This is a genomic window from Nocardia sp. NPDC004568 (assembly GCF_040609955.1).
Lineage (GTDB): Bacteria > Actinomycetota > Actinomycetes > Mycobacteriales > Mycobacteriaceae > Nocardia.
In genome coordinates this window covers 1-57,671 of sequence record NZ_JBEXLL010000044.1, presented here as the reverse complement: position 1 = coordinate 57,671, position 57,671 = coordinate 1, and the positions used below count along the sequence as shown (strand labels likewise).

51 protein-coding genes and 2 tRNA genes (1 of these 53 running past the window's edge) are annotated in these 57,671 nt (G+C 67.2%); 30 read left to right on the top strand and 23 right to left on the bottom strand.

Annotation, left to right across the window (positions count from 1 at the left end; all coding sequences use genetic code 11):
- Positions 1-61: part of a GNAT family N-acetyltransferase coding region (locus tag ABZV91_RS20040; protein WP_355243672.1), annotated on the top strand (this coding region is incomplete at its 5' end). Its footprint begins 546 nt before the window's first position; the window shows 61 of its 607 annotated nt.
- 10 nt (positions 62-71) lie between these two features.
- A complete protein-coding gene (locus ABZV91_RS20035; RefSeq protein ID WP_355243669.1) occupies positions 72-857 on the top strand; it encodes an enoyl-CoA hydratase-related protein in 786 nt (261 codons plus the stop codon).
- 63 nt (positions 858-920) lie between these two features.
- On the opposite strand, the gene ABZV91_RS20030 is transcribed toward ABZV91_RS20035, so the two are convergent.
- From ABZV91_RS20030 to ABZV91_RS20015, 4 genes are read right to left on the bottom strand one after another with little or no spacing between them, the layout of a single operon-like run.
- On the bottom strand, positions 921-1,784 hold the full coding sequence (locus tag ABZV91_RS20030; protein WP_355243666.1) for an alpha/beta hydrolase: 864 nt from the start codon (positions 1,782-1,784) through the stop codon (positions 921-923).
- 50 nt (positions 1,785-1,834) lie between these two features.
- The gene (locus ABZV91_RS20025; protein WP_355243664.1) at positions 1,835-2,074 is read right to left on the bottom strand and encodes a hypothetical protein; all 240 of its coding nucleotides are present in this window, start codon (positions 2,072-2,074) and stop codon (positions 1,835-1,837) included.
- 38 nt (positions 2,075-2,112) lie between these two features.
- A complete protein-coding gene (locus ABZV91_RS20020; protein ID WP_039825894.1) occupies positions 2,113-2,796 on the bottom strand; it encodes a uracil-DNA glycosylase in 684 nt (227 codons plus the stop codon).
- A gap of 11 nt (positions 2,797-2,807) precedes the next feature.
- Positions 2,808-3,839 carry a thiamine-phosphate kinase gene (locus ABZV91_RS20015; RefSeq protein ID WP_355243661.1) on the bottom strand — a complete coding sequence of 344 codons (1,032 nt, stop codon included), beginning with the start codon at positions 3,837-3,839 and terminating at the stop codon, positions 2,808-2,810.
- A gap of 219 nt (positions 3,840-4,058) precedes the next feature.
- Between ABZV91_RS20015 and ABZV91_RS20010 the strand changes: the two genes are divergently transcribed.
- Positions 4,059-4,652: a DUF3515 domain-containing protein gene (locus tag ABZV91_RS20010; RefSeq protein ID WP_355243658.1), complete on the top strand. Its 594-nt coding sequence runs from the start codon at positions 4,059-4,061 to the stop codon at positions 4,650-4,652.
- A 5-nt stretch (positions 4,653-4,657) separates the two neighbouring features.
- Here the strand turns inward: ABZV91_RS20010 and ABZV91_RS20005 are convergent, their stop codons facing one another.
- Together ABZV91_RS20005 and ABZV91_RS20000 are read right to left on the bottom strand one after the other, a co-directional pair.
- A complete protein-coding gene (locus ABZV91_RS20005) occupies positions 4,658-5,773 on the bottom strand; it encodes a D-alanine--D-alanine ligase family protein (RefSeq protein WP_355243655.1) in 1,116 nt (371 codons plus the stop codon).
- A 55-nt stretch (positions 5,774-5,828) separates the two neighbouring features.
- Positions 5,829-6,824, bottom strand: a complete 996-nt coding sequence (locus tag ABZV91_RS20000; protein ID WP_355243652.1) for an NAD(P)H-dependent glycerol-3-phosphate dehydrogenase — start codon at positions 6,822-6,824, stop codon at positions 5,829-5,831.
- A 30-nt stretch (positions 6,825-6,854) separates the two neighbouring features.
- Here ABZV91_RS20000 and cofC point away from each other — a divergent pair, with 30 nt between their 5' ends.
- The 3 genes from cofC (at position 6,855) to ABZV91_RS19985 (ending at position 10,823) form a co-directional block, all read left to right on the top strand.
- On the top strand, positions 6,855-7,544 hold the full coding sequence (gene cofC, locus ABZV91_RS19995; protein ID WP_355243649.1) for a 2-phospho-L-lactate guanylyltransferase: 690 nt from the start codon (positions 6,855-6,857) through the stop codon (positions 7,542-7,544).
- A 130-nt stretch (positions 7,545-7,674) separates the two neighbouring features.
- The gene (locus ABZV91_RS19990; protein ID WP_355243647.1) at positions 7,675-9,861 is read left to right on the top strand and encodes an RNA degradosome polyphosphate kinase; all 2,187 of its coding nucleotides are present in this window, start codon (positions 7,675-7,677) and stop codon (positions 9,859-9,861) included.
- Entirely contained in the window at positions 9,858-10,823 is a 966-nt protein-coding gene (locus ABZV91_RS19985) for a bifunctional NUDIX hydrolase/histidine phosphatase family protein (RefSeq protein ID WP_355243644.1), read from the top strand. The genes ABZV91_RS19990 and ABZV91_RS19985 overlap by 4 nt, the downstream gene beginning before the upstream one ends.
- A 301-nt stretch (positions 10,824-11,124) precedes the next feature.
- Here the strand turns inward: ABZV91_RS19985 and ABZV91_RS19980 are convergent, their stop codons facing one another.
- The 3 genes from ABZV91_RS19980 to leuC all read right to left on the bottom strand — a co-directional run bounded on the left by ABZV91_RS19980 (position 11,125) and on the right by leuC (position 13,993).
- Complete coding sequence (locus ABZV91_RS19980) at positions 11,125-11,763, bottom strand: HU family DNA-binding protein (protein ID WP_355243641.1); 639 nt, start codon at positions 11,761-11,763, stop codon at positions 11,125-11,127.
- Between the two features lie 156 nt (positions 11,764-11,919).
- A complete protein-coding gene (gene leuD / locus ABZV91_RS19975) occupies positions 11,920-12,528 on the bottom strand; it encodes a 3-isopropylmalate dehydratase small subunit (protein ID WP_355243638.1) in 609 nt (202 codons plus the stop codon).
- A 49-nt stretch (positions 12,529-12,577) separates the two neighbouring features.
- Positions 12,578-13,993, bottom strand: coding sequence for a 3-isopropylmalate dehydratase large subunit (gene leuC, locus ABZV91_RS19970; protein WP_355243635.1), 1,416 nt, complete (start codon positions 13,991-13,993; stop codon positions 12,578-12,580).
- 147 nt (positions 13,994-14,140) lie between these two features.
- Here leuC and ABZV91_RS19965 point away from each other — a divergent pair, with 147 nt between their 5' ends.
- Both ABZV91_RS19965 and ABZV91_RS19960 read left to right on the top strand, forming a co-directional pair.
- Positions 14,141-14,842, top strand: coding sequence for an IclR family transcriptional regulator (locus tag ABZV91_RS19965; RefSeq protein ID WP_355243632.1), 702 nt, complete (start codon positions 14,141-14,143; stop codon positions 14,840-14,842).
- A gap of 34 nt (positions 14,843-14,876) precedes the next feature.
- Entirely contained in the window at positions 14,877-15,404 is a 528-nt protein-coding gene (locus tag ABZV91_RS19960) for a PPOX class F420-dependent oxidoreductase (protein ID WP_355243629.1), read from the top strand.
- Between the two features lie 1,095 nt (positions 15,405-16,499).
- On the opposite strand, the gene ABZV91_RS19955 is transcribed toward ABZV91_RS19960, so the two are convergent.
- From ABZV91_RS19955 to ABZV91_RS19940, 4 genes are all read right to left on the bottom strand, one after another.
- A tRNA-Glu gene (locus ABZV91_RS19955) sits at positions 16,500-16,572 on the bottom strand.
- Between the two features lie 149 nt (positions 16,573-16,721).
- Positions 16,722-16,793 (bottom strand) — tRNA-Gln (locus tag ABZV91_RS19950).
- Between the two features lie 214 nt (positions 16,794-17,007).
- Positions 17,008-18,483, bottom strand: a complete 1,476-nt coding sequence (gene gltX / locus ABZV91_RS19945; protein WP_355243626.1) for a glutamate--tRNA ligase — start codon at positions 18,481-18,483, stop codon at positions 17,008-17,010.
- 13 nt (positions 18,484-18,496) lie between these two features.
- Positions 18,497-19,258, bottom strand: coding sequence for a fumarylacetoacetate hydrolase family protein (locus ABZV91_RS19940; RefSeq protein WP_355243623.1), 762 nt, complete (start codon positions 19,256-19,258; stop codon positions 18,497-18,499).
- Positions 19,259-19,444: 186 nt separating this feature from the next.
- Here ABZV91_RS19940 and ABZV91_RS19935 point away from each other — a divergent pair, with 186 nt between their 5' ends.
- Complete coding sequence (locus ABZV91_RS19935; protein ID WP_355243621.1) at positions 19,445-20,662, top strand: MFS transporter; 1,218 nt, start codon at positions 19,445-19,447, stop codon at positions 20,660-20,662.
- A gap of 161 nt (positions 20,663-20,823) precedes the next feature.
- On the opposite strand, the gene ABZV91_RS19930 is transcribed toward ABZV91_RS19935, so the two are convergent.
- The 4 genes from ABZV91_RS19930 to ABZV91_RS19915 form a co-directional block, all read right to left on the bottom strand.
- Entirely contained in the window at positions 20,824-21,426 is a 603-nt protein-coding gene (locus ABZV91_RS19930) for a Uma2 family endonuclease (protein ID WP_355243618.1), read from the bottom strand.
- Between the two features lie 105 nt (positions 21,427-21,531).
- A complete protein-coding gene (locus ABZV91_RS19925; RefSeq protein ID WP_355243615.1) occupies positions 21,532-22,539 on the bottom strand; it encodes a 3-isopropylmalate dehydrogenase in 1,008 nt (335 codons plus the stop codon).
- Positions 22,540-22,723: 184 nt separating this feature from the next.
- A complete protein-coding gene (gene serA, locus ABZV91_RS19920) occupies positions 22,724-24,322 on the bottom strand; it encodes a phosphoglycerate dehydrogenase (protein WP_355243613.1) in 1,599 nt (532 codons plus the stop codon).
- Between the two features lie 615 nt (positions 24,323-24,937).
- On the bottom strand, positions 24,938-25,141 hold the full coding sequence (locus ABZV91_RS19915) for a cold-shock protein (RefSeq protein WP_063059615.1): 204 nt from the start codon (positions 25,139-25,141) through the stop codon (positions 24,938-24,940).
- Positions 25,142-25,503: 362 nt separating this feature from the next.
- Here ABZV91_RS19915 and ABZV91_RS19910 point away from each other — a divergent pair, with 362 nt between their 5' ends.
- Complete coding sequence (locus ABZV91_RS19910; protein ID WP_355243610.1) at positions 25,504-25,833, top strand: hypothetical protein; 330 nt, start codon at positions 25,504-25,506, stop codon at positions 25,831-25,833.
- 215 nt (positions 25,834-26,048) lie between these two features.
- Positions 26,049-26,420: a helix-turn-helix transcriptional regulator gene (locus tag ABZV91_RS19905; RefSeq protein ID WP_355243607.1), complete on the top strand. Its 372-nt coding sequence runs from the start codon at positions 26,049-26,051 to the stop codon at positions 26,418-26,420.
- 30 nt (positions 26,421-26,450) lie between these two features.
- On the opposite strand, the gene ABZV91_RS19900 is transcribed toward ABZV91_RS19905, so the two are convergent.
- Both ABZV91_RS19900 and ABZV91_RS19895 read right to left on the bottom strand, forming a co-directional pair.
- On the bottom strand, positions 26,451-27,056 hold the full coding sequence (locus tag ABZV91_RS19900) for an ATP-dependent Clp protease proteolytic subunit (protein ID WP_355243604.1): 606 nt from the start codon (positions 27,054-27,056) through the stop codon (positions 26,451-26,453).
- A 177-nt stretch (positions 27,057-27,233) separates the two neighbouring features.
- Positions 27,234-27,839, bottom strand: coding sequence for an ATP-dependent Clp protease proteolytic subunit (locus ABZV91_RS19895; RefSeq protein WP_355243601.1), 606 nt, complete (start codon positions 27,837-27,839; stop codon positions 27,234-27,236).
- 269 nt (positions 27,840-28,108) lie between these two features.
- Between ABZV91_RS19895 and urtA the strand changes: the two genes are divergently transcribed.
- The 16 genes from urtA (at position 28,109) to ABZV91_RS19815 (ending at position 47,843) form a co-directional block, all read left to right on the top strand.
- A complete protein-coding gene (urtA, locus tag ABZV91_RS19890) occupies positions 28,109-29,398 on the top strand; it encodes an urea ABC transporter substrate-binding protein (protein WP_355243598.1) in 1,290 nt (429 codons plus the stop codon).
- 4 nt (positions 29,399-29,402) lie between these two features.
- The gene (gene urtB, locus ABZV91_RS19885; RefSeq protein ID WP_355243595.1) at positions 29,403-30,290 is read left to right on the top strand and encodes an urea ABC transporter permease subunit UrtB; all 888 of its coding nucleotides are present in this window, start codon (positions 29,403-29,405) and stop codon (positions 30,288-30,290) included.
- Positions 30,287-31,402 carry an urea ABC transporter permease subunit UrtC gene (gene urtC / locus ABZV91_RS19880; RefSeq protein ID WP_355243592.1) on the top strand — a complete coding sequence of 372 codons (1,116 nt, stop codon included), beginning with the start codon at positions 30,287-30,289 and terminating at the stop codon, positions 31,400-31,402. Before urtB ends, urtC begins: the two co-directional genes overlap by 4 nt.
- On the top strand, positions 31,402-32,355 hold the full coding sequence (gene urtD, locus ABZV91_RS19875; RefSeq protein ID WP_355243589.1) for an urea ABC transporter ATP-binding protein UrtD: 954 nt from the start codon (positions 31,402-31,404) through the stop codon (positions 32,353-32,355). The genes urtC and urtD overlap by 1 nt, the downstream gene beginning before the upstream one ends.
- A 5-nt stretch (positions 32,356-32,360) precedes the next feature.
- Positions 32,361-33,053, top strand: coding sequence for an urea ABC transporter ATP-binding subunit UrtE (gene urtE / locus ABZV91_RS19870; RefSeq protein ID WP_355243586.1), 693 nt, complete (start codon positions 32,361-32,363; stop codon positions 33,051-33,053).
- Positions 33,054-33,063: 10 nt separating this feature from the next.
- Positions 33,064-33,765: a GntR family transcriptional regulator gene (locus ABZV91_RS19865; protein ID WP_355243583.1), complete on the top strand. Its 702-nt coding sequence runs from the start codon at positions 33,064-33,066 to the stop codon at positions 33,763-33,765.
- 49 nt (positions 33,766-33,814) lie between these two features.
- Positions 33,815-37,474, top strand: a complete 3,660-nt coding sequence (gene uca, locus ABZV91_RS19860) for an urea carboxylase (protein WP_355243580.1) — start codon at positions 33,815-33,817, stop codon at positions 37,472-37,474.
- Between the two features lie 2 nt (positions 37,475-37,476).
- Positions 37,477-39,213 carry an allophanate hydrolase gene (gene atzF / locus ABZV91_RS19855; protein ID WP_355243674.1) on the top strand — a complete coding sequence of 579 codons (1,737 nt, stop codon included), beginning with the start codon at positions 37,477-37,479 and terminating at the stop codon, positions 39,211-39,213.
- 781 nt (positions 39,214-39,994) lie between these two features.
- Positions 39,995-41,257: a cytochrome P450 gene (locus tag ABZV91_RS19850; protein WP_355243577.1), complete on the top strand. Its 1,263-nt coding sequence runs from the start codon at positions 39,995-39,997 to the stop codon at positions 41,255-41,257.
- Entirely contained in the window at positions 41,254-42,486 is a 1,233-nt protein-coding gene (locus ABZV91_RS19845) for a cytochrome P450 (RefSeq protein WP_355243574.1), read from the top strand. The genes ABZV91_RS19850 and ABZV91_RS19845 overlap by 4 nt, the downstream gene beginning before the upstream one ends.
- Before the next feature lie 180 nt (positions 42,487-42,666).
- Positions 42,667-43,149 (top strand): hypothetical protein, encoded by a 483-nt coding sequence (locus tag ABZV91_RS19840; protein ID WP_355243571.1) that lies wholly within the window; start codon positions 42,667-42,669, stop codon positions 43,147-43,149.
- Between the two features lie 150 nt (positions 43,150-43,299).
- A complete protein-coding gene (locus ABZV91_RS19835) occupies positions 43,300-44,037 on the top strand; it encodes an ATP-binding cassette domain-containing protein (protein WP_355243568.1) in 738 nt (245 codons plus the stop codon).
- A complete protein-coding gene (locus ABZV91_RS19830) occupies positions 44,037-44,825 on the top strand; it encodes an ABC transporter permease (RefSeq protein WP_355243564.1) in 789 nt (262 codons plus the stop codon). The genes ABZV91_RS19835 and ABZV91_RS19830 overlap by 1 nt, the downstream gene beginning before the upstream one ends.
- Positions 44,826-45,070: 245 nt before the next feature.
- On the top strand, positions 45,071-45,961 hold the full coding sequence (locus ABZV91_RS19825) for a CPBP family intramembrane glutamic endopeptidase (protein WP_355243561.1): 891 nt from the start codon (positions 45,071-45,073) through the stop codon (positions 45,959-45,961).
- 119 nt (positions 45,962-46,080) lie between these two features.
- Positions 46,081-47,166, top strand: a complete 1,086-nt coding sequence (locus tag ABZV91_RS19820; RefSeq protein ID WP_355243558.1) for a histidine kinase — start codon at positions 46,081-46,083, stop codon at positions 47,164-47,166.
- Positions 47,163-47,843, top strand: a complete 681-nt coding sequence (locus ABZV91_RS19815; RefSeq protein ID WP_355243555.1) for a response regulator transcription factor — start codon at positions 47,163-47,165, stop codon at positions 47,841-47,843. The genes ABZV91_RS19820 and ABZV91_RS19815 overlap by 4 nt, the downstream gene beginning before the upstream one ends.
- A 46-nt stretch (positions 47,844-47,889) precedes the next feature.
- Here the strand turns inward: ABZV91_RS19815 and ABZV91_RS19810 are convergent, their stop codons facing one another.
- Positions 47,890-48,018: a hypothetical protein gene (locus ABZV91_RS19810; RefSeq protein WP_355243552.1), complete on the bottom strand. Its 129-nt coding sequence runs from the start codon at positions 48,016-48,018 to the stop codon at positions 47,890-47,892.
- Positions 48,019-48,528: 510 nt separating this feature from the next.
- Between ABZV91_RS19810 and ABZV91_RS19805 the strand changes: the two genes are divergently transcribed.
- Entirely contained in the window at positions 48,529-49,536 is a 1,008-nt protein-coding gene (locus tag ABZV91_RS19805; RefSeq protein WP_355243549.1) for a DNA cytosine methyltransferase, read from the top strand.
- The gene (locus ABZV91_RS19800) at positions 49,533-50,849 is read left to right on the top strand and encodes a DNA cytosine methyltransferase (protein ID WP_355243546.1); all 1,317 of its coding nucleotides are present in this window, start codon (positions 49,533-49,535) and stop codon (positions 50,847-50,849) included. The genes ABZV91_RS19805 and ABZV91_RS19800 overlap by 4 nt, the downstream gene beginning before the upstream one ends.
- On the opposite strand, the gene ABZV91_RS19795 is transcribed toward ABZV91_RS19800, so the two are convergent.
- The 3 genes from ABZV91_RS19795 to ABZV91_RS19785 all read right to left on the bottom strand — a co-directional run bounded on the left by ABZV91_RS19795 (position 50,818) and on the right by ABZV91_RS19785 (position 55,990).
- On the bottom strand, positions 50,818-51,702 hold the full coding sequence (locus ABZV91_RS19795) for a DUF6339 family protein (RefSeq protein WP_355243543.1): 885 nt from the start codon (positions 51,700-51,702) through the stop codon (positions 50,818-50,820). The genes ABZV91_RS19800 and ABZV91_RS19795 overlap by 32 nt on opposite strands.
- Positions 51,699-52,574, bottom strand: a complete 876-nt coding sequence (locus tag ABZV91_RS19790) for a hypothetical protein (protein WP_355243540.1) — start codon at positions 52,572-52,574, stop codon at positions 51,699-51,701. The genes ABZV91_RS19795 and ABZV91_RS19790 overlap by 4 nt, the downstream gene beginning before the upstream one ends.
- A 110-nt stretch (positions 52,575-52,684) precedes the next feature.
- Positions 52,685-55,990, bottom strand: a complete 3,306-nt coding sequence (locus ABZV91_RS19785; protein WP_355243537.1) for a sigma-70 family RNA polymerase sigma factor — start codon at positions 55,988-55,990, stop codon at positions 52,685-52,687.
- Positions 55,991-56,420: 430 nt separating this feature from the next.
- On the opposite strand from ABZV91_RS19785, the gene ABZV91_RS19780 reads away from it, so the two are divergent.
- Positions 56,421-57,557: an NERD domain-containing protein gene (locus tag ABZV91_RS19780; RefSeq protein WP_355243534.1), complete on the top strand. Its 1,137-nt coding sequence runs from the start codon at positions 56,421-56,423 to the stop codon at positions 57,555-57,557.
- Positions 57,558-57,671 lie beyond the last annotated feature (114 nt).

The following is a 57,671-nucleotide window of genomic DNA, read 5'->3' as shown; positions in this document are numbered from 1 at the left end:
CGCCACCGAGATCCGGATGGTGCGGCCGTCGCGATGTTCCGCCGCGGCCGCGCCCAAGTAATGTCGCGGCCATGAGCACCGAAGCCGAATACGTCCACATCGAGGACGGGGTCCTGGAGATCACCCTGTCCACCGCAGCAAAGGGCACCTCCCTGGATTTCGCCGGGGTCGCCGCGGGTACCGCCGCCCTGGCCGGCCTGGGATCGGATACCGGTGCCGTGCTGCTCACCGGCGCGGGGCCGAACTTCTGCGCCGGTGGCGATGTGCGCGATTTCGCGGCGGCGCCGGACCGTGCCGCACACCTGTACCAACTCGCCGATACCCTGCACGTTTTCGTCCGGGCACTGGACAGCGCCCCGGTGCCCGTGGTCGCCGCGGTGCACGGCTGGGCCGCCGGCGCCGGGATGAGCCTGGCCTGTGCCGCCGATATCGCGGTCGGGGGTCCGGGCACCCGGATGCGACCCGCCTATCCGGGTGTCGGGCTCAGCCCCGACGGCGGGATGTCGTGGACGCTGCCCCGGCTGGTGGGCGCGGCGAAAGCCCGCGAGATCCTGCTGACCGACGCGGTACTCGATGCCGCGGAAGCCCAGCGCCTCGGCATTCTGGCCCGGATCGCCGACAGCGACGAAGCGGTCCGCGACAACGCCCGGGAACTGGCCCGCACGCTGGCACGTGGGCCACGCGCCAGCTACGCCTCCATCCGCGCCCTGCTGAGCCGGTCGGCCACCGCGACCCTCGGCGAACAACTGGACGCCGAACGCGACGCGATGGGAGCGGCCGCGGGCAGTCCCACCGGCCGCGAAGGTGTGGACGCGTTCCTCGCCAAACGCGCCCCGGACTATTCCGGGCTGAGCTGACCGTCCGCGCTCCGGCGGCGCGCTGATCGTCGCGCCGCCCGGGCCCGGCCCGGCCGGGCCGTATCAGCGGATCCGGGTGACGAACTCGGCGACCGCCTCGGTGAACGCGTCGTTGTCGTCACCGGCGGCCGTATGGGCGGCATTGCCGATCTCGACCAGCTCGGCATGCGGAACCAATTCCATGAATTCCGCGGCGCCCGCGGCGCTCACCACATCCGATTGCAGCCCCCGCACCAGCAGCACCGGGATATCGAGTGCCCGGGCCGCGCCCTCGAGCATGGCGGCCATCTCATCGGGGTCGGCGGCCTTGTCGCCGAGAATGCCCGGATCCCAATGCCAGTACCAGCGGCCGTCGCGCTGCCGGAGGTTACGCAGCAGTCCCACGTTGGATGTGGGCCGGGGCCGGTGCGGAAGGTAGTCGGCCACGGCATCCGCGGCCTCGTCGAGCGTGGCGAATCCGTCGGGATTCTTGCTCAGGAAGGTGAGCACGCGATCGACGCCCTCGGGTTCGGGCCGGGTGACGATATCCACCAGGACCAGCGCGCCGATCGCGTCTCCGCCCGGCGCCGCGGTGGCCAGCAGCCCGGTGATACCACCCATACTGGCGCCGACCACCACCACCGGGCCGCCACCCAGTTGTTCCAGAACCGCGAGTACATCGCCGACCATGGCCTCGTAGCGGTAGTCGCGATCGAGTGCCCATTGGCTGTCACCGTGGCCGCGCGCGTCCAGCGTGACCACCCGGATTCCGGCCGCGCCGAGCCGCGCACCGGTCCGTTTCCAGGAATGCCGGGTCTGGCCGCCGCCGTGCAGGAAGAGCACGGCCGGGCCGTCCGGCGGGCCGTATCGGTCCGCAACGAGCTCGATCCCGCCCCGGCCGCGTAACCGCAGCTGGACGGGATCGAGCAGATTGTTCGCATTACTCACGATTTTCAGCATCGCAAATACGCGGGCGTTACGCCGTACGAACGGACGAATCAGCAGTCCAGGTCCATGGCGCTCAGGGTCCGCTGGAAGAGGCAGGCGCCCTTGGCGTTCACCGAGGCCGAGATCGTGGACGAGCCGGTCGAGGTGAAATCCTCGGCGATCGGGGCCGCGGGGTCGGTCGCCGGACTCATCGGTTCCAGAGTCAGCGGGGCCGCTCCGGCCGTCGCCCCGGTCGCCCCCGTCAGGGCGGCGCCCAACGCGAGCGAGGCGGTGATGCCGCGCAGTTTCATGGTGTGCTCCTCTATCTTGTTTCTCGTTCGACGCCCACTCAGGGCAGGCGCCAGTCCACCGGCTCGGCGCCGAGTTCGTCCAGCAATTCGTTGACCCGGGAGAACGGACGCGAGCCGAAAAACCCGCGCGACGCCGACAGCGGTGACGGGTGCGCGGATTCGATACTGGGCACCTCCGCCGCCGCCAGCGCCGGCTTCAGCGAGGCGGCGTCGCGGCCCCACAGCACGGCCACCAGCGGCTCGTCACGCGCCACCAGGGCGGCGATGGCCTGCTCGGTGACCTTTTCCCAGCCCTTGCCGCGATGAGAGGCCGGTTTGCCGGGAGATACCGTCAGGACTCGGTTCAGCATCAGCACACCCTGGCGCGACCAGGGGCTGAGGTCACCGCAGCTCGGTGTGGGATGGCCCAGGTCCTTGGTGTATTCGGCGAAGATGTTGGCCAGACTGCGAGGTACCGGCGAAACGTCCGGCGCCACCGAGAAGCTCAATCCCATCGGATGACCCGGAGTCGGATAGGGGTCCTGGCCCACGATCAGCACCCGGACGGCCTCGAACGGCTCCTGGAAAGCACGCAGCACATTCTCCCCGGCGGGGAGATACCCGCGACCCGCGGCGTTCTCGGCACGCAGGAATTCGCCCATCTCCGCAATACGGTCGGCGACCGGATCCAGTGCCTTCGCCCAGCCCGGATCGATGATTTCCACGAGTGGTTTCGTGCTCATGACCGCACAACCTATCGTGAGTGGCCGACATTCGCCGAGTCCGTCCCGGAGAACGCTTCCCAGCCCTGCGGACCGCGATACCGGGCACCGTCCACGGTCACCCCGTGACCGGCCTCGATATCGCCGATGACGGTCCAGCCGGGGGGCGGCGGCGAACCGGCCGGCCAGACGCCGGCGAACACATGATCCTCGCCGCCGGTCAGAATCCATTGCCGCGCATCGGCTTCCAGGAAACCGGCGCATTCCGCGAGCTCGGTATCGTGCAGCGCCGCCGAACGCACATCGATCGCGACGCCCGAGGATTCGGCCAGATGCCCGAGATCGGCGAGCAGCCCGTCGGAGATATCGGTGAGCGCCACCGGCGGATGCGCGCCGGTCACGGCGGTACGAACGAGGTCGTAGGGGGGCCGCGGGGCACGATGCGCGGCGACCGCCCGCGCCACACCCGGACCGGACTCCGTCGCGTGCCCGCCCGCGAGCACCGCGTACCCGGCCGCCGACCAGCCCGGCCGCCCGGCGATCGCGAGGATCCCGCCGGCCCGCGCACCGGCTCGGGTCACCGGTTGTTCGCCCAGCGGGTCACCGAAAGCCGTCACCGAGATCACCACCTGCGGGCTGCGCACGATATCCCCGCCGGCCACCGAGCCCCCCGCCCGCGTCGCCTCCGACCAGAATCCGTCCGCGAGTCCGGTCACGAAGTCCACCGGAGTCGGTTCCGGTACCCCGAGTCCCACCACATAGCCGACCGGTTCGGCGCCCATCGCGTAGATATCGGCGGCGTTCTGAGCGATCGCCTTGCGGCCGACGTCTTCCGCGGCCGACCAGTCCAGGCGGAAATGCCGATCCTCGATCAACATATCCGTGCTCACCACATAGCGTCCGCGCGCCGCCGCCAGCACCGCCGCGTCGTCACCGGGGCCGAGCTGCACGGCGGGACCCTGTTCCCGGCCCGCGTTGATCCGGGCGATGAGGGCGAATTCGCCCACCTCACGCACCGTCGGTCCTGTACTGATCGTGGGGCCTTCCTCACTCGCTGCTGCCACCGGCCCGGCCGCACCCGCCCCGGGCAACGAGGCCGTGCCCACCGGCGGAACGCCACCCGGTCGTACCCCGGACTCCGCGGATCCCCGATCCCGCGCGCCCGGCCGATACTCCGGTGCTTCCCGCACGACGGTACCCTGTGCCCGGTGACCAGGCGCGGCGGCCGGGACACCGCGTGCGCCCCGTCCGCCGCGTACGCGCTGACGAAAGGACCGCCGAGGATGCCGGGGACATCGCCGGATCAGGACACCGATACCTCGGACGGCGACGGTGCCGAGCGCACCGGGTATTCGCCCGCGCTGATCGCGACCGCGGTCGCGCTGCCGATCGCACTGCTGATCGGGGTGGTGGTCGCCGCGGTCATCGCCGCGCGGACGCCGGTCGAACGCGAACCACTGGCCCTGGGTCCGGTTCCGGCGCCCGCGGCCGAGGGCCCCGCCTGCGCCACCCTGCTGCCCGCACTGCCCGCCGACCTCGGCGAGTACACCCGCGCCACCCTGGTCGAGCCGGTACCGCCCGCGACGACGGCCTGGCAGCTGCCCGAGGGCGGCGAGCCGATCGTGCTGCGCTGCGGACTCGACCGCCCCCTGGAGTTCAACCGGGCGTCCCCGCTCCAGGTGGTCAACGGCGTGCAGTGGTTCGAGGTCCGCGACGACGCGGCCGCCACCGCCACCTGGTTCGCGGTGGACCGCGAAACCTATATCGCCCTCACGGTTCCCGACGGGTCCGGCCCGACGCCGCTACAGGCGGTATCGGACACCGTCACGGCACAGTTGCCGGCCCGCCCGATCGACCCGGGTGAACTGCCGAACTGAACGGGTCAGCGCAGCCCGGTACCGCGGGCGAGAGCCGTTTCCACGAGGGTGGTCAGCAGTTTCCCGTAACCGACCCCGGTCTCGTCCCACATCCGCGGATACATCGAGATCGGGGTGAACCCGGGCATGGTGTTGATCTCGTTGATCACCGGGCCGTCCTCGGTCACGAAGAAGTCGACCCGGGCCAGGCCCTGGCAGTCCAGCGCGCGGAAGGCGCGCACCGCGATCTCGCGGACCTCGTCGGACACCTCGTCGTCGAGTTTGGCCGGTACGTCGAATTCACAGACGTCGTCGAGGTATTTGGTGTCGAAATCGTAGAAGGCGGGACCGGGCTTCTCCCCGGCGTCGGCATCGGCCAGGTCCTCGGGCATCTTGATCTCGGCGAGCACGCTGGCTTCCACGCGGCCGTCCGGGAATTCCAGCACCCCGCATTCGACCTCGCGGCCCACGATGCCCGCCTCCACGATCACCTTCGGATCGTGAGCGCGCGCGGCGGCGATCGCGGTGTCGAGATCGGCCCAAGCGGTGACCTTGGTGATCCCGATCGAGGAACCGCCGCGCGCCGGTTTCACGAACACCGGCAGTCCCAGCCGTTCCCGCTGCGCGGCGGTGACGGTGGCGGTGCCCGGCCGCAACACCACCTGCACGCCGACCGGCAGTCCGTCGGCGGCGAGGAGTTTCTTGGTGAACTCCTTGTCCATACCGGCCGCGCTCGCCAGCACGCCGGGGCCCACATAGGGGATGCCGGCCAGTTCGAGCATGCCCTGCACGGTGCCGTCCTCGCCGAACGCGCCGTGCAGTACGGGGAACACCACATCGACGGCGTCGAGCACGGTGCGCGGATCGTCGAGGGAGACCAGTGTCCCGGCCCGGCTCGGGTCGGCGGCCAGCATCAGTTCCCGGCCGCCGCCGGTGACCGAGGGCAGGGTCCGGCCGTGCCGGCCGAGTTCGGCGGCGTCACCGTCGGCGAGCACCCAGGTCCCTTCCTGGGTGATCCCGATCGGCACCGCCTCGAAGCGCACGGGATCGAGGTTCCGGAGCACAGCACCCGCCGACACACACGACACCGTGTGCTCGTTGCTGCGTCCGCCGAAAACCACGGCCACCCTGATCCGGTTCATGTCCGAACCGTACCCTGCCGGGCCACCCACCGACCGTGCCGGACCGCCGGTGTGGCTATTCCGGTTTTATCTGCCGGCCCAGCAGCTTCTCCAGCGCCGTCTGTACCGCCAGTCCCTCGTGGCACACCTGGTGCACGGCCTCGGTGAGCGGCATCTCCACATTCTTCGCGGCGGCCAGCGCGCGCACCGAGGTGCACGATTTCACCCCTTCGGCCACCTGACCGTGCGTCGCCTCCTGCGCCGCCTGCATGGAACCCCCGCTGCCGAGAACCTGCCCGAAAGAGCGGTTGCGGGACAGCGGCGAAGTACAGGTCGCGATCAGGTCCCCGACTCCGGCCAGCCCGGCCAGGGTCACCGGTTCGGCGCCCAGCGCCACACCGAGCCGGATGATCTCGGCCAGCCCCCGGGTCATCAGCCCGGCGAGCGAGTTGTCGCCGAAACCCATGCCCGAGGCGATTCCGCAGGCCAGGGCGATGACGTTCTTGCAGGCGCCGCCGAGTTCGCAGCCGATCACGTCGGTGTTGGTGTAGGGCCGGAAGTATCCGGTCACGCAGGCGCGCTGCACCGCGGCGGCCCGTTCGGCGTCCACGCAGCCGATCACCGTGGCCGCGGGCTGCCCGGCGGCGATCTCCTTGGCCAGATTGGGCCCCGACAGCACCGCGATCCGATCCGCCGCGGCACCGCTGACCTCGGCGATCACCTCGCTCATCCGCAGCAGGGTGCCGTTCTCGATCCCCTTGGCCAGACTCAGCAGTGTGGCGTCGGGGCCGATGGCCGGTGACCAGATCTTCAGATTCGCGCGCAGTGATTGTGACGGCACCGCGAGGACCACGATATCGGCGCCGTCCAGTGCCCGCGCGTAGTCGTCGGTCGCCGCGACCGGCGGCAACTGCACGCCCGGGAGGTAGTAGGGGTTGCGGTGGTCGGTGGCCAGCGCCTCGGCGACCTCGGGCCGGCGCGCCCAGATGGTCACCTCGGTTCCCGCCTCCGCCAACACCTTCCCGAATGCCGTACCCCACGATCCCGCACCCAGTACCGCCGCCCTCGTCATCAGCCCAATATGCCATGACAGGATGGGTCCATGTGCTCGCACACCGTGCACGCCGTCATCGCGGTGAAAACCCTGGACAGCGCCAAGAGCCGGCTGGCCGGAGTCCTGGCCCCGGCCGAGCGGTCCCGGCTGGTCCTGGCCATGCTGACCGATACCGTGCGCGCGGCCGCGGCGGCCCCGGAGATCGCCTCGATCACCGTGGTCACCCCCGATCCGGTGGTCTCCCGCGCGACCCGCGCGCTCGGTGCCGCCGTCCATCCCGAACCCCGCGGCACCGCCACCGGCCCCGACCCGCTGAACACCGCCCTGTCCACCGCGGCGGCCGCGCTGCGGACCCGGCACGGCGAGGTGCCGGTGCTGGCCCTGCAGGCCGATCTGCCGGCCCTGCGCACTTCGGAACTGTCCGCGGTCGTCGCGGCCGCCCGCGGTGCCCGCGCGTTCGTGGCCGACCACGCGGGCACCGGTACCGCGGCGCTGCTGGCTCCGGCCGGTACCGCGCTACGGCCCAGGTTCGGGCGGGATTCGGCGCGCCGGCACGGGGACGACGGCGCGGTCCGGCTGCACGGGGACTGGCCGGGTCTGCGCCGCGATGTCGATACCGCCGACGATCTGGCGGCGGTGCGGGCGCTGGGGACGGGTCCCGATACCGCCGCACTGCTGGGCGAACTCGGCTGGCCGGCTCCGCTCCGGCCCACGGTGACCCAGGTGTGTCAGGCGTAACTCCGCCTTCGCTCCGCCGGGCCCGCTCGGTGGGCCGGATCGGCTCGGCTGCGCCAACAGGCAGCCGCCACCGCGTGAACTCGAGATAACAGTCATCAACGGCATATGCACCATGGCCGGTTCGTAGGGAATGATCGTAGGCGTGAGCGATACGGAAACCATCAAGCAGCAGCAGGTGCTCCCGACCCCGCCTCCGGCCGCCACCCAGATCCCCGCCGGCGGGACCGCACCCCGTTTGCCAGCCGATCGCTACCTGAACCGGGAGTTGAGCTGGCTGGAATTCAATGCCAGAGTTCTGGCCCTGGCCGAGGACGGTTCGCTGCCGTTGCTGGAACGCGCGAAATTCCTGGCGATCTTCGCGTCGAACCTCGACGAGTTCTACATGGTCCGCGTCGCCGGTCTCAAACGCCGCGCCGAGACGGGGCTTTCGGTGCGGTCGGCCGACGGCCGCTCGCCGAACGAGCAACTCGCCCTCATCGCGGCCCGCAGCCAGGATCTCGCGGTCCGGCACGCCGAGGTCTTTCTCACCGAAGTGCTCCCCGCGCTCACCGCAGAGGGCATCGAGATCATCGATTGGGCAGACCTCGAGGACGCCGAACGGGAACGACTGTCGGCGCATTTCCAGGATCAGGTCTTCCCCGTCCTGACTCCCCTGGCCGTCGATCCGGCCCATCCCTTCCCCTACATCAGCGGACTGAGCCTGAACCTCGCGGTGACCGTCCAGGACGAGAGCACCGGCGGCGAGCATTTCGCCCGGGTGAAGGTCCCCGACAATGTGGACCGTTTCGTCCGCGTGCGCCGGCAGGGCTCGGGCAACGGTGGCGCGATCGCCGCGTTCCTGCCGATGGAAGCTCTCATCGCCGCGCATCTCGATCAGCTGTTCCCCGGGATGACCGTGGTAGAGCACCATTCGTTCCGGATCACCCGCAATGCCGATTTCGAGGTCGACGAGGACCGCGACGAGGACCTGTTACAGGCGCTGGAGCGGGAACTCGCGCGCCGCCGTTTCGGTTCCCCGGTCCGGCTCGAGGTCTCCGACGATATGACCGAGCACATGCTCGATCTGCTGCTGCGCGAGCTCGAAGTCGATCCCGCCGATGTCATCCAGGTTCCCGGGCTGCTGGACCTGTCCTGCCTGTGGCAGGTGTACGGGGTGGACCGCCCGAACCTCAAGGACGCCCCCTACGTACCCGCGACACCGCCCGCGTTCGGCGAACGGGAGACGCCGCGCAATGTGTTCCAGGCGCTGCGCGAGGGCGATGTGCTGGTGCACCACCCCTACGATTCGTTCTCCACCAGTGTCCAGCGCTTCATCGAACAGGCCGCCGCCGATCCCCAGGTGCTGGCCATCAAACAGACCCTGTACCGGACCTCCGGCGACTCCCCGATCGTGAACGCCCTCATCGATGCCGCCGAGGCGGGCAAACAGGTGGTGGCCCTGGTGGAGATCAAGGCACGGTTCGACGAGCAGGCCAACATCAAATGGGCGCGCACGCTGGAACAGGCGGGAGTGCACGTGGTCTACGGCCTGGTCGGGCTGAAGACCCACTGCAAGACCTGCCTGGTGGTGCGCCGGGAGGGTTCCACCATTCGCCGTTACTGCCATATCGGCACCGGTAACTACAATCCCAAGACGGCCCGGTTGTACGAGGATGTCGGATTGCTCACCGCGGCACCCGAGATCGGTGCCGACCTCACCGATCTGTTCAATTCGCTCACCGGCTACTCCCGGAAATCCGATTACCGCAATCTGCTGGTGGCTCCGAACGGTATCCGGACCGGGATCATCGCCCGGATCGAACGGGAGATCGAACTCGCCCGCTCCGGCGCCGAGGCCGGAATCCGGTTGAAGGCCAATGCCCTGGTCGACGAGCAGATCATCGACGCGCTCTATCGCGCCTCCCAGGCGGGGGTGCCGGTGCGTATCGTGGTGCGCAGTATCTGCGGGCTCCGGGCGGGTGTCCCGGGAATGAGCGAGAACATCGAGGTGCGCTCCATTCTGGGCCGGGTACTGGAACACTCCCGGATCTTCAACTTCCGGGCCCAGAACGAATTCTGGATCGGCAGCGCCGATATGATGCACCGCAATCTGGACCGCCGGGTGGAGGTCATGGCCCAGGTCAAAGACCCGAAGCTGTGCGAGCGGCTCGACGAGATCTTCGAATCCGCCCTGCACCCGATGACCAGATGCTGGGTCCTGGACCCCGACGGCAACTGGAAATCCAGCCCCGACCGAGCCGGGGCCGACGGTGACGGTATCGAAGTCCGCGATCACCAGGTGGCGCTCATGCGACTACGCCGTCCGGATCAGCAGTGAACGACGCGCACACCCCACCGACCTACCCGGATCCCCGGACAGCACCCAATATCCACGCGGCGGGTACCGTCTTGTGGCGGCACGCACCCGGTTCCGCCGGTGGTATCGAGATCGCGGTCATCCGGCGCCCCAAATACCAGGACTGGTCGTTGCCCAAGGGCAAACTCGATCCCGGTGAGTCACCCGTCCTGGCGGCGTTCCGGGAGACAGAAGAGGAAACCGGGTTGCGGCCCCGGCTGGGCCGCTATCTCGGCAAAGTGACCTATCCGATCACCGGGCATCGCAAGATGAAACGGGTCGACTACTGGGCCGCCGAGGTCGTCGAGGGGGAATTCAGCGCCAACAACGAGGTCGACGAACTGACCTGGTGCTCGCTGGACACGGTGATGGCGGAGCTGTCGTATCCGATGGATCGCCAGATCGTGCGGGCGTTCACCCGGCTGCCCGCCGATACGCACACCGTGCTGCTGGTGCGCCATGCCAAGGCCGGACGACGCGACCGCTACAAGGGCCCCGACGAACAGCGCCCACTGGAGCCGGCCGGCCATCGGCAGTCGCTGGCGCTGGTCCCGAATCTGCTGGCGTTCGGCGCACAGGACATCTATTCGGCCGAACCGTTGCGCTGTGTGCAGACCGTGGCGCCGCTGGCCGAGGAACTCGGCGTCGAGGTGGAGATCGAACCGCTGCTGGGCGATATCGGCTACGCCGCCGATCCGGACAAGGCCCGCGACCGGATCCGGTCGCTGGTCTCGGCGCGGCGCGTCCAGGTGCTGTGCAGCCAGGGCGACACCATTCCGGACCTGGTCCGCTGGTGGGCGGCACGGGATGGAATGCGGTTGTCACCCGCGCGGACCCGGAAGGGGTCGGTCTGGGTGTTGTCGTTCGCGGGTGAGCGGCTGGTGGCCGCCGATCATCTCGACCGGTCGCTGGCGGTCGATACCGCCCCCGCGGTCACCGCGTAGCACGCGTGGCCGGACCGGTATCGGGGCCGAAGAGACGGCTACGCCCCCGGGGGTTGCCCGGGGGCTTGTCCGTCCGGCGTTCCGGTTGTGTGAATCTGCGAATCGCCGAGTCGTCACACCACCCGGTGACTCGCTGACGAGGACCGATCGCGGGGTCTCGTGCCGTCCGCGGGTGCGAGCACGCACCCGGGATCCGGCGGAGTCGAACTGTGCGGCGCATCCGCACGGGCGGGCCGGGCACACGGGATCCGGTGGGACCCCAGCTGGAATCAGTGCGGCGCCGGCGCGCTTGGGTCGCGGGTCAGCGAGCCCTTTTGGCTGTCGTCTTCTTGGCCGTGGACTTGGCGGCCGTGGTCTTCTTGGCCGTGGACTTGGCGGCCGTGGTCTTCTTGGCGGTGGCCTTCTTGGTGGCCGTGGCCTTGGCGGGCGTCTTCTTCGCCGCAGTCTTGCGGGCGGCGGCCTTGGTGGCCGTCTTCTTGGCGGCGGTGCTCTTGGCCGGCGCCTTCGTGGCCGTCTTACGTGCCGTTGTTTTGGCGGGCGCCTTCGTCGCGGCCTTCTTGGCGGTGGTTTTCTTCGCCGTTGTCTTCTTCGCTGTGGATTTCTTGGCCGCCACAGGAGCATTGACACCGCGTTTCACGGCGGGGCCGGTCGCCGCGAGCTTCTGTTTACCGGCGATAACCGCCTTGAACTGGGCGCCGGGCCGGAACGCCGGCACCGAAGTGGGCTTCACCTTGACGGTTTCCCCGGTACGCGGATTCCGCGCCACCCGAGCTGCCCTCTTACGCTGTTCGAACACACCGAATCCGGTGATGGTGACGCTCTGCCCTTTGTGTACCGCGCGCACGATGGTGTCGACCACATGCTCGACTGCCGCGGTGGCCGTGCGCCTGTCAGTACCCAACTTTTCGGTCAGAACGTCGATCAGTTCCGCCTTGTTCATTGAATCCTCCGCAGACTAATGGCCCGTCGTCGGACCGACTAGGTACCACGGTAAACCCACATTGGGCAAGAGTCTATGTGCCACGCCAAAATTCATGTGGTCTAGCACACGCACAGCTACCACGACATCTGAGGGCCCACTAAGAGGCCGAGAACATTACGCCTGCGAAATAGGTTCCGGCAGGGTCTTTGGTTTCCAAGCCGGCCTTGCCTTTTCGAACTCCGCGATCACATCGCTACGCCGCAGCGTCAGGCCGATGTCATCCAAACCCTCCAACAGGCGCCACCTGGTGTAGTCGTCAATATCGAACGGCAACACGATGGTTCCTGCGGTCACCGTGCGCGCCGCGAGGTCGACAACCAATTCCAGTCCGGGCTGTTCCTCGAGCAACTTCCAGAGCATTTCGACATCATTCTGTGACATTCGCGCCGCCAGCAGGCCACCCTTGCCCGCATTACCGCGGAAGATGTCGGCGAAACGCGAAGAGATAACTACCCGAAAGCCATAGTCCATGAGCGCCCATACGGCGTGCTCACGCGAAGATCCGGTCCCGAAATCCGGCCCGGCCACCAGGACGCTGCCGTGCTTGTACGGCTCGATGTTCAGAATGAAGTCCTCGTCACCGCGCCAGGCGGCGAACAGGCCGTCTTCGAATCCCGTACGAGTGACGCGCTTCAGATAGACGGCGGGGATGATCTGGTCGGTGTCGACATTGGACCGGCGCAGCGGAACGCCGATCCCCTTGTGCACGGTGAAGGCTTCCATCGTATTTCTCCCTGATTCGGCTATAAGTGAGTTTCGATATAAGACGGGCTCAGTCGAGGTCCGCGGGCGCCGACAGCGTGCCGCGGACCGCGGTCGCGGCGGCCACCAGCGGCGACACCAGGTGGGTGCGCCCGCCTTTGCCCTGCCGGCCCTCGAAGTTCCGGTTCGAGGTGGAGGCGCAGCGCTGGCCCGGGGCGAGCTGATCGGGGTTCATACCCAGGCACATCGAGCACCCGGCCTGCCGCCATTCGGCCCCGGCCGCGGTGAAGATCTCGCCCAGCCCCTCCGCCTCGGCCTGTTCGCGCACCCGCATCGAGCCCGGAACCACCAGCATTCGCACGCCCTCGGCCACCTTGCGGCCCTTCAGCACGTCGGCCACGGCCCGTAGATCCTCGATCCGGCCGTTGGTGCAGGACCCGACGAACACGGCGTCCACCGAGACCTCACGCAGTGGCGTACCCGGGGTCAAATCCATATAGCGCAGCGCCTTCTCCGCGGACTCGCGCGCGGTCTCGTCGGCGATCCGGGCCGGATCGGGCACGGTCGCGCTCAGCGGCAGACCCTGACCCGGGTTGGTACCCCAGGTGACGAACGGGGTGAGCGCGCTCGCGTCGATGTGCACCTCCCGGTCGAAAACCGCGTCCTCGTCGGTTTTCAGCGCCTCCCAGGCCTCGACCGCGGCATCCCAGTCCGCGCCCTGCGGGGCGTGCGGGCGACCCTTGAGGAACTCGTAGGTGGTTTCGTCCGGGGCGATCATTCCGGCCCGGGCACCGGCTTCGATGGACATATTGCAGACGGTCATCCGCGCTTCCATCGACATATTGCGAATGGCCTCACCGCGATACTCGAGCACATAGCCCTGCCCGCCGCCGGTACCGATTTCGGCGATCACCGCGAGAATGAGGTCTTTACTGGTGACCCCCGGCGGCAGCACACCGTCCACGGTGATCGCCATTGTCTTGAACGGCCGCAGCGACAGGGTCTGCGTGGCAAGCACATGCTCGACCTCGCTGGTGCCGATTCCCATGGCCAGCGCGCCGAAAGCACCATGGGTGGAGGTGTGGCTGTCCCCGCATACCACAGTGGTGCCGGGCTGGGTCAGCCCCAGCTGCGGTCCGACGACGTGGACGATGCCCTGTTCCCGGTCGCCCATCGGGTGCAGCCGCACGCCGAATTCCGCGCAGTTGCGGCGCAGCGTCTCCACCTGGGTGCGCGAGACCGGGTCGGCGATGGGTTTGTCGATATCGACGGTCGGGACATTGTGATCCTCGGTCGCGATGGTGAGATCGGGCCGGCGGACCGGGCGACCAGCGGCTCGCAGACCGTCGAAGGCCTGGGGGCTGGTCACCTCGTGCACCAGATGCAGATCGATGTAGATCAGATCGGGTTCGCGCGCCTCACCCTCACCCTCGCCGCGGGCGACGACGTGCTGTTCCCATACCTTCTCGGCCAGCGTACGTGGCATTGTTTCGATCACCTTTCGGGCTCGGCATCCGGTGCCGGGCAGGCCCGGCACCGGATACGCGCTAGCTGGAATCACGCGACCCCTTCCAGGACACCACCTGGGCTGTTCGTAATGGCATCTCAGAATGCAGGACGCTAATATCGTTGTATGAGACAGCATAGCGGTATCGGCGTCCTGGACAAAGCGGTGTCAGTGTTGTATGCGGTCGCCGAGCGGCCCTGCGGTCTCAACGAGCTCTGCGAGCGCACCGGCCTGCCCCGCGCGACCGCGCACCGGCTCGCGGTCGGCCTGGAAACCCACCGGCTGCTCGCCCGGGACGGTAACGGCTCCTGGCGCCCCGGCCCCGCTCTCGCCGAACTCGCCGCCGGCGCCGCCGACCCACTGCTCGAGGCCGCGGGCTCGATTCTGCCGCGGCTGCGCGAGATCACCGGCGAAAGCGTGCAGCTGTACTGCCGGGAGGGCAACGAGCGGGTCTGCGTCGCCGCCCTCGAACCCCCCGCCGGGCTCCGCGACACCGTGCCGATCGGCTCCCGCCTCCCGCTGACCGCGGGATCCGCGGCCAAGGTACTCCTCGCCTGGGCCGACCCCGATCTGCAGCGCACCGTCCTCGGTGACGCCATGTTCACCGAGCGCACGCTCGCCGAGGTACGCAAACGCGGCTGGGCGCAGAGCGCCGGTGAGCGCGCGGCCGGGGTGGCCAGCGTTTCGGCACCGGTGCGTGATCAGCAGGGCACGGTGGTCGCCGCGGTCTCGGTCTCCGGCCCGATCGATCGAATGGGCCGCCGACCGGGAGCTCGCTGGGCGGCGGACCTGGTGGCGGCCGCCGATGCGCTGCACCGCCGACTCTGAGCGGCGGGCAGCTGCCGTCACTTATGGTGGCCTGATGGGAGTGAACCAACGGTCACAGATCGTGATGACCGATACCGAGATCACCGATTTCCTCACCCGCAGTCGCGTCGCCACCCTGGCGAGCCTGGGTGCGGACGGTAAACCGCACCTCACCGCCATGTGGTACGCGCTCATCACCGATCCGGAGCGGCCCGACGCGATCCCCGAACTGTGGTTCGAGACCAAGGGCAAATCCCAGAAGGCCGTCAACCTGCGTCGCGACCCCACGGTCACCTGCATGATCGAGGCCGGGAAAACCTACGACACCCTGCGCGGAGTCTCCCTCGAGGGCCGCGCCGAGGTCATCGACGACCCGGAGAAGCTGTTCGCCGTCGGCGTCAGCGTCTGGGAGCGCTACACCGGCCCGTACACCGACGATATGCGCGAACACGTCGAAGGCATGCTGAACAAGCGCGTCGCGGTCCGCATCGTCCCCGACCGCATCCGCAGCTGGGACCACCGCAAACTGGGTCTGCCCGCCATGCCCCTGGGCGGGTCCACCGCCCACGCCCTGGACGACTGATCGATCCCGGGTGCTGTCCGGCCCGGCAGCACCCGGCCCCCTCGTTCGCCCCGCCCCGCCACCCACGCCGGACCCGGCTCGTTACCGGCCCGAATGCAGGTGGCGAGCCGGGTCCGGCGAGCCCACATATCGCCCCGATGAGGCTCGGGCCGGCCGCCACGGCCGCCGGTACACCGGTGCGGACCGGCTTTCCCGGCCCGATCCAGCCCTCTCCCACCCGCCCCGCGCACCACAGGTCTTCAGGACCAGCACAGTGCGACCCCGAGCAACCCATACCGACGGCCAAGGCACAAACCCGCCACCATTCGCGCACTGCATCCGGCGAACCCCGTGGTGGCCGACGGTGTCGAACCAAGCGGCCGAGGCGCCGCCGAGCCGAGATTCTCGAAGTCGAGTCGCGCCACGCCGGATTTCCCGCCCGAACCCGCCGACCGGCCGAAAGCAAGAAGTTCGGCCAGGGTCCGCGGCCACAACTACGGCCTCACGTTCGGAGGCAACCAACCCGAGAAATGTCCCGGGGCGGACCGGCCCGAGATCGTTTCCCGTCCACGAAAGCTCGCGCCGTCACAGTCGGGGGCCGGCGATCCATAGAGGGCTTCCAGGGCGACACGCCGGCGACAAATCCACAGGTAATCAGCCATAAAGCGGCTTCTCACAGCATCCCTCGCGCGGCTCGACCACGAGCAGTCGGCGAACGGATCCAGGGCCGAAGCCCCGGCAGCATCAGGACCGGCCCGAGACCGTTTCCCGTCCACGAAAGCTCACGCCGTCACAGTCGGGGACCGGCGATCCATAGAGGGCCTTTCGGGTCACCGACCAGGCAGCGTTCCAGGGACGAACCCGGCGTCACATTCACCGATGAGCAGTCCACAGAGGGTCCAGGGGCGAATGCCCCGGCCCGACCCCTGACCGCTTCCAGTCCATAAAGGGGCCCAGGGACGAAGCCCCGGCCCACCCCCGAACCGTTCCCGGTCCGCAAAGGGGGTCCAGGGGGCGCCGAGCCCGCCTGGGCGGGGTGCGGGGGTTGCACCCCCGCAAAACATCGCGAATCAGCAAAGGCCCATGCTCTCCATGAGCATGGGCCTCGCAGCTGAGTAGCCCCGACGGGATTTGAACCCGCGCTACCGCCTTGAGAGGGCGGCGTCCTAGGCCGCTAGACGACGGGGCCAGGACTTGTGATCAACTCCTGGCTGGAGTGGATCGCGGATCTCTCGATCCGAAGCTCGATCAGCGTAACCGACCGGGCGGCGGCGACCAAATCGCCTGGATAATTCGTTCCGCACCGCATCTGGACGATGAAGCTGAGAGCGATCTCCGCTGGGGTACCAGGACTCGAACCTAGAATGGCTGAACCAGAATCAGCTGTGTTGCCAATTACACCATACCCCAATGACCTGGGCTTTCGATCGCACCGCTGGCTGCGGTGGCACCGTCGTTCCGGCCGAGAAAGAGAGTACCAAACCGCTCCGGGGAAACTACAAATCGCCTGGTCACGCCACCACATCAGGTGGGTAACGGTGCCGCGGCGCAGCCGACCGGACGCCGGTGGCGCCGCACGCACGCCGTCCCGGGGCAGTGCCGGGGACGGCGTGCGCGGCGGCGCTCAGTCGGCCGGCGGCGTCCAGGCGCGGCCCGCGCGCAGTCGCTGCATGGTGAGCTCGCGGCCCAGCAGTTCCATGGATTCGTACAGCGGCGGACTGATATGCGACCCGGTGACCGATACCCGTACCGGCGCGAAGGCTTTCCGCGGTTTCAATTCCATTCCGTCGATGAGCGCGACTTTCAGCGCGTCCTCGATCTCGGAAGCGGTCCAGGCGGTCAGCGGTTCGAGGGCGGAAATTGCGGCATCCAATACCGGAGCGGCGTCCGGACCCAAATTCTTCTTGCCCGCCGCGGGGTCGATACCGAACTCCTCGGACGGCGCGAAGAGGAATCGCAACAGCCCCCATGCGTCGTCGAGTACGACAATGCGAGTCTGCACCAGATCGGCAGCTGCCGCGAATACCTTCTCGTCTATTCCGGGACCGATATATCCACGGTCCGCGAAAAAAGTGCGCAACCGTCCGGCAAAATCGGCCGGCTCCAGCAAACGGATGTGCTCGGCATTGATCGCATCGGCCTTCTTCTGATCGAAGCGAGCCGGGTTCGAATTCACTTTCGATATGTCGAAGGCCGCGACCATCTCCTCCATGGAGAAGACATCGTGGTCGTCGGCGATGCTCCAGCCGAGGAGTGCCAGGTAATTGAGGAGGCCCTCGGGAATGAACCCCCGATCGCGGTGGAGGAAGAGGTCGGACTCCGGGTCGCGCTTGGACAGCTTCTTGTTTCCCTGCCCCATCACGAACGGCAGGTGACCGAATTCGGGGGTGAAATCGGCGACCCCGATACGCTGCAGTGCGGCATAGAGCGCGAGCTGACGCGGCGTGGAGGAGAGCAGGTCCTCACCGCGCAGGACGTGGGTTATCCGCATGGTGGCGTCATCGACCGGGTTGACCAGGGTATAGAGCGGATCACCGGTGCCGCGGGTGAGCGCGTAGTCGGGCACCGAACCCGCTTTGAAGGTGGTTTCCCCGCGTACCAGGTCGTGCCAGGTGAGATCGGTATCGGGCATACGCAGCCGGACCACCGCGCCCCGGCCGGCGGCCTTGTATTCGGCGATCTGTTCGGCCGTGAGATCGCGGTCGAAATTGTCGTAGCCGAGTTTCGGATCACGTCCGGCCGCCCGATGGCGCGCCTCGACTTCCTCCGGTGTGGAGAAGGATTCGTACGCCTCGCCGGCATCGAGGAGTTTTTGCACCACGTCGCGGTGGATTTCGCGCCGCTGCGACTGCCGGTAGGGCGCATAGGGTCCGCCGATTTCCGGACCTTCGTCCCAATCGAGTCCGAGCCAGCGCAACGCGTCCAACAGCGCCTGATAGGACTCTTCGGAATCCCGCGCGGCGTCGGTGTCTTCGATACGGAAGACGAACGTGCCGCCCTGATGGCGGGCGTAGGCCCAGTTGAACAGCGCCGTGCGGATGAGCCCGACATGCGGTGTCCCGGTGGGTGACGGGCAGAAACGGACCCGTACGTTTGTCATGTCCCTCTTTCGTTCAGCGTTTTGCGGCAACAGGATTGGTGAGCGTGCCGATACCGGAGACGGTGACCGAGACCGTTTGACCGTCTTTCATCGGACCGACACCTTCGGGAGTTCCGGTGAGGATCACGTCACCGGGGAGCAGGGTCATCACGCGGGTGACCCATTCGATGATATCCGGGATATCGTGCAGCAGTAGCGATGTGGTACTGCGCTGACGTACCGCACCGTCGAGTTCGGTGGTGATCTCGAGATCCGCCGGATCGAGTTCGGTTTCGATCCACGGCCCCAGCGGGCAGAAGGTGTCGTAGCCCTTGGCCCGGGTCCACTGACCGTCCTGGGCCTGCTGGTCGCGGGCGGTCACATCATTGGCGACGGTGTAGCCGAGGATGACGTCCTTGGCCCGAGCCGCGGGCACGTCCTTGCACGGCCGCCCGATGACCACGGCGAGTTCGCCCTCGTAATCGACGCGAGACGAACTGGGCGGCACGATGATCGGGATATCGGGACCGATGATGGACGTATTCGGCTTCATGAAGATCACCGGTTCGGCCGGCGCCTCACCGCCCATCTCGGCGGCATGGGACGCGTAGTTCTTGCCGACGCAGATCACCTTGCTGGCCAGGATCGGGGCGAGCAGCCGGATATCGGCCAGCGGCCAGCTGCGGCCGGTGAACGTCGGCGTACCGAATGGGTGTTCGGCAATTTCCTTGGCGGTTTCGCCTTCGATGGCGACGAACGCGACCCCGTCGGGGCTGGCAACTCGACCTAGACGCATGAGCGAAGTCTATCCAGCCGGTTTCACCAGCCCGAATGCGCCCGACCGGTCGGTCCGCCGGGCGGCGACAACCGTGCCACTGCTTGCGGGAGCCGGGGCCCGGAGGTGTACCGTGGCCATTGGAAGTTCAAAGATTGAGACTCTATTCTCATATATTGAGATGCTCTTGTTCTGAGATGGGGAACCATGGCGCACAGTCCTTCGACGGCCCGCCCGGCCGCCGCGTCCGGCAGGCAGATATCCCCCGCCCACCGCTGGCTCATGCTCGCCTTCGGGGTCTTCGCCCAGGTGTCCAGCGCGATCTTCGTGCACGGGGTGCCCTTCCTGCTCCCCGCGCTGACCGCCGGGGGCATGCCGCTGCCCACCGCCGGCCTGCTGGTGGCCATGCCCACCGTCGGCCTGTGCTGCGCCCTCATCGCCTGGGGCTATCTGGTCGACCGGGTCGGCGAACGGATCGCCCTGGTCGCCGGGCCGGTGATCATGTGCGGAGCCGGTACGGCCGCCGCCTTCACCACCAGCTACCCCGCCCTGGGGATCCTGCTGTTCCTCGGTGGGATCGGCGCCGCCAGCACCAACGGCGCCAGCGGCCGGGTGATCGTCGGCTGGTTTCCGCCCGACCGGCGCGGCCTGGCCATGGGAATCCGGCAGACCGGCCAGCCGCTGGGCGTCGGAATCGCCGCGATGTCGGTGCCCCTGGTCGCCGACCGGTTCGGTGTCGCACCCGCGCTCACCGTGCCCGCCCTACTGGCCGGACTGGCCGCCGTGTGCTGCCTGCTGGGCATCGTCGATCCGCCCCGGCCGGCCCGGGCCCAGGCGACCGGCGCCAACCCTTACCGGGGCAGCAGCACACTGTGGCGTATCCACGGCGTATCGATTCTGCTGGTCGTCCCCCAGGCGACCGTCTGGACCTTCGCACTGCTGTGGCTGCACCGCGACCTCGGCTGGTCGCTGGCGGCGGCCGGCGCGCTGGTCACCTTCACCCAGATCCTGGGCGCGCTGGGCCGGATCGGCGCCGGCGCCTGGTCGGACCGGGTCGGCAGCCGGATGGGCCCGCTGCGCCAGGTCGCGATCGCCGCGGTCGCCACCATGGCCCTGCTGACGCTGACCTCCTGGACCCACTGGTGGTGGGCCGCCGTCCCGCTGCTCGTCGTCGCCTCGGTGGTCACGGTCTCCGACAACGGCCTGGCCTTCACCGCCATCGCCGAACGCGCCGGGCCGTTCTGGAGCGGTCGCGGCCTGGGCATCCAGAACACCGGCCAGAACCTGACAGTCGCCGCAGTACCCCCGGTATTCGGCGCGCTCATCACCGCGACCGGGTTCCCGGCGGTCTACCTGGCGGCAGCGGCACTGGCGGCCGTGGCCATCCCGCTCGTCCCGGTGTCATCCGAAAAACCCCTCGAATGATCACGAGCCGACTCCGATACCGCCGACAGCTCCCTCGACCGGCTGCTCGACGGACGGCCGGTCGGGCTTCGATGAATACAGCCGCGCCGACCACCACATGGAGAGTCGTGCCGGTGGTTCATCCGGTGGCCCGGCCGGGCCGGACGAGCGGATGACCATCGTCAGATCTCGATGAGCACCGCCGGATCGAGCGCCACGCGAATTCTCGTGTCGGCCTCGATCTCGGCGATGAACTCGGTACCTTCCGCGACCGGCGGGTCCCACCGGTAGGAGGCACCGTCGAGAGTGCCTCGATGAATCCGTATACGCGGTTGATGTTCGACGATCCAGTACTCCGCGATGCCCAACGCCGCGTACTCGCGGACCTTGCGCACTCGGTCGGTGCGTTCGCTGCCGCTACCCGGTGACACCACCTCGACGGCCAGCAGGATGTCAGTGCCCGGAATCAGTTTCGGCGATTCGTCCACAATCGCCGCTCGTGCCACTGCTTTCGGGACGACGAACACATCGGGCTTACGGACACCCGAGGGCGTGCTGACCTCCCACTCGCCGCCGTCACAGACGAATACATCGGCGCGTTCCGCGGCTGTGCGGATTCGGCCGGCCAGCGACCACCCGATGAAGCTGTGCCGCGCCCCCGCTGCTACCTCGACCAACCACCCGTCTTCGAGTTCGAAACCCTTGCCGTCCTCCGGCAGATCGTAGAGATCCAGCACTGTGTACGGGCCGAAGCCGACATCACTGGTGGCGTGCCACGCGGTCATGCTGCCTCCCAGTGCTCGGGCCGTCCATCGGGGATACGCCCAGGTATCCCCGATGGTATCGGGCCCGCAACCCGATTTCGCGCACGGAAATCGGGGCCCTCGAGGTCAGAGCGCGGCGGCGATCCGATCGCCGATCTCGGTGGTGGACGCGGTACCGGTGCGGCCGGACAGATCCTTGGCGACCGCGTCCTGGATACGGGCGGCGGCAGCGGTCTCGCCCTTGTGCTCGAGCAGCAGGGAGACCGAGAGGATGGCCGCGGTCGGGTCGGCCTTGGACTGGCCGGCGATATCGGGGGCGCTGCCGTGCACCGGTTCGAACATGCTCGGGTTGGTACCGGTGGCGTCGATATTGCCGCTGGCGGCCAGGCCGATACCGCCGCTGACGGCGGCGGCGAGGTCGGTGATGATATCGCCGAACAAGTTGTCGGTGACGATCACGTCGAAGCGGCCCGGATCGTTGACCATATGGATGGTGGCGGCATCGATGTGCTGGTAAGCCACCTCGACATCACCGAATTCGGTGCCGACCTCGTCCACCGTGCGCTGCCACAACGAACCGGCGAAGGCGAGCACGTTCGTCTTGTGCACCAGAGTGAGGTGCTTGCGCCGGGCCTGCGCCTTGGCGAAGGCGTAGCGGACCACGCGTTCGACACCGAACCGGGTGTTGGTGCTCACCTCGGTGGCGACCTCGTGCGGCGTATCCACCCGGATCGCGCCCCCGGTGCCGGTGTACGGGCCCTCGGTCCCTTCCCGGACCACCACGAAGTCGATCTCCGGGGTACCCGCCAGCGGACTGCCGACCCCCGGGTACAGCTTGGATGGGCGCAGGTTCACATGGTGATCGAGCGCGAACCGGGTGCGCAGCAGCAGGCCGCGTTCCAGGAGACCACTGGGCACCGACGGGTCGCCGATGGCGCCGAGCAGGATCGCGTCGTGCTGCTTCAGTTCCGGCAACACCGATTCGGGAAGGATTTCCCCGGTGGCGTGGTAACGCTTGGCGCCCAGGTCGTAGTGGGTCCGTTCGACCCCGGGCAACACCACATCGAGCACTTTGAGCGCCTCGGTGACGACTTCCGGTCCGATACCGTCACCGGGGATCACGGCGAGTTTCATGACAACCACGCTTTCTACGAACGAGGCCGCGCACCTCAGCGGGACGCGGCTGCCGGGCCGGGTAGGTCTGTCACCGGGACGGTGGCCGGGTACCGGCCCGCCCCGGACCGCGTGGCCCGGGGCGGAGGTGTACCCGTCGGCGCACGCCGCCCACCGGCCCGGGCGGCGGCGTGCACGGAACATCTCAGAACAGGTCGACCAGGGCGACCTTGGCGGCACCGACCGCGGCGGCGATCTCGGAACGCACCGCGTCGGGCACCTCCTTGTTGACCCGCAGCACGACGGTGGCGCCTTCCTTGTTGGCGTCCTGGGTGAGCTGCGCGGCGAGGATATCGATCTCGGCGGCGCCCAGCGCGGTACCGACCTTGCCCAGCGCGCCCGGCTTGTCCTCGTAGTTGAGGACGGCCAGGTTGATGCCCTCGGCGCGCATATCGTAGTTGCGGCCGTTGATGTTGACGATCTTCTCGACCTGCTGCGGCTCGGTCAACGCGCCCGCCACATTGATGGTGCGGCCGTCGCCGAACACCGCGCGCAGGTCCACCAGGCTGCGGTGGCTGGGGCTCTCGGTCACCGTGGTCACCTCGGCGCTGATCCCGCGGGCCTGCGCCAGCGCCGGGGCGTTGACGAAGGTGACCTGATCGTCGACATGGGCGGAGAAAACTCCGCGCAGTGCCGCGAGCTGCAGTACCTCGACCTCGGAGGCGGCCAGTTCGCCGCGCACCTGTACTTCGAGGCTCACCGGCAGTTCGTCGGCGAGCGCACCGAGCAGAGCGCCCTGCTTACGGACCAGGTCCAGCCACGGCGCGACCTCGTCGCCGACCACACCGCCGGTGACATTGACCGCGCCGGGTACGAACTCACCGGCCAGCGCCAGCAGCACCGATTTGGCGACATCGGTACCGGCCCGATCCTGGGCTTCGGTGGTGGAGGCGCCCAGATGCGGGGTCACCACGACCTGGGGCAGCTCGAACAGCGGGCTGTCGGTGCAGGGCTCGGTCTCGTAGACGTCGATACCGGCGGCCCGGACGTGCCCGGAGGTGATCGCCTCGGCGAGCGCGGCCTCGTCCACCAGGCCGCCGCGCGCGGCGTTCACGATGATGACGCCCTTCTTGGTCTTGGCGAGCGCGTCCTTGCCGAGCAGACCCTTGGTCTCCGGGGTCTTCGGCAGGTGGATGGAGATGAGGTCGGCCCGTTCGAGCACCTCGTCGAGGCTCAGCAGTTCGATGCCGAGTTGGGCGGCGCGCGCCGGGGAGACGTAGGGGTCGTAGGCGACGATCTTGGTTTCGAAGGCGGCGAGGCGCGCCGCGAACAGCTGCCCAATCCGGCCCAGGCCGATCACACCGACGGTCTTGCCGAAGATCTCCACACCGTTGAAGCTGCTGCGCTTCCAGGTGTGCTCGCGCAGCGTCGCGTCGGCGGCCGGGATCTGGCGGGCCGCGCTCAGCAGCAGGGTGACGGCGTGTTCGGCCGCGGTGTGGATATTGGAGGTCGGCGCGTTGACGACCATCACACCGCGTTCGGTGGCGGCGGGGACATCGACATTGTCCAGGCCGACTCCGGCCCGGGCGACGATCTGCAGGTTTTTGCCGGCTTCGAGGACTTCGGCGTCGACGGTGGTCGCGGAGCGGACGAGCAGCGCATCGGCCTCGGGCACCGCGGCCAGCAGTGCGGGCCGATCGGGGCCGTCGACCCAGCGGACCTCGACACCGTCACCGAGCGCGTCGACGGTCGACTGGGCGAGCTTGTCGGCGATCAGAACTACAGGACGGCCTGCTTGGCTCACAGTGGGATACTCCTGGATGTGGGGACGGCCAGTTGACGGGGCCAAGCTTAGTTCGGACCGATCCGGCCATGTGCCGCCCCCTGCTGTCGGTATCGGTCGACCTGGACGGACTCGGCCGGGTGGGTGGTCCGGATCACGTCCACGATCGCCGCTCGCGGGGCCGGAACCGGGGCGGGATCCGCGCGGGCGTGGGCGCCCGGACGGATGTCACCGCGCTGATACGACCCGCCCGCCCGCGCGAACTGCCGCCGTTTCGCCCGCTACGGCACCGCGTTCCGGCGCAGGGCGGTCCGGGATTCCGGAAATCGGATGGGCCACGGGTTCGATGTGCAGGCGAAGCCGCCCACCGCATCGCGGCGCCGAAATCCGAACCTCCACATTTCCGGTTCACGGGCCGCCGAATTCGAACGATGGGATTTTTACACCAGGTAGTCCGGGCGAGCTGCCGAGAATCCTTCGGGCGACTGTCCGGTAAAAAGGTCACCGGCGAACCGGCTCGCGCCCGAGGATGATTTTCCGCACTCGCCGGTGCGCCGGGCCGCTACCCGACCCCGGAAAACCGAGCGGGGCCCCGCACCTCGAAGGTGCGGGGCCCCGCTGGATTCGTCACATCACTCAGATGGCGCGAACATCCTGAGCCTGCGGGCCCTTCTGGCCCTGCCCGATCTCGAACTCCACGCGCTGACCCTCTTCGAGGGTACGGAAACCGCTTCCGGCGACTGCCGAGTAATGCACGAAGACGTCAGGTCCGCCCCCATCTTGCGCGATAAAGCCGAAGCCCTTCTCGCTGTTGAACCACTTCACACTGCCTTGAGCCATGTTACTTACTTCATACTTTCTGTTGTGAGCCAGACGGATCACGGTCGATCCGCCTGATCTCTCTGACAACGATGCCACGTCCGGGAAAGTTCCTCCACTTCGAAAACCCCCCACTGGGAGGGATAACGCCGGGCCGGGAGACCGGCATCACGCCGGGGCGGTAGCGGTCCCCGCACTGATGACCCGCTCATGACCCGGTCGGAGTACGAACCCGGGAATTCCCGTAGTACCCAGGGATGATTTCTCGATCGGATCCGCCGAAGGTCTGTGACTTTCGCGACCATTGCGCGAGGGTGAAGGTTCAACTCCTTCCGGCCGGTCGTCCCGGCCGTGCCGGACGGGACAGTACGAGAGGATTCGACGTGTTCCGCACGACCCGAGTATCCGCGACCCGCCGGGCCACCGCCCGGATCGCCGTCGCGGGTGCCATCACCCTGATCCCGCTGGCCGGCCTCGCGGCTCCCGCGACGGCCGACCCGGCGGCCCCGGCCCCGGGCTACACCCAGGTGGACCGCGATCGCCACGGTGATCGCGACCGCGACCGCCACTGGGACCGCGACCGCCATCGTGATCGCGACGACCACTGGGATCGCGACGACCACTGGAACCGCGACCGGCACTGGGATCGCGGCTGGCAGGATCCGGCGGGCTGGGCCCGCCATCTGCTGCGCGGTCTCTTCGGCAGCAGCTGATCGAGATGCGGGCCCGCGTCGGCGGGCCCGCGTCCCCGGCCGCGGACAGTGGGGGCGGCACCGCGCTCGTCGTCCCGGCCGATCGAGCAGAGGGCGGCACCGCCCTTCCGGCACGGAGAACCGGCACACGGCGCGCCTCGGTACGAACCCGGCCCGGTTGTCCGCTCGTAGCGTAATCCGCCCGACCCCGCGGACCCGGGTTCTAGGCTCTGTCCATGACCGAGCCCCGCAGACTCCAGGCGATTCCCGGTGGACGCGCCGAGCGGCCGCCCCGGCAGCCGGTGGACCGGCCCGAGCCGCTGTGGCGCGAGGTCCTCGGTGGGCGACTCCGGACGCTGCGCAACGAGAAACGCGAAACGCTCGCGGAAACCGCTGAGCGCGCGGGCATTTCACCGCAGTATCTGTCCGAGGTGGAGCGTGGCCGCAAGGAACCCTCCAGCGAGATGATCGCCGCGCTGGCGGGTGCTCTCGGCACCTCCCTCGGCGCGCTCACCGAACAGGTGGCCGAGGACCTCCGGTCCCGGCGCCGCCCCGTGGCGACCCGCCGGCCGGGCGCCGCACCCACAGCACTGCTCCGGGCGGCCTGACCGGTCGGCGTCCGGGCCGTTGTCGCCCGTTCACCGGGCGGGGGCCGGGCCCCGCGGCGCCAGTACCGAATCGACCAACCCGTATTCGACCGCGGCCGCCGCGGTGAACACCCGGTCGCGGTCGGTGTCGTGCCGTAGCTGCTCCGGAGTCCGTCCGGTGTGCCGGGACAGGATGGTTTCGATCTCCGCCCGCATCCGCACGAGTTCGTCGGCCTGCAGGATGAGGTCGGGGATGGCCCCCTGGCCGCGGGCCGCGGGCTGGTGCAGCACCACCCGGGCGTGCGGGAGCATCGCCCGGTGACCGGGCGCGCCCCCGGCCAGCAGCACGGCACCGACGGCGATGGCCTGACCGACACAGGTGGTGTGCACCGGGGCGCCGATGTGCTGGATGGTGTCGTACACCGCCAGCATCGATGACAGATCGCCGCCTTCGCAGTTGATGTAGAAGTCGATCTCCTGGCCGGGGCTTTCCGATTCCAGGTGCAGCAGCTGCGCGATGAGCGCGTTGGCGACCCCGGAATCGATGGGGGTGCCGAGGTAGACGATGCGTTCGGCGAGTAGGTGCGAATAGATGTCGGTGATCCGCTCACCGCGCGGATGCTGGGCGATCACATTGGGAATGGTGTAGGTGCTCATCGGGTTTCCCTGTCGTCGGTGCGGTTGTCGTCGGCTCGTCGTCGCGCGCCCGGGGTGGTGGCGGTCTGCCCGCCGCGGTCACGCACGGGGCACGGTCTGCTCGTGCCGCGTCGGAGGGGCGGGCTCACGCTCGGGCCGCCGCGGTCACGCCCCGTGGGCCGCATCGCATACGGGTGCTCATGCGGAGATCCCGACCCGCTGGCGCTGCGGGACGACCTGCGCGAAATCGCCGACGATATGGTCGATGAAGCCGTATTCCTTGGCCTGGGGCGCGCTGAACCAGCGGTCGTGCAGGGAATCCTCGTAGATCCGTTCGTAGGGCTGGCCGGTGTCCGCGGAGATCAGGCCGAGCACGGTTTCCACCGTGTAGCGCAGATCGTCGGCCTGTACCTCCACGTCCACCGCGGACCCGCCGATACCGGCCGATCCCTGGTGCATCAGGATGCGGGCGTGCGGTAGCGCGAACCGTTTGCCGGGGGTTCCCGAGGAGAGCAGGAACTGGCCGGCGCTGCAGGCCAGCCCCAGCGCGAGCGTGGACACCGGACTCGGTACCAGCCGCATGACATCGCGGATGGCCAGCATCGCCGGTACCGAACCACCGGGCGAATGGATCCACAGCGAGATACCGGCCTCGCCGTCCTCGGCGGCGAGGGTGAGCAGCTGGGTCGCCAACAGGGTGCCGTTGTCGTCGTCGAGCGGGCCGTCGAGCACGAGGATGCGGCGGGCCAGGAGCTGCTCGCGGGAACGCCAGCCGAACAGCGGGGATTTGTCGTCGTGAGCCATGGTCACCACGCTGCCGGAGCGGACGGGCGCGCGGGAGCCCATGCTGCTGTCGGCAGATCTGCTCTCAGCAGCGGCGCCCGCGACCATCGGCCGATCGATACTCGAGATTCACGCTGCGATACGTGGGCGAAACACAGCCTCCCTACCGTGATTCCTCGTATACGTCGCTGTATACAACGCCGAATACGAGCAAGTCAGCGGGCTGACCTTTCCTGAGTGGAGGCCGAACGGTCATGAATGCAGCCAGAATCGAAGAATCCGGAAAACCCATGACAGTTCCGGCATCACGCCCCACCCCCAACCGCCGTGCGCGCCGGCGCGCGCGCACTCTTCTCGCCCTGCCTGCCGCCCTGTGCGCGACCGTGCTGGCGGTCACCGCCTGCGGTAGCTCCGCTTCCGATCAGACCGGCGCGAACGCGACCTCCTGTGTCGACACCTCCGGCCCGAGTATCAAGGTCGGCTCGCTGAATTCGCTCTCGGGCACCATGGCGATCTCGGAGGTGACCGTCCGGGATTCGATCCGGCTCGCCGTCGACGAGATCAATGCCGCCGGCGGTGTGCTGGGCAAGCAGATCCAGCTGGTCGGCGAGGACGGCGCCTCCGAGCCCACGGTGTTCGCGGAGAAAGCGGAGAAGCTGATCAGCAGCGACTGCGTGGCCGCGGTGTTCGGCGGCTGGACCTCGTCGAGCCGTAAGGCCATGCTGCCGGTGTTCGAGGACCGTAACGCGCTGCTGTACTACCCGGTCCAGTACGAGGGCCTGGAATCGTCGGAGAATATCTTCTACACCGGCGCCACCACCAACCAGCAGATCGTGCCCGCCCTGGACTATCTGAAGGGCCGCGGCGTGAAATCGCTCTACCTGGTCGGTAGCGACTACGTCTTCCCGCAGACCGCCAACCGCATCATCAAGGCCTACGCCGAGGCCAACGGTATCGAGATCAAGGGCGAGGACTACACCCCGCTCGGCTCCACCGATTTCTCCACCATCGTCAACAAGGTCCGCTCGGCCGACGCCGACGCCGTGTTCAACACCCTCAACGGCGATTCCAATGTCGCGTTCTTCCGCGAGTACAAGAACGTCGGCCTGACCCCGCAGGACATGCCGGTGGTCTCGGTGTCCATCGCCGAGGAGGAGGTCGGCGGTATCGGGGTCCAGAACATCGCCGGCCAGCTGACCGCCTGGAACTACTACCAGACCGTCGACAACCCGCGGAACAGCGCGTTCGTCAAGGCGTACAAGGCGAAGTACGGCGCGAACAAGCCGACCTCCGACCCCATGGAAGCCGCCTACGTCTCGGTGTACCTGTGGAAGAACACCGTGGAGAAGGCACAGTCCTTCGCGGTCCCCGATGTGCAGGAAGCCGCGGGCGGGGTCACCTTCGAAGGCCCCGAGGGGCTGGTGACCATCGACGGCGAGAACAACCACATCACGAAAACCGCCCGGATCGGGGAGATCCGTCCCGACGGCCTGATCTACAGCGTGTGGGATTCCGGCAAGGCCGTCGAACCGGATCCGTACCTGGCGGGCTACTCGTGGGCCGAGGGACTCGGGGGCTGATCTCGTGGAAGCACTGGTCGGACAGCTGTTCACCGGCTTGAGCCTGGGCTCCATCCTGCTGCTGGCGGCCCTGGGGCTGTCGCTGACCTTCGGTCAGATGGGCGTGATCAATATGGCCCACGGCGCGTTCATCATGGCCGGCTCCTACACCGCCTACACGGTGCAGGAGTACCTGGTCGCCGACGCCGAGGTCTCGCTGATCGTCTCGCTGCTCATCGGATTCCTGGTCGGTGGACTGATGGGTGTCGCCCTCGAGGTGACGCTGATCAAGCGGATGTACGACAGGCCACTGGACACCCTGCTGGTGACCTTCGGCGTCGGTCTGATCCTGCAGCAGGCGGCCCGGGACATCTTCGGCGCACCCGCGGTCCGCGTGGTGACCCCGGAATGGCTCGGTGGCGGGGTGGAGATCCTGGGCGCGGTGGTGCCCAAGACGCGGATCTTCATCATGCTGCTCGCGGTGCTGTGCGTCACGGCCGTCGCGGTGACGATGAAATACACCGCGATGGGCCGGCGTATCCGGGCCGTGGTCCAGCATCGTGATCTCGCCGAAACCAGCGGGATCTCCAGCCGCGGCACCGATATCACGACGTTCTTCATCGGGTCCGGGCTCGCCGGGGTGGCGGGGGTGGCGCTCACGCTGATCGGCTCCACCAGTTCCAATACCGGCACCACCTATCTGGTGGACGCCTTCCTGGTGGTCGTCATCGGCGGGCTCGGGCAGATCCGCGGCGCGGTTCTGGCCGCGGTGGCGCTCGGACTGTTGAACTCGTTCATCGAATACAGCACCACGGCCTCGGTCGCGAAGGTGATCGTATTCGTCGTCATCGTGGTCTTCCTGCAGGTCCGCCCGCAGGGACTTTTCACGATCCGGTCGAGGAGTCTGGTATGAGGGAATTCCTGACCACCCGCTGGAAGGTCTATTCGGGGTTCGCGGTCGCCGCTGTACTGCTGTTCGCGGTGGCGCCCGCGGTGCTCTCGGACTTCCGGCTCAACCTGCTCGGCAAGTTCCTGTGCTTCGGCATCGTCGCGGTGGGTATCGGATTGGCGTGGGGCCGGGGTGGCATGCTCACCCTCGGGCAGGGTGTGTTCTTCGGCCTCGGCGCCTACATCATGGCGATGCATCTCAAGATCTCCGACGCGCAGCTGCGCGGTGACGACGTCCCCGATTTCATGCAGATCGCCGGTATTCGCGAACTGCCCGGTTATTGGGTTCCGTTCGCCTCACCGGTGCTCACGATCCTGGGCATCGTGATCGTGCCGCCGCTGGTGGCGACGCTACTCGGGCTGGGCGTGTTCAAACGCAAGGTCAAGGGCGCCTATTTCGCGATCCTGTCGCAGGCGCTGGCCGCGGCCTTCGCCATCCTGCTGGTGGGTCAGCAATCCACCGGCGGGAGCAACGGGCTCAACCGGTTCCGCAGTTTCTTCGGCCTGGCGCTCAACGATCCGGTGAACCGGCGGCTGCTGTTCTTCATCGCGGCCGCCACCCTGCTGGTGATCGTCGCGGCGACCCGGCAGCTCATGTACAGCCGATACGGCGAACTGCTGGTCGCGGTCCGTGATCAGGAGGAGCGCGTGCGCTTCCTCGGCTACGACCCGGCCAATGTGAAGGTGGTCGCCTACGCGGTCGCGGCGCTGTTCGCCGGTATCGCCGGCGCGCTGTTCGTGCCGATCGTCGGGATCATCTCCCCCGCCGATATCGGGATCGTGCCGTCCATCGCCTTCCTGACCGGTGTCGCCATCGGCGGGCGCACCACCCTGCTCGGCCCGGTACTCGGCGCGGTCGCGGTGGCCTGGGCACAGACCAGCCTGTCGGAGAACTTCCCCTCCGGCTGGGTGTACGCGCAGGGTGTCCTGTTCATCGTCGTGGTCGGTTTCTTCCCCGCGGGTCTGGCAGGTCTGGTGACCCTGCTGCGGCGGCGTACCGGCGGCGGCGACAAGGCCCCGGCACCACCCGGTCCGGCCCCGGAACCCGCACCCGCTACCCCGGTAGGAGTGTCGTGATGACCGAACAGGTGACGACCGAGCAGACCCCCGCCGCCCCGGTCGCCGGCGGTAACGCCGGAATGCACAGCGATTACCTCGAGGTCCGGGGGCTGAGCGTCGAATTCGACGGATTCAAGGCCGTATCGAATGTGGACCTGACCCTCTTCCAGGGTGATCTGCGGTTCCTCATCGGCCCCAACGGCGCCGGCAAGACCACCATGATCGACGCGATCACCGGTCTGGTGCCGGCCACCGGGTCGGTGCAGAAATCCGGCGTCGAACTCCTGGGCAAGAAGGTGCACCAGATCGCCAGGCTGGGCGTGGGGCGCACCTTCCAGACCGCGAGCGTGTTCGAGGAGCTGTCGGTCCTGCAGAACCTCGATATCGCCGCGGGCGCGGGCCGTTCGGTCTGGACCATGCTGCGCCGCCGTCCGGCCGCGGTCTCCGCGTCGATCGAACAGGCGCTGGAAACCATCGGTCTCACCGCGCTGCGTGACAAACCGGCCGGGACCCTGGCGCACGGCCAGAAACAGTGGCTCGAGATCGGGATGCTGCTCGTTCAGGACGCGTCGGTCCTGCTGCTGGACGAACCGGTCGCCGGGATGAGCCAGGAGGAGCGCGAGGAAACCGGGAATCTGCTGCGCCGGATCGGGGGCGAACGCACCGTCGTGGTGGTCGAACACGATATGGACTTCATGCGCAGTTTCGCCACCTCGGTGACGGTGCTGGCCCGGGGCGCGGTACTGGCCGAGGGAACGGTGGCCGAGGTGCAGGCGGATCCGGCCGTGCAGGAGGCCTACCTGGGGACCGCGGCGGCCGCCGAGCAGGACGACGTGGGTGAACCGGATCCGGCGGTCATAACAGGACGTGACCACGGCGGGGCGTCGCCCGCGGCGAACGGTCACCGCACGCCGGTCACCCCCGGTGACCCCGCAGGGGCCGCACGTACCGCCGACGAGAACGAAGGGTGATCGCGATGTTGGAACTCATCGACGTTCACGCCGGTTACGGCCGCACCGAGGTCGTGCACGGTGCCGGGATCGAGGTACCCGCCGACGGCGTGGCCGCGATCATGGGGCACAACGGCGCCGGGAAGACCACCCTGCTGCGCGCGGCGGTCGGACTGGTGCGCACCAGCCGAGGCCGGATCCGTTTCGACGGGGCCGATATCACCGGGCTGCGGCCCAGCGCTCGGGTCAAGCGCGGATTGGCCTATGTCCCGCAGGGGCAGCAGTGTTTCGGCCATCTCACCACCGCCGAGAACCTGCGGGTCGTGGCCGACGGCCGCACACGCGGCCGGGCGCTCATCGACGAACAGCTGGATCTGTTCCCCGCGCTGAAGGATCTGCTCGACCGCCGGGCCGGTCTGCTCTCCGGTGGGCAGCGCCAGCAGCTGGCGATCGCGCGGGCACTGATCACCGAACCGCGCATGCTGATCCTCGACGAACCCACCGAGGGCATCCAGCCGTCGGTGGTCGCCGAGATCGAGAACACCATCACCGAACTGGTGTCCCGCGGCGGGCTCGGGGTGCTGCTGGTCGAGCAGCACATCGGTTTCGCGCTGCGGGCCGCGAGCCGGTACTACGTACTGGAGAGCGGCCGGGTCACTTCCACCGGGGCGGGCGGTGCCGCGGCGGTGGAAACCGTTCGCGCCGCCATGACTCTCTAGGCTGCGCGTCGTGACCGAACCACGGAGCAAACGCGAATCACGCAGCGACACTGTGTACAAGGCACTGCGCGACGAACTCATGTCCGGTGCGCTGGCACCGCAGGAGCGGCTCGGCGAGGAACGGCTCGCCGAACGCTACGGTGTCTCGCGCACCCCGGTGCGCGAGGCGCTGGCCCGGTTGCAGGCCGACGGTCTGGTGGAACGCCACGACACCGGGCTGTTCCCCTACCGCCCGCGCCTGGACACCCTGGGCGACTACTACGAGCTGCGGATCACCCTGGAGGTCCAGGGCATCGCCCGCGTCCTCGACGATCCGGAGCTCGGCCACGACCGGGCCGTGCTCGGACCCGAGATCGACCGCTGGCGCGCCTTCCGCACCGCGCCCCCGGACCCGGACGCCGGTTTCGTGGCCGCCGACGAACAGTTCCACACCGTTCTGCTCGACTCGTCCGGCAACCACGCTCTCACCGAGGCCCTGACCACGGTGAACGCCCGGATACGCCCCGTCCGGATGTTCGACTACCTGACTCCTGACCGCATGCTCGCGACCATCGAGGAACACATCGCCATCGGCGAGGCCGTCCTCGACCGGGATCTCACCGGCGCCCGCGAGCAGCTCCTCGCCCATATCGAGCAGTCCCGCCGTGTGGTGGCCGACCGCGCCGGTCAGGTGCTCCAGCTGACCCGTATGGCCCGCGCGACCAAGACCTGAATTCCCGGCTACTCCGGTAGCCGCACTGTCCACGCCGAGAGGATCGACCGTGACCGAGACCGCCCCGCAGTTGTATACGCCGCTGCATACGCCGCTGCCCGAATGCCTGCTGATCGCCAACCGCGGTGAGATCGCCTGTCGCATCCTGCGTACCGCGCGGCGGCTGGGCATCGAGACGGTCGCGGTGTTCTCCGACGCCGACGAGGGGGCACGGCATGTGCGGATGGCCGATCGTGCGGTCCGGCTCGGCCCCGCCCCGGCCGCCGAGTCGTATCTGCGCGCGGACGCGGTGATCGAGGCGGCGCTGTCCACCGGCGCCACCGCCGTCCACCCCGGTTACGGGTTCCTCTCCGAAAACGCTGTTTTCGCGGCGGAGGTGGAGGCGGCGGGGATCGCGTTCGTGGGCCCGGCGGCCGAGCATCTGCGGCTCTTCGGCGACAAGCACAGTGCCCGCCGGGCCGCGGCGGCGGCGGGGGTGCCGCTGGTCGCCGGGAGCGGACTGCTCACCGGGCTCGACGAAGCGCTGGCGGAGGCCGAGCGGATCGGCTACCCCGTGATGCTCAAGGCAGCCGGGGGCGGCGGCGGTATCGGAATGGCCGCGTGCGCGGGCCCGGGCGAACTCACCGACGCCTATCAGCGAGTTATCCGCTTGGCGCAGAACAATTTCGGTTCCTCGGCGGTGTACCTGGAACGGTTCGTCGCCCGGGCGCGCCACGTGGAGGTGCAGATCTTCGGCGACGGCCGCGGGCGCGCCGTATCACTGGGTACCCGCGACTGCAGTCTGCAGCGGCGCAACCAGAAGGTCATCGAGGAGGCGCCCGCGCCCGGGCTCCCCTACACCGTGAGCGAACAACTCCTCGGATCGAGCCGGAAACTGCTCGGGGACGTCGGCTATCGCTCCGCCGGGACGGTCGAGTTCATCTACGACGTCGACCGCGGGGAGGCCTCGTTCCTCGAGGTGAACACCCGGCTGCAGGTGGAGCATCCGGTCACCGAGGCGGTCACCGGCGTGGACATCGTCGAATGGATGCTGCGGCTGGCCGGCGGCGACTCCGCGTTCCTCGACGAGATTCCCGACGTCGGCCCGCCGATCACCGGATACGCGGTGGAGGCCCGCGTCTATGCCGAGGACCCCGGTAACGACTACCGGCCCGGCGCGGGCACTCTGACCGGTGTCGAGATCCCCGCCGCGCCGGCCCGGGTGGAGACCTGGGTCGAGACCGGTACCGAGATCAGCCCCTATTACGACCCGCTGATCGCCAAGATCATCACCTCCGGCGAGAGCCGGTCCGAGGCCCTGCACCGCTTGCGGGCCGCGCTCGACGAGACCCGCATGTTCGGTATCACCACCAACCTGCCCCAGCTGCGTGCCGCCGCCACCAGCTCGCCCATGCTCGATGCCCGGCACACCACCGCCACCCTGGGCAGCCTGGCCACCATCCGGCCCCGCCTGGAGATCCTGCGCGCCGGGGTCTCCACCACCATCCAGGACTTTCCCGGCCGCCTGGGACTCTGGAGCGTCGGCATCCCGCCCTCGGGTGCCTTCGACGATCTGTCCTTCCAGCTGGCCAACCACGCCGTCGGGAACTCGCTCGGCGAGAACGGCCTCGAGGCCACGCTGCTGGGTCCGCGGATCCGCTGCACCGACACCACCGTCGTCTGTGTGACCGGCGCCGAAGCCCCCGTCACCGTGGACGATCGGCCGGTTCCGATGTGGGAGCCGGTCACCGTCCCCGCCGGTTCGGTGCTCGATATCGGCGCGCCCCACGACACCGGACTGCGCACCTACCTCGCCGTTCGTGGCGGCATCCTCGCCCCCGATTACCACGGCAGCGCCGCGACCTTCACCCTCGGCGGGTTCGGCGGTATCACCGGCCGCGCCGTCGCCACCGGCGATATCCTCGGTCTCAAACCCGACGCCGGTGGACTGCTGGACCCGACCCCGATCCCGGCCGACGAACGCCCCGAATTCGGCCATACCTGGTACGTAGCGGTCGGCGAGGGCCCCCAGCCCGCCCCGGACTATTTCACGGCCGCCGATATCGCACAGTTCTACGACGCCACCTGGCAGGTGCAGGCCCACGCCAACCGCACCGGCCTGCGACTGGCCGGCCCGAAGCCGACCTGGGCGCGTACCGACGGCGGCGACGCCGGCCTGCACCCTTCCAACCTGCACGACTGCCCGTACAGCGTGGGCGCGCTGAATCTCTCCGGCGACACCCCGATCCTGCTCGGCCCCGACGGCCCCAGCCTGGGCGGTTTCGCGTGCCCACTCACCGTGATCTCCGCGCACCGTTGGAAACTCGGTCAGATGCGTCCCGGCGACCAGGTGCGTTTCGTCCCGGTGGGCGACGACCGCACCGGCGCGTTCCGCTCCTCGTCCGCGCTGCGCGGCCGCGGCCGCCCCACCCCCGAAATCCTCGGATCCCGGGAGCGGGACAACGGCGTCCTGGGCCGCCGCGACGCCGGGCCCGGCACGCCCGAGGTGAAATACCTGCGCGGCGGCGACGACAACGTGCTGATCGAATACGGCCCGATGGAACTCGATCTGGGCCTGCGGATGCGCGTACACGCCCTGAGCGAACGGCTGGAGCAGGCGTCCATCCCCGGCCTGATCGATATCACCCCCGGGGTGCGCTCGCTGCACCTGCACTTCGATCCCGCGGTCATCGATCAGCGCACCGTGGTCCGGCTGCTCGGCGAACTCGAGGACGATATCCCCGATACCGCCGATCTGCGGGTCCCGAGCCGCCATATCGCACTCCCGCTGTCCTTCGACGACCCCACCATCGGGCAGGCCATCGAACGCTACGGTCACGGTGTCCGCGCCGAAGCCCCCTGGCTGCCGTCGAATATCGAGTTCATCCGCCGGATCAACGGTCTGGACAGTATCGACGAGGTCCGCGATATCGTCTTCGCCGCCCAGTACATGGTGCTCGGTCTCGGCGACGTCTACCTCGGCGCGCCGCTGGCCGTCCCGCTCGATCCGCGCCACCGCCTGGTGACCACCAAGTACAACCCCGCCCGTACCTGGACCCCGTCCGACGCGGTGGGTATCGGCGGCAAGTACCTCTGTGTCTACGGGATGGAATCCCCCGGCGGTTACCAGCTCGTCGGCCGCACCGTGCCGATCTGGTCCGGTTACCGCCAGCGCGCGCCCTTCGAGGCCGGGAAGCCGTGGCTGTTCCGGTTCTTCGACCGCATCAGCTGGTACCCGGTCGAGGCCGGCGAACTGCTGGACCTGCGCGCCGAGATGGCGGCGGGCCGCTACGAGATGCGCACGAGCGTCGGTGAATTCGCCATGGCCGATCACCTCGGGTTCCTACGGGACAACGCGGGTGATATCGCCGCCACCGAGGAGCACCGGCAGGCCGCGTTCACCGCCGAACGGCAGCGCTGGGAGGCCAGTGGCGAATTGAGCGCCCAGGCCGATGTCGCCGCCGAACCCGAACCCACCGAGGAACTCGATCTGCCCGCGGGTGCCCATCTCGCCGCGGCGCCCATGATGGCCAACGTCTGGCGGGTGGAGGTCGCCGCGGGCGATTACGTCGAGGCCGGCGCCACCCTGCTCGTGCTGGAGGCCATGAAGATGGAACTGCCGGTGGTCGCCGAGGTCTCGGGCACCGTGCACACGATCACCGTCGCGGCAGGCGACCAAGTCACCACCGGCGCACCCCTGGTCGCCATCGATACCGAAGGAGCGCAATGACCATGGAGCAACTACCGCTGGCCGAACCGGCGACGGATACGCCGATCGGCGTGGCCACCAAGGTCGCCCGCGCCTACCGCACCATCCGCGAGCACGACCGTCCGGAAATCTGGATCACCCTGCGCGCCGAGGTCGAGGTCGCGGCCGAGGCCGCCGCGCTCGACGCCCGCCTCGCGCAGGGTGAGCGGTTGCCGCTGGCCGGGGTGCTCCTGGCGGTCAAGGACAATATCGACGTCGCCGGGATCCCCACCACCTGCGCCTGCCCCGGTTTCGCCACCACGCCGCAGCACACTGCTCCCGCTGTGGCCCGGCTGATCGACCAGGGCGCGCTCGTCCTCGGCAAGACCAATCTCGACCAGTTCGCCACCGGCCTGGTGGGTACCCGCAGCCCCTACGGGGCGGTCCGCAACGCCCTGTTCCCCGACCGTGTCTCCGGCGGCAGCAGCTCGGGGTCGGCCGTCGCCGTCGCGCTCGGCATGGTCGACGCGGCGCTGGGTACCGATACCGCGGGATCCGGCCGGGTACCGGCCGCGCTCAACGGGATCGTGGGCGTCAAACCGACCCTCGGCCTGGTCTCCACCACCGGTGTCGCCCCCGCCTGCCCCGACTACGACGTGGTCACCGTTTTCGCCCGTGAGCTGGCCCTCGCCACCGAGGTGACCGCCGCCATGATCGGCCCGGACCCTGCCGACCCCCGTTCCCGCGCCTGGCCCGCCGACACTCCCCTGGGCGCGCCCGCCCGGGCCACCCTCGCGATCCCCGCCGACCACGATCTGTCCGCCCTGTCCCCCGCCTACCGGGCCGCCTTCGACGCCACGGTCGCGCGCTGGCGGGCCGGTGGCGGCGAGGTCGCCACGGTCGATATCGGCGAACTGCTCGACGCCGCGAAACTTCTCTACGACGGCGCCATCGTGGCCCAGCGCTATGCCGCGATGGGCGAATTCCTCGCCGGGGAACCGGAGGGCGCCGATCCGGTGGTCGCGGGGATCGTCGCGGGCGCGGCGCGACCCGCCGCCCACGAATACGTCACCGATCTGGGTCGTCTCACCGTCGCGGCCGCGGCCGCGCGCCGCTTGTTCGCCGAGTACCCCGCTCTGCTCCTGCCCACCACCACCGAGCATCCGACCATTGCCGCGGTCACCGCCGAACCGGTGGCGATCAACAGCCGGATGGGCACTTTCACCAATTTCTGCAACCTGCTCGACCTGGCCGCGGTCGCGGTGCCGGGCGAGGAGACCGCGACAGGCGACCCGTTCGGCGTCATGCTGGTGACCCCGGCATTCGCCGACCAGGTGGGTATCGAACTGGCCGCGCGGCTGCTGGACACCCCCGCCCCGCTGCTCACCGGCACCGGCACCGATCTGCTGGTCGTCGGCGCCCATCTGCGCGGCCTGCCCCTGCACCACCAGCTGGAACAGGCGCGGGCCCGATTCCTCGGCGAAGTGACCACCGCGGCGGCGTACCGCATGGTCGCACTGCCCGCCGATCCGCCCAAGCCCGGCATGCTCCGGGTCGGCGCGGAATCCGGCCGCGCGCTGCCCGGCGAGCTGTACCGGCTCTCCCCCGCCGCCCTCGGAACCTTCCTGAGCAACCTGCCCGCGCCCATGACACTGGGAAAGGTGGAACTGGAGGATGGGCGCTGGGTCACCGGATTCGCCTGTGACTACGAATCCGCGCGCGAGGCAACGGATATCACCGAATACGGAGGGTGGCGCAACTACCTGAACGCCGATCGTTGACCCCTCCGCCCGAGACCCCGTGCGGCCCGTCCAACCGCACGGCGTCACCCGGCCGTTCCCGATGAGGGTTGCAGGGCAGCCTGCGGAGCAGGAACGGCCGGGTGGCCATCGACCACCCGCGAGACCAGCGAACGCGGGTCGCTTCACTGCCGGACCGGTGACCTGCGGCGTACTCGCTCACCGCACGTAACACGTAGTGCTGGACTATAATTCGCGTTGGTAATGACCTGACGAAGCGGGAGGGATTCGTTGTGCCGGAGCGCGCCGTGCCACCGCCGCCGCCCGGCCCCTCCCTCCCCCGCGACCCTATGCCCGCCCGCGATCTCCCCGGGTGTGTGACGAACCGGCCGGGTACACCGATGTTCGGGCCCTCCGGTGGGCATCCCGAATCCCGTCCGCGGGACATCCGCCGGTGCGGCGGGCCCACCCGCCGCGCGGCGCCGCTCCTGTTCACCCGCCGCCGGGTGTCCAGGAGGCATCCGGCTCGCCATACGCGCGAGGTCGCTCGGATCCGCGGCTCCCGGCCGGGCGGCCCTCGATTATCGACGGCCGGTGGCCCCGTCACCGCGCGGTGCCCCGGCCCGACTCACCGGTGACGAAGACGGCCGGTCACCGTCCCCCGTCCGTCGTCGCCCGGACCGCCCCGTGATCGTTCCGCTTCACCGAACAGCGCACGGAAGACGTGTTCGCGCTTGCGTCCGTCGTCGCGCTGCGGTGCGCAGGAACCCCCCGTACCCGGGGCCTTCGACCGAACCATCGATCCGCTTTGGAGTACGTGACCATGTCGATTCCGTCCACGCGTCCGGCCACCCAGGGGTCGCCCCTCGCCCCCGACGGCGAGCGCGTGCCGCTCTACGCACCCGAGTTCGCCGCCGACCCCGCCGGTGCGTACCGGGAGATGCGGCGCCGGTACGGCGCGCTGGTGCCGGTTGATCTGGCCCCGGGCGTCCCCGCGACACTCGTCGTCGGATATCGCCACGCCCTGCGCATCCTGCACGACCCCGACCATTTCCCGGCCGACCCGCGCCGCTGGCAGGAGACCGTGCCCCCGGATTGCCCACTGCTACCGATGATGGAGTATCGGCCCAATGCCCTGCGTTCGGCCGGCGAGGAGCACGCCCGCCTGCGCGCGCCCATTGTCGCGGGGCTCGAGGCGGTGGATCTGCATCAGCTGCGTGCCACCATCGAACGGCTGGCGATCCCGCTGATCAACGATTTCTGCGCGACCGGCACGGCGGACCTGCGCACGGAATACGCGTTTCCACTGACCTTCGCCACGCTGACCGAATTGATGGGTCTCTCACCGGAAGCCGGGCACACCGCGTTCGAGGGGATGGCGGCGATCCTGGACGCCACCTCCGCGGAGAGCGCCGCCGAGGGAAATATGCGTTTCGCCGGGGCCCTGATGGAGGTGGTCGGACAGAAGCGCACCTGCCCGGCCCGGGATGTGACCTCCTGGATGATGCAGCACCAATCCCGGCTCGACGATATGGAGATGGTGCAGCAGGCGGCCCTGGTGTACGCCGCCGGTACCGAGCCCACCACCTCGCTGATCACCACCACCCTGCGGCTCATACTCATCGACGAGCGGTTCGGCAGTCATATGCTCGGCGGTTCGCTGTCGACCCGCGACGCCATCGACGAGGTGCTCTTCGCCGACCCGCCGCTGCCGAACTTCTGCACCTCCTACCCGCGCCAGCCGATCCTCATCGGCAACACCTGGCTGCCGGCCGATCAGCCGGTGGTGATCAGCATCGCCGCCTGTAACACCGATCCGCGGATCGGTAGCGGCGAACGTATCGGCAACCGCTCCCATCTCGCCTGGGGCCAGGGCAGTCACGCCTGCACGGCCGAGAACATCGCGCGCATCATCGCCGGCGAGGCGGTGGACCAGCTGCTCGACGCCCTGCCGGAGATCGAACTCGCCGTCCCCGCCGAGGACCTGACCTGGCGCCCGGGTCTGTTCCAGCGCGCCCTGAGTTCACTCCCCGTGCAGTTCCCCCCGTCCGCTCCCCTGACCCCGATGACAGGAGCACCTCGATGACCCAGGAGCAGTCGCAGACCGAACCACTGGTACTCGGCCCCGCCGGCGCCGATTTCCACACCGAGATCCATCGGATCCGGGCCCGGGGCCGGATGGCCCGGACCGAACTCCCCGGCGGCGTGCCCGCCTGGTCGGTGGTCGATGCCGAGTTGTTGGAGAAGCTGTTCACCGATCCCCGGGTCTCCAAGGACGCCCACCGGCACTGGCCCGCCATGCACACCGGCGAGATCCCGCAGGACTGGGTGATGTGGCCGTGGGTCGCCGTATCCAATCTGCTCACCGCCTACGGTGACGATCACCGGAGGCTGCGGAAGCTGGTGGCTCCCGCGTTCACCCACCGTCGCACGCAGTCGCTGCGGCCCCGGATCGAGGCCATCACCGCCGAGTTGCTCGACGATATCGGCACCACTCCGGCCGATCGGCCCGTCGACCTGCGCGACCGTTTCGCCTGCGCCCTCCCGATCCGGGTGATCGGCGAACTGATGGGTGTGCCCGCCGAATTGTCCGCCGCCCTGCGCACCTACGCCGGCGGCACCCTCGACACCACCCTGACCCCGGAGCAGGCGCAGGCCAACTTCGCCGGTCTCTACACCACCCTGCACGAACTCCTGGACTACAAGCGCCGCAACCCCGGTGACGACCTCACCACCGTCCTCATGACCACCCACGACGAGGACGGGACGAAACTCAGCGAGCAGGAACTGGGCGACACCCTGCTGCTCATCATCGTCGCCGGCCACGAGACCACCGCCAATCTCCTCGATCACGCCGTCTACGCCCTGCTCACCCATCCCGAGCACCGCGCCGCCGCGTTCGGCGGGCAGCTCGACTGGGCCGACATCATCGAGGAGACTCTGCGCTGGGAACCTCCGATCGCCCATATGCCGATGCGTTTCGCCCGCACCGATATCGAGCTGCCCGACGGCTACCGCATCGCCGAGGGCGATGCCATCCTGGCCGGGCTGGCCGGCGCCGGCCGCGACCCACGGGTCCATGCCGACCGTCCCGACACCTTCGACCCGACCCGGCAGACCAAGGACCACATGGCCTTCGGCCACGGCGTACACCACTGCCTCGGCGCCCCGCTGGCCCGGCTCGAGGCCGCGGTCGCGCTGCCCGCCCTCTTCGCACGCTTCCCGGAGATGCGACTGGCCGCCGACCCCGGCACCCTCGGCAACGTCCCCAGCCTGGTCACCAATGGACACCGCACCCTGCCGGTCGTGATCTGAGCCCGCCCCACAAGACTTAGGATTGACTAACCTAAGAGTGATCGCTAGCGTTTCGCATTACCCGAGTGGGTGCCGCCCTTGCGTCCACCCATCCGGGCTGCGCCGGCGGACGAGGTACGCACCACCGCGGACACCGCCCCGGTCGCATCGGTTCGCCGGTTGGTCTTAGAAGGGGCCGTCATGTCCAAGTTCATCAGAATCGCCGCTGTCTGTATTCTCACCGCACTCATGGGATTCGGCCTCGCTCACCCCGCGTCGGCCGATGTCTCCATCCGGGACTCCAAGGCCGCGGACCTCTACATCCGCGACGAAGTCCCGAGCCTGACACAGCTCGAGAAGCAGTTCGCCGCGTTCTGGAACCCGAATATCGGCATGGACCCCAAGGTCGAGGTGACCTTCAACGGTCCCGCCGCCCGCCCGGCACTCGAGCGGGTCATGGAGACCAGCAAGACCATGGACTTCTTCTCCATCCAGGGCCGCGCTCTCGCCCCGATCAATATCTCCGGCAATACGATGACGGTCAATGTGCACGGTGTGATGGCCGGTTTCCCGGCGACCAGCAGCGTGTACTACTACATCCGGGAAAACGGCCTGTGGAAGTACGATTTCAAGGCCATCTGCGCGGATATCCAGTGCCAGGGCAACCCTGATTTCGGGTACTGAGCCGCGGATACGCCCGCCGGAGCGGCAGGCCCGGCGGATATTCGACTCGGGGCCGCCACCCCGCGCGGGCGTTCACGCATCGCATCTCCGAAACGATCGCTGGGACCCGAGTTCCCGGCGACAACCCGCACCAGTCACCCAGGATTCCCTATGATCAGCGTTCGTGGCGTTTCCAAACGCTTCGGCGAGAAACTCGCCGTCGACGACGTCACCTTCGAGGCCGAGCAGGGCTCGATAACCTATTTGCTCGGACCGAACGGCGCCGGGAAAACCACGGTGATGCGGATGATCGCCGGTCTGACCCGCACCGGTTCCGGTACGATCTCGGTGAACGGCAGCGGACTGCGCGATTTCCGCGACACCCTCAGCGAAATCGGTTTCAGTCTCGGCGCTTTCGCCCGCAATCGCGGCCACACCGCCGAACAACACCTCCGCTGGCAGGCCCGGCTGGGCGGCCTGGCCACCTCGGAAATCGGCCCTGTCCTGGGCCGGGTCGGCCTCGATCGGGTCGCGAAACGCCCCGTCGGCAAATTCTCCTACGGCATGCTGCAACGCCTGGGTATCGCCTCGGCCCTGCTCGGCGACCCGAAAACGCTGGTCCTCGACGAACCGGCCAACGGACTGGATATCGAAGGCATCATCTGGCTGCGCGAACTACTCCTCGGCCTGGCCGCCGAAGGCAAATGCCTGCTCGTGGCCTCCCACAACCTCACCGAAGTAGAGATCACCGGCAGCCGCGTGGTCATCATGGGCAAGGGCAGAGTCCTGTCCGATACGAGTAAGGACGAATTGGTGACGGCAGGCTCCGGACCCCGCCCTCTCGAATCGGCCTACGTCGAGATAACAAAGGACAGCGTCGAATACGCCGCCACCGGAGGGACGCGATAATGCTCGCCACCTACATCCTCCGAGCCGTCCGCAGCGAACTCGCCAAACTCTCCTGGCGCAGCCCGGTCTGGCACGCCGTCGTCCCCCTCGCGGTGGTGATCCCCTTCGGCCTCAACTTCGGTATCGCCACCGCGAGCCGATCCAATATTCTCGACGGTGCCGGCGGTATGGATACGAACAACGCGGCCTACTGGATCCTCGTCTTCTCGTCCTTCATCCTCATGGCCGGCGGGGTGTCCTCGCTGTGCGCGGAATTCAAGGACAACACGGTCGAAACGGTTTTCGGCATCCAGACCCGCCGCTGGATCCTGCCGATCGCGAAACTGATCGTCTTCGGTGTGATCGCCGCCGCCACCGCCGCCGTCGTCACCTTCCTCATCCTGTGGGCCTTCCCGCGGCTGTTCCCCGAGATCTGGGGCAAGGTCGAGGTGTTCTCGGGCGACGGTGTGAAACTGCTGATCGGGGTTCCGCTCTACACACTCCTGATCACCGCACTCGGCTTGGGAATCGCCGCCCTCGTCCCGAAACCGGGCCTGGTGGTCATGATCGTGCTGCTGTGGAAATTCGGGATCGAGGTCTTCGTGACCTTCGTACCCGGGGACTTCGGGGTGACCCTGCAACAGCTGTCGCCGTTCAAGAACGGGGAGTTGGGGGTGGGGCAGTTGACGACCATCGAGAGTCTGTTCGGCGGGGAGAGCGGATCGCTGCTCTACTTCGCGGTGGTCTGTGTGGCGATCTTCGCGATCGGCACGATTCGGCTCGCCCGCACCGACACCACGGGTCACTAGCGCCGCAGGAAGTCCGCGTACGGCACCGAGGTGGTGTCGGTCGGCACCCGCATTCGCCCGGCGCCGCTTCGTCCACCCACTGCTTTCGCGCGGTGTGGACCCTGAGTCCGCGAGTCGAGAGGACACCACGGCGTAGTTGGTCACCACGGGCGTCGAACCTTCGACCCCGGAGGTAGCGCGTACGCGACCATGAAACGGTCCTGTTCACCACCGACTTCCCGCGGCGGCCCCTCTGTAATAGGGGCATGACTACAGCGTTGACCGACCGGGAGCCGCTCGAGCGCGGCTCCCGGACACGGCGCAAGGGCATTCTCTGGTTCCTCGTGCTCGCGTTCGCGGGCGCGTGGATTCCGTGGGGGATCGCCGGGGCGGCCGGGTACACCCTCGACAATCCGGTCATCCAATTACTGACCGGCGCTTTCGTCCCGGCGCTCGCCGCGATCTGCACCCGGCGGTGGATCACCCGCGAGGGTTTCGCCGATGCCGGTCTGCGGCTACGGCTCACCCGGCAGTGGCGCTCGTACCTGATCGCCGCGCTGCTCCCGCTCGGTGTTCTCGCTGTCGCGCTCGGGCTCGCGGCGGCACTGGGAATGTGGCGTCCCGAGGCGGGAGACTTCGATTCCGGCCATGTACTGTTTCTGGCGCTCGCGCCGATCATCCCGATCGTGGCCGCGCCGATCTTCTTCGGTGAGGAATTCGGCTGGACCACCTACCTGCGCGATCGTCTCGTGCCCGGTCGTCCCGTACTCACCACCTTCGCGACCGGCGTGATCTGGGGTGTGTGGCATTGGCCCCTGCCCTGGGTGGGGTATCTGGGCGCGGGCGGGTCCGCCGCCGACGCGTTCATCGCCATGCTGCTGTGGTTGCCGCTGTCGATCGAACTCGAATTCGTGATCGGCTGGCTGTGGGTGCGCAGCGGGTCGGTGTGGCCACCGGCCCTACTACACGGCGGAAGCAACCTCGTGCTGGCGCTGGGACTGGAACTGTTCGCCGGTACCGCCGACCCCTCCGGCGCCGCCACTACGCTGCTGATGTGCGCAGCATATTCGCCCGTGGTCGCGTGGATCGTCATAGCGACGAAGCGCGGCGGCCCACAGAGCGCGCAACCGGCGACGACGGCGGGAGTCCGGCAGTGACCGCGATGGGGTCCGCACTTCGGTCAGGCCCACGCTTATTCGTCTCCCGATGGCCGTGGTGCGCGCTGCTCTCCGTGCTCTGCGGGGGCCTCCTCGCGGCAGCCACGGCAGCCGGTTTCGTGCCGGTAGTACTGCTCGGGCTCACCCGCGATCTGCGGGCCGCCCTGTGGGAGCCGATGCTGCGGCTGCAGTGCGCTCGGCTCCGACTCGTCGACCCCGGCACCGCGGACCACACCGCGGCCCGGGTGCGGGTCGCGGCAGCCGAGCGCCGGTTGCCCACCGCCCGGCACGCCACCTACCTCGTCGCCACCACCGTGTTCGGCGGCGCGGTGTGCTGCCTGACGGTGCTCGGCTCCACCATCGTCGCGGTCCTGCTCGCCGCGCCGCTCCTCGTCCGGGGTGATTACTTCGTCCTCGGCCCCTGGGTGGTCGACGAGCCCGCGGAAGCATGGATCTGCACAGGCGTGGGTTTCGTCGCCGCACTCCTCCTGCTGATACTCCTCAGCGCCTGGTCGGCGCTCGAAGCGCTGGTGGCCCGGGCGCTGCTGGCCCCCGATACCGACCGTTGGCGGCGCGAAGCGGTCCGCATCGAGAACTCCCGCTCCGCGCTGCTGGAAGCAGAAGGGTTCGAGCGCGACCTCCTCGAATCCGAACTACACGACCGTGTCCAGCATCGACTCGTCGCCCTGTCGATGACCCTCGGCCTGGCCGAATCCCAGGACGCGAACGGACTCGCCGGCCGCGTCGCCGCCGAAGCCCACCGACAGGTCGACGAAACCCTGAGCGAACTGCGAGCCGTCCTGCGCGGGTTCTCGCCCCGGGTCCTCACCGAACGCGGCCTGGGGCCGGCTCTGATCGATCTCGCGGCGGACCTACCACTCGATATCCGCATCGACCTCGACGACGCATCCGCCCCAAGTAAACGGCTGCCACCTGCGGTCGAACACATGTCCTACGTCTTCGCTGCCGAATCCCTCACCAATGTCGCCAGACACACCGACGCCACCCGAGTCGACCTCCACGGCACCCACACCGGTACACAGTGGATTGTGAGCATCACCGACGACGGACCGGGCGGCGCCCACATCGTGGGCGGCCACGGCCTCGACCGCCTACAACGCCGCCTCGCGGCCCTGGACGGACAACTGACGGTGTCCAGCCCACCCGGCGGACCGACCACCATCCGGATGGAGTGCACAGTGTGACGGCCCCACCCTCTCGACTACGGATCGTGCTGGCCGAGGACAGCCCGCTGCTACGCGCCGGGCTGGAAAGTGTGCTCACCTCGGCGGGGCACGAGGTGAGCGCGGCGGTCGGCGACGCACCGGGTCTCCTCGATGCCTATGCGGCCTACACGCCTGACCTGGTGATCACCGATGTCCGGATGCCGCCGACCGGCACCGATGACGGTCTCCGCGCCGCCGCTGAACTACGCCGTCGCGATCCACGCCTACCGATAGTGGTTCTGTCACAGTACGTTTCAGTCGCGTACCTCGACGACATACTCGGCGATGATTCGACCGCCGGTGTGGGGTACCTCCTGAAAGAGCGTGTCGGACACGTTCGGCAGTTCCTCGACACCATCTCCCGGGTCGCCGCAGGCGAAACGATCGTCGACCCCGAGGTCGTTCGAGCCCTCGTCAAGTCGAGCCGGCACCGCACTCCCCTGGCCGACCTCACCGCTCGTGAACGGGAAGTGCTCGCACTGGTGGCGGAAGGTAAGACGAATTCCGGCATAGCGGAGGTGCTGACGGTTTCGGAAGCCGCCGTGCGTAAACACATCGGCGCCATATTCGCGAAACTCCCCCTCCTCGACGGTGATCGACGAGTCCAGGCGACGCTGATCTATCTACGTTCACTCGGCCGGCCCCCGGTCCCCTGACCATGAGAATGTCCACCGTCAACAGTGGCTTACAGGCTACTGATGGTCACCGTGCGTGGCGCCGCACCGATACGGCGCGACCGGCATACTCGCCTTGGGGTACGTTCTCGATCTCGGCGTCGACCACATCGCCCTGCTGCAGAGTCAGCACATCGGACTGCGCGACGCTGGACATGTGAAACCACGCCAGTGAACCATCGCCCGGAACAGCACCCCGGTCCCGTTGTGGATGTTCCAGCGGTACACGGCGGCCTGTTCGATGGACAGGCCCTTCCTTTCCCCGGCTCCCTCGTCTCATGACCGTTGCCCCCTGAGCGGAGCGCAGTCTCTACTGTTCCGGATCGGGGTAACCCACCTTGTGAAGATGCGCACACTACCGGCACAACCTCAAGACCGTCCCCTCCCCAGAGAGTGCTGCTGCACGAACTCAGCTGGAGATGCGGTGGCGGACGATAGCAATCCGCGGAGCGGAACGAAACGGACTGCGGAGCAATCCGATGCAAGCCATGATGGCTATCAGTCGACGCATACTGGAGAAAGCGTTCAGTCATCCGAGGAGAGGATAGGCAGACAGGACTGGGCACGACGAATTCTCGGGCCGGACGTCCCCACCGAGAGCTCGAAGAAGCAGTCCACCATGATCTACAGGCTGCCGAGACAGACTGGCCACGAAGGGCAGGTTCCGATGACCAAACTGACAGTTGTCGATGTATGTGCGGGAGCAGGCGGATTGGCACTGGGCCTGGAACAGGCCGGCTTTGAACCCGCGCTGCTCATGGACAGCTGGCCTGCGGCCTGTGATTCACTTCGCTTGAACCGTCCGAAGTGGCAGATTTCGCAGACTGACCTGCGGGAATTTACGCTCTCAACGCACCCGCAGGCGCAGGACATCGATCTGCTATCAGCAGGATTGCCTCGCGTCAAATCGAGCGCGGCAGTATCCCGGACCGAATGGGAGGCAGAATTGCTCCTGCTGAAAGCGACGCTATACCTGATGCATGACCTGCAGCCGCGGGCCTTGCTTATCGAGAACGTACCGGGTCTGGTTAACGCGCCCGGCTACGAACCCATTCGCAACTTCATCCGTGACGAACTCGAACATCTCGGCTACGGGTTCGGCTGGTACATCCTGAATGCAGCCGACTTCGGGGTACCCCAAGATCGCAAACAAGGAGTGCTGGTAGCGCTGGAAGAGCCGTACTTCCGCAGGTTTCGCCAGCCGGAGCCGACAGTGCGCGAACATCAGTCTGTCGGCACAGCCCTGGGCCCATCGATGGCAGCACGGGGTTGGGCCGGAGCCGATCACTGGGTTGGCCAAGCAAAGAGAATTGCCCCAACTCTCGTCGGTGGTTCCGATAGGAGAGGGGGAGCAGATCTCGGACCATCTGGATCGAGGAGAGCATGGGCCCGGATGGGAGTCGATGGGAGCACCATCGCTGATGATGTTCCCGGCGAGAACTTCGTCTGGGCCCCAGAGTTGGGACGGAAGGGCATGGTCAGGATCACAACGGGCCAGGCCGCAATCCTGCAGGGGTTCCCGCCGGATTGGAAATTCGCAGGCAAGAAGACTGCCCGCTATCGACAGATCGGGCAGGCGTCCCCACCTCCAGTGGGCAAAGCACTTGGGTTGGCTATCCGTTCCGCACTGGGGGATTCTGAGTCACCTGTCGCCGGCTACACTTCAACCCCATGAGCAGTCCCGGCCCGCAGTCCCATCATCGCAGCGATGCCCGAATCCTGGACCTCTTCGCGGGTCCTGGTGGACTCGATGTGGCGGCGCATTTCTTGGGCTACAAGAGCATCGGGATCGAGCTGGACCAGAATGCCTGTGAAACGCGCTACGCGGCAGGACTGCCGACTATTCATGGCGATGTGCGGGTAATTCGTGAAACCCGATTCGATGAAATCCCCAGTTCGGTCGATGTACTAACCGGCGGGCCACCCTGCCAATCCTTCTCTGTCGCAGGAAAGGGTGCGGGGCGCCGCGCGCTGTCAACCGTGACCCAATTCATCCACCGGCTCGTCAACGGCGAGGATGAGGCTGCGATCGACGAAGAGTTGCACGATCTCGACGATCCCCGCACTGCTTTGGTTTTGGAACCTCTGCGTTGGCTTCTGAAAGCTATCGAAACCAAGGGCCGCAATCCATACGAGGTGATCGTTCTCGAACAGGTACCCGCGGTTATGCCCCTCTGGGAGGTCTATGCCCAACTACTGGGCAGTGGTGAAGGGCGGCTGGCGGGCGTCAAGTATGAAACCAGATGCTTCATGTTGAAGACAGAGCAGTTCGGTGTACCGCAGACCCGTACGCGAGCTGTTCTCGTTGCCCGCCTACCTACGCGCGGCGGGATCGAACGGATCGAGACGACTCATTTGCCGTTCGATGTGCGTCGAGATCGACGCGATGCGGCACAAAGCGACACGCTGCTCAGCGATTCCGCGATTCCAGCGGTCGGACGGCGCTGGGTCTCCATGGCAGACGCCCTCGAAGAAGCGAGCAAACCGAGCGGATCGTCGGTGGATGTAACACGGTTACGCACCGGGGCCGAATTGAAATTTTTCGTCGTCTCGAACTACGGTTCCGGCGGTGATCCGAAGAATAGAGGAATGCGGCTGTCCACCGAACCCGCTTTCACAGTAACGGGAAAGATCTCGCGGAACCGGGTGTACACCAGCCCGGCGGAGTTCGACGCCGGTCGCCCCGACCGATTCACCATCCCTGAAGCCGGCGTGTTGCAGACCTTTCCTCATAATTTCCCCTGGTCCGGCAAAGACCAGGCGCAGCAGATAGGTAATGCCGTCCCCCCGCGGCTGGGCATGCACATACTCAGCATGGCATTACGCGGCAACGCTCCCTCCTCCGAGGAGCTATCGGCCGCTACTACATGGCCGACAACCGCCAGGGACGCCACTGAGGAACTACGGCGCCTCGGATGTGGAGATCATAGCCAATGTCCACCGTTTTCCCATCAGGTCACTCGCTCCCCTCGAGCTTCCTGCCTCTGACCTGCACGTACTCGAACAACTCGGCGAAATGGCCTGCCAGCCACTCGACCGCTTCGTCCGGAGCCCTCTCTTCCTCAGGCCCCTCGGGCAGATGGCTCCTGGACGAAGGAGGTGCCGAATCGGCAGCGGCGATCCAATTACGTAGCGCCTGACCGTCACGACTCACATCCGGCGCCAGCACGTCGTACATCAGCGTGGCCGCTGCAGCGTTGACGGCAGTAGTCAACGCATTGACTTCGCGCCCGGTACGCATCGTGCCCCGTTCCATCAGCCTGATCAACGCCAGAGCGGTCGGACGATGGTCGATGACATCGAGCCGTAGAGCGGAGTTGAGCATGTCCTGGTTGCTGCAAGCTACGACTACGGGTTGATAGTCGGGACCGTCTCGGAAGAGTTCAGCAGCCCACCAAAGCCGCGCGAACGCCTGTTTATAGGGCGCACCGACAAACTTGTCACGTGCTACGCGGCTACGCCCGTCCGGTTTTGGTTCTGGCAGATGGCGCCATACGACGTAATCCGGTGCTACTCCGAGAGACAGATACGTCCAGAACCTCTTGTCAGCCGCTTCCCGACGCGTCAAACGGAGGGTCTCGTGGAGACGAGGCGCCAGCCACGCATCGGCCGCAGTCGGACGGTCGCCACGAAACCTGGTCATCGCGTCATCGATCAGGTCCCGCACGCGATGCAATTCCAGGCGCTGGCCATCACCCGGCAGTGGCTCGGCAACCTTATTGAGGGCGATAGAAGCAACATCTTCGCGCCCCTCGAGCAGTCCATTCGAGAGGTACTCAGCAGCCTGCGTATCGGAAAGCAGAGCCAACCGCTCCGGCAGGTGCTCGGGACGGGTTGTCACACAATCTCCTCATCGGATCGTTCGATGGCACGGATAGTGGTGGCCAGGGTTTTCGGGACATCAGCACGGCGCGCGGCCGCGTACTGGATCCGTGGTTGCAGGTCCGCCCAACTACCCTGGCCTTCGCGACGAAGATGTACCTCGCGTAGAGCGTCTTGTTCGGACCGGCCCGGCACAACATAGGGAAGCATCTCGCGTAAGACTGCTCCGCGCCAGTCAGCTGGAAACAGCGGGGTCCCATCTTCCTCGATTTCGAGGTCGCCGACCGCGGTATGAAACACAGCGGTCCAAACTTCGGCGCACATCTGAGCCATCAGCATCTCGCCCATCACGCGCTCTGCCTTCGAACCCTGACCATCAACCAGCGCCTCGAGGCCATCGAAGTCCGAGTTCAGGCGAAGTGTAGGCATTCGGCCCGAGGTGTCCACCACCCAGGGGGCATCGCGAAGACTCGTCAACCACTCGGTGCTGCGTGCGAAACTTACCTTGCTGACGTCCAGTTGTCGTTCTCTGAGGGGCGCGTCGGCAGTCATGTCGACGATCCAATCTCGCTCAGTGGAGGCGATGATCCGACCTGGCGTTCCGCCTACGGTGGCCAGCACATATACAGACAGCGAAGCCCGGTCCAGATGATGGTCCCGATCGAGTTCGATCTCCCCGACCCAGCCTTCCGCACCGGCCACGCCAGGCGTCAATAAGGCAACCGTGCGCGCGTTTGTTGCCCCCTCCGCCAGGACCGCGACAACGACGATGTCCGACCAGTGGCCCTTACGTTCCAGCTCCCTATCGGGTACGTCGACCTTCAGAAATAGCCTTGCCGTCTGCCAATCATCACGTTCAGCCCTGCCGAGCGCAACCACCTGCTCGACCACCGAGTAGGCCTTAGTATCCAGCTGTTCACGGCAGTCGCCGGGGCCGCGCAGCCGAATGGCCGTGACTCGGGCCGTCACCACACCGACCGGTCGCGGGTATGGGTAAGCCCTCATCGCACACCGCCTCTGGTGTCGTGGAGTTCCACCACAAGCCCGGTCAATACAGCCCGCACCGGATGTTCGGATACATCGGTAACGCCCCGGAAAGCAGCGCGGCGGACTCCGGGCTCGAATTCCAGTACACCGTCGTTCAGTACGCAGTCATGAACAGCAACCAGCTCAGCCCATCTCACAACCGGGCGGGTACCGGAGCGAACCTCGAGTTTGGCGACCGGACGCATACGCCACGACTCTCCTCCCGGCGGCACCTTGATTTGTGCGGTGATCTGCCATGCTCCGGAAGCATCGATAACGGCATCCAGTTCGTCGAGCTCCGGAGGAGACGCTACCCCCTTGCCTTTGGCCGGGGGCTTTCCCGAAATCCTGAGCCGTTTACGCACGTTCGCCACGCCGCCTGGATTCTTCTCCTTCGGAACCGCGACCACTTCGCGCACCGCACGGTTGGTTGCCGTGGTCAATGCGGCAATTCGTCGGTACGCCGAGGGCGAGTAGCGCATGCGCAACTCTTCGGTTTGACCCCACTTGTTGTGCTCTGGCGGCTCGGCGGCTCGGAGGAACCACTCGGCTTCGGCAGCGAACGGCGCATTCTCCCCCGCCGCCCGGCCGGCGAGCAATACCGCCTGAAATGGGTTCGTTCCCAGTGGAAGGTCAGGAACCCTGCTGGTCTTGACTGTCATGCGATTACCGCGCATCGCAGTGACCTGGTTGATCCTGCCATCGGCGTCAGTGGCCTCGGTAACGAGGAGCACCGCCTGATGCTCGCCGACGACGCCGGAGCGGCCATCTCGTTCGGGGACCGTCAACGGCACCGCGATCTGCGCAACTTGACCGGCCTCGACGAGACGATCCACAGTAGTGCCGTTGAGGAATGCCTGGAGGGCTCGGGCACGCGCGGGTTGGTGGAGATGCGGTTCGACCTTTTGCTCCTCGATCCACACCGAACCGTTGCGCAGCGTCCGCACGGATGCTTCCAATAAAGCCGATCGATCCCCTCCGTCGGTCATCGCGGCCCAGAAGTTACGACCGAGTGCGCGAACCAATCTCTGGTGCATGCGCTCCAGGCTGTCCTCATCATCCTCGGAATCACCATCCGGATACTGCCCGACATCTGCAAGGCTCGCTACGTCATGCGCTCCAACGATCAAGAAGGAGGTGCCTGGTTCATCATCTTCACGGGTAAGGTGCAATTTCGCTACTGTCTCTTCGTTGGCCCACCAGGAACGGGCAACCTCGGTGCTGCCTACGCCAGTATCGAGTTGTCCCAGCCAGGCCGGTCCGGCAAATCTACTACCGCCCACTTCTCGCCACGGAAGATCGAGACGTCCGATAACACGCCGCCGTGTACGTCCCTCATGCGGTTCGGAAAGAGTGGAATTTATGAGGACGAGTCCCAGCTGGCTAGTAGCCCAGAGAGTCGCCTTTCCGAGACCGTACGATCCCCCGGCAACCGCATCTGATTTGCGGCTTTCGAGTTGGCGGCGCACCACAGCAGCGAATCGGCCGTCCTCGTAGTCGTCACCGGTCAGACCGGTGGCGTTGTAATCGTCGACACGAAGCAGGACCAGCCGGTCATGCTCGAATAGTTCGTTCAGGCCGGCCCTGATGACGCGCCCGACCTTCTGATCCTGTGCCGCAGCGGCCTCGTAGTGCGGATGCAAATCGTTCCAGTGGATCGCGTCACGGAACTGTACAAGCATGTCGCCTGTTAATTCGTGCAGAGTGTAGCGAACCCGCACGGGCCGATCATTCGACTGGATGCGCTCATCCAAACTGTTCTGCGTCGCTTCTCTGGCAAGTACCTCCAGGTCGGCTTCGAAAGCAAAAGCCGCCGCGTTGCCGAACTCCCGGCCACCGTCGAGATGTCCAGGACGGTGGTACCAGCCTATTTCGGTTTCGGCCGACCATTGGGGAGCTTCAGCGATTTCCTCACGAATATCATGCTCGGATCGCAGGATCTTGCGTACTTCGGCCAGAATTTCCGGTCGCGGCTCCGAACGCCCCGCCAACCAGGCAGCTACGAGAGCAGGCGTCACCCCCAGACGCGCGGCCAATTCGTTCTCATTCATCTCAGTTCGTCGTATATGGTCGGCCAATCGCCGACCCAGCTCGGTAACCGTCGGATTCACCGTTGGTTCTCTCCCACCAACACCACTCCTTCTCGCCGACTCACCATGGAGTTCACGCAAAATTCCGCCTCGCCTTGATTTACCATTTCCGGCAGAGCTCCTTGTACCACCTGCCGGTTTTTCAGATTCGCGAGCCTTTTTTCGAGCACGCTTGTATCGACGGCGCCGAGCGACATCGTCATCCGGGAGCACTCCTACCTGAATATTCAACTCCATCAGGGCGTTATTTTGGATTTGCCGAATCCGTTCGCGTGTTACATCGAAGAACTCGCCGATGTCATCGAGCGTCCACTCTCGGCCGTCACCCAATCCGAACCGAAGTAAAAGAACCTCCCTGGCCCTCTCGTCCAGGAAGCAGGAGTCGAACAACTGTAATATTTCCTGCCGATCGAATAAAGGCTGTAGTTCTTCCTCGGGACCAGGGTAACCGCGGAAAACACCGGATACAAACTCCCCGAGGGTGGTGTCTTCGCCCACGATTTTGTCCAGCGAGGCCACCGCCCTCATCTCCCGCAAGCGCATCCAGTACCGCACCTTTTCCGGTTGCACATCACAAGCCAGCGCAAGGTCGTCCACATTGGGGTTCCGCCCATGAGCGATGAGGTCCCGCCGCTCCCGCCGCAACTTCTCCATGCCGTCCCAGACATGCACAGGAATCCGGATCAGAGACCCTTCATCCGCAATTGCCCTGTCTATTTTCTGCCGAATCCAGAACATCGCGTAGGTAGAGAATTTGAAACCCCGGGAAATATCAAATTTCTCGGCTGCACGCATCAGTCCGAACATTCCGTGTTGCGCCAGGTCATCATACGTATCACTTGCAGGCACACGGCCCATATTTCTCAATACCTTGTGGACGAGCTTTTGGTTATGGACAACAAGTGCCGTAAATGCGCGATGTTCCTCGTCCTCTACAGAGAAGCCAGCGATATAACCGCTATGTAGTGGTTCCGAAGGTTCCTCGTCTCCGCGGAACAATAGGCAGAGCCCTACTTCTTCCTCGGCACTGAGAATATATTTCTCCGGATGGCTGCGGCGGCGATCCGCCTCGAGTAGAGCCTCGGCGGCGTGACTAGCGGCGCTCAGATCCCGCACAGGCGAAGTCCGTGGTAGGACTTCGAAGTCTGGATCCGACTCCTCCTCCGCCGCTTCCCCATCGCCGGTGGCCATCACATGCTCATGGCCTTCGAACTCACCAGGCGAGTCGACCGCTCCGTTCGGCGCTCCTCCTGATCCAACTTCGGAAGGCCCACGGCACGTTGCCGTCCGGGTCACTGCCGCGGACAGGGTCCGAGCCTGTTCCGAGTCGAGGTGCGCGGCTCGCACCACGCGGTTCAGGGCGGTCTCGAGCGCAACCCCCTCATGCACAAAGCGGTGGATGAGGGTGGCCAACAGTCTCTGACCAGAATCGGTCATACACCCTCCGGATCCACTGCCCGGATCGATGGTCATCAACCCCACACCCCTCCATCACCGCCCTGAGGTAGCCGATCGGTCGCCGGACAACCAACAACCCAGATCTCCGCATTGGAATCCTCGCACCGATCGGATTCGACTCGGTACCTTGATGATACGTTCACGTGACCATCGGGAGGGTTTGATGCGGGTCATTCCGAGTGAGATCACCAGCAGATCGGTGAGCGCCGCTGAACGCAGTGTGTTCAAGGCGCTGAAAGACATCGCCGACGAGAAGAGCGTTGCGCTGCACTCCGTCCATCTCCCCCGGCACCAGAAGAAGCGTGTCGGCGAGATCGACTTCGTCGTCATCATGCCCGACCTACTTCTCTTCATCGAGGTGAAGGGTGGTCGAGTCCGCACCGAGGACGGGAATTGGTACTACGGCCCGCGCGGTCGGGAGGAAGCTCGGGAGAGCCCATTCGCACAGGCCAATGGGGGGATGCACGAGATCGAGCGTCTGCTCGGTGCCCGGATCGGAGATCTTCGAAACCAGGGTGTGGCCAGCGGATACCTCGTGATCACGCCGGATGTCGATCTCGATCGCACCACCGAGTTCGAGCCTCAGCAATACCTCGGAACCACCGCCTACAACGGCGGACGTGGACTGGCCTTGGGTATCGACCGGGCGATCCGCTTCTGGCTGCCGCGGAACCGCTGGGCGCATACTCCGATTTCCGACACGCTTCGCCGGAAGATACTCGATGCGATTCGGCCGGAGTTCGACCTGGTCCCGAACCTCCAGTCCCGCTTGATGCATCTCGATGCTGCCTTCGAGCGCCTCACCGCCGAACAGCTGGACAGGCTCGACGAGCTGGAGTCCATGCCACGGCTGGTCTGGACCGGCGGAGCCGGAACCGGCAAGACGTTCCTCGCCGCCGAGGCCGCGCGCCGGAAGTCCGCGACCGGCACCGTCCTTTTCACCTGCGCAAGTAGGACACTGGCAACCCACCTGAGCCTGGACCTGGCCGACCAGAAGGTCACCGTCCTTCCCTTTCATCGGCTCGACGAAGTCCGCGATCGCCACTTCGATCACCTAATCGTGGACGAAGCCCAGGATCTGATGACCTTCGCCGAACTCGACGAACTCGACAATCTGCTCTCCGATGGCCTCACCGCAGGCCGCTGGCTCTTCATGCTCGACCAGAACAACCAGGTACTCAAAACGGACTCTTTCGATCCCGAAGCCAGGGACTATCTGTTCTCATTGGGTTCCGTATACGGGCCTATGAAGCGAAATTGCCGCAACACCGAGCAGATCGTCAGCCAAGTTCGCACTTAGAGATCAGTTCAGAATGAGTTTTGGTGACAGCTTGCGCTGCCCCGCAGCGTGTTTGACAATCCCAGCGTGGGTGACGAGGTAGTGACCGATGCGTTGTGGGCAAGGCTGGAGTCG

Excerpts from the sequence above, each read along its gene's own strand:
- ABZV91_RS20035 (WP_355243669.1), top strand. The coding sequence starts at position 72 with ATGAGCACCGAAGCCGAATACGTCCACATCGAGGACGGGGTCCTGGAG.
- ABZV91_RS20025 (WP_355243664.1), bottom strand. The coding sequence starts at position 2,074 with ATGAAACTGCGCGGCATCACCGCCTCGCTCGCGTTGGGCGCCGCCCTG.
- ABZV91_RS20020 (WP_039825894.1), bottom strand. The coding sequence starts at position 2,796 with ATGAGCACGAAACCACTCGTGGAAATCATCGATCCGGGCTGGGCGAAG.
- ABZV91_RS20010 (WP_355243658.1), top strand. The coding sequence starts at position 4,059 with ATGCCGGGGACATCGCCGGATCAGGACACCGATACCTCGGACGGCGAC.
- ABZV91_RS20005 (WP_355243655.1), bottom strand. The coding sequence starts at position 5,773 with ATGAACCGGATCAGGGTGGCCGTGGTTTTCGGCGGACGCAGCAACGAG.
- ABZV91_RS20000 (WP_355243652.1), bottom strand. The coding sequence starts at position 6,824 with ATGACGAGGGCGGCGGTACTGGGTGCGGGATCGTGGGGTACGGCATTC.
- cofC (WP_355243649.1), top strand. The coding sequence starts at position 6,855 with ATGTGCTCGCACACCGTGCACGCCGTCATCGCGGTGAAAACCCTGGAC.
- ABZV91_RS19990 (WP_355243647.1), top strand. The coding sequence starts at position 7,675 with ATGATCGTAGGCGTGAGCGATACGGAAACCATCAAGCAGCAGCAGGTG.
- ABZV91_RS19980 (WP_355243641.1), bottom strand. The coding sequence starts at position 11,763 with ATGAACAAGGCGGAACTGATCGACGTTCTGACCGAAAAGTTGGGTACT.
- leuD (WP_355243638.1), bottom strand. The coding sequence starts at position 12,528 with ATGGAAGCCTTCACCGTGCACAAGGGGATCGGCGTTCCGCTGCGCCGG.
- leuC (WP_355243635.1), bottom strand. The coding sequence starts at position 13,993 with ATGCCACGTACGCTGGCCGAGAAGGTATGGGAACAGCACGTCGTCGCC.
- ABZV91_RS19965 (WP_355243632.1), top strand. The coding sequence starts at position 14,141 with ATGAGACAGCATAGCGGTATCGGCGTCCTGGACAAAGCGGTGTCAGTG.
- ABZV91_RS19960 (WP_355243629.1), top strand. The coding sequence starts at position 14,877 with ATGGGAGTGAACCAACGGTCACAGATCGTGATGACCGATACCGAGATC.
- gltX (WP_355243626.1), bottom strand. The coding sequence starts at position 18,483 with ATGACAAACGTACGGGTCCGTTTCTGCCCGTCACCCACCGGGACACCG.
- ABZV91_RS19940 (WP_355243623.1), bottom strand. The coding sequence starts at position 19,258 with ATGCGTCTAGGTCGAGTTGCCAGCCCCGACGGGGTCGCGTTCGTCGCC.
- ABZV91_RS19935 (WP_355243621.1), top strand. The coding sequence starts at position 19,445 with ATGGCGCACAGTCCTTCGACGGCCCGCCCGGCCGCCGCGTCCGGCAGG.
- ABZV91_RS19930 (WP_355243618.1), bottom strand. The coding sequence starts at position 21,426 with ATGACCGCGTGGCACGCCACCAGTGATGTCGGCTTCGGCCCGTACACA.
- ABZV91_RS19925 (WP_355243615.1), bottom strand. The coding sequence starts at position 22,539 with ATGAAACTCGCCGTGATCCCCGGTGACGGTATCGGACCGGAAGTCGTC.
- ABZV91_RS19915 (WP_063059615.1), bottom strand. The coding sequence starts at position 25,141 with ATGGCTCAAGGCAGTGTGAAGTGGTTCAACAGCGAGAAGGGCTTCGGC.
- ABZV91_RS19905 (WP_355243607.1), top strand. The coding sequence starts at position 26,049 with ATGACCGAGCCCCGCAGACTCCAGGCGATTCCCGGTGGACGCGCCGAG.
- ABZV91_RS19900 (WP_355243604.1), bottom strand. The coding sequence starts at position 27,056 with ATGAGCACCTACACCATTCCCAATGTGATCGCCCAGCATCCGCGCGGT.
- ABZV91_RS19895 (WP_355243601.1), bottom strand. The coding sequence starts at position 27,839 with ATGGCTCACGACGACAAATCCCCGCTGTTCGGCTGGCGTTCCCGCGAG.
- urtA (WP_355243598.1), top strand. The coding sequence starts at position 28,109 with ATGACAGTTCCGGCATCACGCCCCACCCCCAACCGCCGTGCGCGCCGG.
- urtC (WP_355243592.1), top strand. The coding sequence starts at position 30,287 with ATGAGGGAATTCCTGACCACCCGCTGGAAGGTCTATTCGGGGTTCGCG.
- urtD (WP_355243589.1), top strand. The coding sequence starts at position 31,402 with ATGACCGAACAGGTGACGACCGAGCAGACCCCCGCCGCCCCGGTCGCC.
- urtE (WP_355243586.1), top strand. The coding sequence starts at position 32,361 with ATGTTGGAACTCATCGACGTTCACGCCGGTTACGGCCGCACCGAGGTC.
- atzF (WP_355243674.1), top strand. The coding sequence starts at position 37,477 with ATGGAGCAACTACCGCTGGCCGAACCGGCGACGGATACGCCGATCGGC.
- ABZV91_RS19850 (WP_355243577.1), top strand. The coding sequence starts at position 39,995 with ATGTCGATTCCGTCCACGCGTCCGGCCACCCAGGGGTCGCCCCTCGCC.
- ABZV91_RS19845 (WP_355243574.1), top strand. The coding sequence starts at position 41,254 with ATGACCCAGGAGCAGTCGCAGACCGAACCACTGGTACTCGGCCCCGCC.
- ABZV91_RS19840 (WP_355243571.1), top strand. The coding sequence starts at position 42,667 with ATGTCCAAGTTCATCAGAATCGCCGCTGTCTGTATTCTCACCGCACTC.
- ABZV91_RS19835 (WP_355243568.1), top strand. The coding sequence starts at position 43,300 with ATGATCAGCGTTCGTGGCGTTTCCAAACGCTTCGGCGAGAAACTCGCC.
- ABZV91_RS19830 (WP_355243564.1), top strand. The coding sequence starts at position 44,037 with ATGCTCGCCACCTACATCCTCCGAGCCGTCCGCAGCGAACTCGCCAAA.
- ABZV91_RS19825 (WP_355243561.1), top strand. The coding sequence starts at position 45,071 with ATGACTACAGCGTTGACCGACCGGGAGCCGCTCGAGCGCGGCTCCCGG.
- ABZV91_RS19810 (WP_355243552.1), bottom strand. The coding sequence starts at position 48,018 with ATGTCCAGCGTCGCGCAGTCCGATGTGCTGACTCTGCAGCAGGGCGAT.
- ABZV91_RS19805 (WP_355243549.1), top strand. The coding sequence starts at position 48,529 with ATGACCAAACTGACAGTTGTCGATGTATGTGCGGGAGCAGGCGGATTG.
- ABZV91_RS19800 (WP_355243546.1), top strand. The coding sequence starts at position 49,533 with ATGAGCAGTCCCGGCCCGCAGTCCCATCATCGCAGCGATGCCCGAATC.
- ABZV91_RS19785 (WP_355243537.1), bottom strand. The coding sequence starts at position 55,990 with ATGGCCACCGGCGATGGGGAAGCGGCGGAGGAGGAGTCGGATCCAGAC.
- ABZV91_RS19780 (WP_355243534.1), top strand. The coding sequence starts at position 56,421 with ATGCGGGTCATTCCGAGTGAGATCACCAGCAGATCGGTGAGCGCCGCT.